Source organism: Vibrio sp. 10N.222.52.B12 (genome assembly GCF_002875385.1).
Classification (GTDB): domain Bacteria; phylum Pseudomonadota; class Gammaproteobacteria; order Enterobacterales; family Vibrionaceae; genus Vibrio; species Vibrio jasicida.
On record NZ_MDAW01000001.1, the window covers coordinates 1 to 57,671 of the forward strand.

Genomic DNA, 57,671 nt, shown 5'->3' on the forward strand with positions numbered 1-57,671 from the left:
TTGTGATCAAGAGACAGCCTTCCCTTGGGGGCTTTTTTATCTTAATTCTGTCCCGCATTCACAGCATGGAAGCCCATTAAAGAGAGCCGCTCGTGAGATTTCCGTTTACAACCTTTATCGTTTCTTTGCTACTTCTGCCATTTCAAACCAGCGCAAGTACAGAACCTGAGCATGTCCATACTAAACTCCAAGAACTAGAATCACCGGAAGAATCCCAACAAGATTGGGGAACCTTACTTGTCGAAACGTTCGATGTTTCAGTCAGTAAGAGTGATTTTCTTGGAGACTATTCGAACGACTATGTTTTCACCCTAAATGGTTCTTATAACTTGAACGATAAGTGGCGACTATTTGGTTCGATAGACAGCGACAAATTTGGTGACATTGGTCTTGGTTATTCTTTCCTACTCTTCGACCAAATTTACAATGAAGTAAGCGCTTCTGTAGGTGGAAACACAGATAAAACGGGCGTGTACACCACAGGGTTGTTTTCAGCCGCGCAATTGGGTGACGCGATTGTGTTCACCAATTTCGATGTTCAATACATCGATAGCCGATTTGAGGGAGAAGGTTGGGATATTCGGGATGAATCGTTCAATCTGAACAAGTTGGTTGGTGTGCTTTACCCTGTGAACAACGTGTTGGAGCTGTCTGCTTCGTACGGACACGACAGTAATCTTTACGGAAAAGCGCAGCTCAATCTTGATGAATTGCCATGCTCCAGACCGATTTGCACCAACAGAAATACAACCGATGCCGACAGCTATATTAATCTCGGCTTTACGTTGAATCTTTGGGGAATAAAACCGTATTTATCTCATCGATTTGACCTCAATGATTCAAACCGAAACTACTGGGATTTTAGTTTGTCATTTGATTACTAATTCAAATTAGCGGCAGAGCATCAAACGCAGTGAGTCTTAAAAAAGCCACCACGACAATTTTCATCATGGTGGCTTTTCGGGTTATTTCACGTGTTTAAAGTTTGGCAGAATCGTTTCTGGTTTCTGCTCAACAAACGCCTTGCTTGGTGAGTAAGCGCGGAAATACACAAACCAGTTTTCATCTGGTCGAGTTTGTACCCAGTTTACTTCATTCACACCTTTTGGCTTGGTTGGTGAAAAGTGGAACGTGTAGTTACCGTCTGCGTCTTTCACTGTGCCCGGAACGTTTGAGCCGACATCCGCACGTTGAATATCATTATCGATGATGGCGCGGTTTTCCACGTTGTACACCGTAATGGTCCAGAACAAATCGGCGTAGTTCACATCGCCATCTAATGTCAGCGTGTAGTGATTGCTACCATTTAGACCATAACCTTCGCCGTCACGATAGTTATCAAGGTATATCTGACCCCAGCCACCATTTTCAAAACCATGCATCGCAATGTCGTTCGTCACCGCTTCATAAAACCATGCCGCGCGACCATCGAGATCCATGCCATAAGCGCGATCTTGGTTTGGTGTTGATGCTGTTGCGACTTCCCAACGGTTCCCTTCAGGCCCATATTCCGATTGATGTAAACGACCCGTTTTGTTGAAGTCGATATTCTTAGTCATGGCCTCACCAAGCACTACCGCTTCTTTCATGATCTTCACTTGCTCGGCATTTGGCTCGAAAGGTTTACCCTTCTCAATACCCAATGGACGCAACATGTCATGCATCATGCGATCGCGTTCTGCGACAGGTTCTGTTTGAATGGCTTCGTTGAGCACTTGCCAAAACTCCATACCACGTGGGTGTTTCGCATCAAGACCTTTTTTCGGGAAGTTAACACCTCGATCGCTTAGGGGTTTGCCATCCAGATGCGTGATTGACATCGACTCCAAGTCCGTCATGCGCTGTTTCTCGGTTTTCGCCATTAAGCGCACACCAAAGAAGACATAGTTAGTATCCGATTCAAGTACCACCGCACCTTTTGGTAGGTTCTTTGGTGTTTCGCTGCCCTTGGCTTTTATTACGTATGTGCCTGGTTTAGTCATCTGTGCAATGCCAATCTGCCACATGGTATGCACCGCGCCACGCAGTTCATCGGTCGGGATGTTCACTACTACGGGCTCTTTCTCTACGTTAAACCATGTAATGGCGTAAGGCGTTGAGGTGTTGTAAGTTAAGCCGCCTAATTTAGACTGATGAGATGCCACATAAGTAATTTGGCCATCTTCTGAGCCCATTTTCTCATACGCCGCCTTCCACGCGTAGTTAGACGTCAGCGGAATAGACCAAATATAAGCTTGTGTCGCGCGCTGAAAATCCATCAGATTAAACAGTTTCTTTGAGCTTTCCTCTGTTGGAATGCCGTTGAGCACGCTGGTTTCAAAAGCAAAATCACCAGAGCGGGTGTGCATGTTCTCAATCTTGATGTTGTTGTCTGCGTATGCGCTACTGGTTAAAGCGGCAAATATCAAACCAGAGATAAGGGTTTTCGTTACTTTTTTCATGTCTATTCTCTACTCGTCGTTTCAGGCGGTATCGGGATGAAGTTGAAATCAGCCATTTCTTGACCAACTCAATGTGGCGCAGTATAAAAACAAGCCAAGACTGAAAATTGACATTTTGAGAATATTTGAGTGAAAAACGAATATCGATTGAGCGCGTTATACCTCTCTGCTTTCCCTAAATTGTGCAGACGATATGGTGTTGAGCCTCAAACCTTAACCTCAAAGCTCAATATTCAAATCTCAACCTTACACGATGAAAACCAAGAGCTTAGCCATCAGCAATTTGCAGAACTACTGAACTTGGCCGCCAAAGAGACCAAAGACCCGCTGTTCGCCCTAGAGCTCAGTACCTTGATTGACTACCAGTCTTTGGACATCGCTATGTTGCTGATTGCCAGTCAGGAATCTCTCGCAAACATCTATCCGGTTTTGTTTGGCCTATACAGCTATCAGCAACGTGCTTCTCGCCATCAACTTGATATTCGTGAAGACATCGCTCGCCACTTTACCCAGTTCTTATTCGAACCCAATGTCGATACAAGCCAACACGCTTTGCTTTCCATCGGAGGCATTATTACAACGTTCAAGATGGTATTGGGCGAACGGTTGAAGTTGCATCAAGTCCATTTTAAAGCGCGCTACCAAGGTGAATCAGGAGCACAGCAGCAAACACAGATAGAGCGTCTTGAACGTTTCTTTGGATGCAAAGTGATATTGGGTAGTCAGTTCGATGGTTTTGAGTTCCCCAAAGCCCTACTCGCAGAAAAGCCCGATTTGGAGATGATCATTACCAATCAAATGCGACGCAAAGTCTCTCACGGTCTTCAAAATCACAACACGCTATTGGAAATCACCACCAACTCGATTCTCTTATTACTTCCTCTCGGTGATATCAGCAAAACCTTGGTCAGCAAAATGCTCGGCATCCACCCGAGAACGTTGCAGAACTTGTTGAACAAAAATAACCTCACCTACCGAGATATCGTGAATTCAGTTCGCGACACCGAGAGTAAGAAGCTGCTCACCAAAAGCGAATATCCAATCCGCACCATTGCTGACATGCTTTGCTACGCTTCTGCCGACTCTTTTATCCGCCAGTTCAAACGCACCAATGGCATCACCCCTTTGCAATATCGAAAACAGCATTGCGTGTGACGGCTAGCAATCCAAGCTTGCAATTCGATTTGGTTATTATCTAAATTACATCAATTCATTTCTGTCATCACAATCATATCGATAAAGTGAGGTCATCTCTTAATGACGACCTCAAGGTAAGCGACATGAAAAAGACCATCTTAGCGACTCTTATTGCCATCACCTCTATGCAGACCATGGCAGCCGTTAAAGTGACCGACGAAAACTTCGCCCGCGCAGAAACTGATCTGTACTTCACTCAACAACTAGAGCGCCAACCAATCAATGTGTTTGACCACAACCGAGACAGCGTCACCGTTGATAATCAGATGATCATTCGCTCAAACACCGACTTGCTCTACTCGACAGCCGTGGTCGATGTGTCGAAAGGGGCCACTTTCCGTTTAGCGAAAGGTGATGCTTACCAAATCATGCATTTCTTCAACAACAATCACGACAACCATATGGCCATTTACGGTGGTGACGAGATCTACATTGATTCGAAAATTGCAGGCTCGGATTACATTTACATCCTAATGCGTACCGCTACGACAGCAGGCATGGAAGAGGCACATCGCTTACAAGATGCCGCCGTGATTGATGCAAAATCCGCAAAACCATTTAAGCCAGCGCAAGATTGGGACAGCGCCTCTCGCGACGCGGTGCGTGCTAAATGGGAGAAGCAAGTCAACACGATTAAGACAGAAGAAGCCTTCACTACTGGCATTACTGCAACGCCAGATAACAAGCAATTTATGATTGGTACCGCTGTGGGCTGGGCTGGCTTACCAGCAGAGTACGCGGTGTACTCTTCACGAGCTGGTACTGGCAAAGTTGAGTGTGCTGACATCACCTTCGACAAACCGTCACTAAGCTATGAAAAAGGCGGTTACTGGTCTATCACCGCATACTCAGGCAAAGGCTGGTTGATGACGGATAACAACAGCGCAGACTCAACCTCCGCTGTACCAAACAAAGATGGCTCTTACACCATTCACTTCGCACCGAAAGGCGAGACTTGTGGTGCCGCGAATAACGTGATTGAAGTGAACGATGCGGGCTGGAATTTCGCGCTGCGCGCTTATCGTCCAAGTCACAAAGCCAAAGCGATTGAGGAAATGCACAACTTCCCGAACGTGACGGCAAAATAACGCAGAACAGGCTTAATCTCTTCAGACCAACCTCTGAGAACACACCTCTAAGAACAAGCCTCTCGATGGAGAGGCTTATTGTTTTTCTTGGATGATAGCTTGGGAAGTAGTGATGATTTTTCGTTTGAGCCACTGATGCATCGGATGCATGCGCTTATTGTGTGATTCCACCAGCATAATATTTTTAAGCTCATCTGGGGTGTGATTCGGGAAAGAGACGTACTCAAACTCACCGCACAGATAATGAGCAAGCTGTCGAGAGCAAGGCAAGATGATCTCACTCTGCTTAACCACATCGAGCAAGGTATGCAAATAGGAGCTTCGCGCTTTTACTTTCAACACTTCACTTGAAAGGTGCTTAGCAATAAAGGGCTGAGTATCATTCCAACCCGGCACCACCAAACTGGCGTATTCTGCTTGATTGATTTCAGCTTGAGACAAGGTCTTTCCTGCCAACGGGTGGTTGATTTTCACTAACCCAACAAAATCATCTTCACCAATCACTTGGTGGGTAAATTGCTTATTGGTGTCGATTGGCGAGTAGTTGATGGCCGCTTGAATTTCACCATCGAGCAACTTTTTGAGTGTTTGAGAGCCCCAATTCACTATGTTTACTTGTGCGTTTGGTGCCTCTTCAATCACCGCGAGACACAAGCGTGCACCGAGCCAATTGGAGATAAAGCCATTAATGGCAATGGTAATGTTGCCTTGGTAGTCGGCAGGCTCAAACGTTGGCGAATCTAGAATCACCTCATCCAAACTCTCCATGATCATCGGTAGCTTGTCACCTAGCTCAAGTGCACGAGGCGTTGGTTTTAAGCCAGAGTGAACACGAGTAAACAACTCATCATCAAAGTAATCACGAAGCCTTCCCAACGCTTTGCTGACTGCGGGTTGGCTCAACGCTAATTGGTCACCTGCAATGCGCGTGTTCTTGGTTTCAAGTAACACCAGAAAGATCCGAAGTAAGTTGAGATCCAGTTGCTTCATCGTGATTCGTTCCCTAATACAATCCTGTTTAATATCGGCTATTCATTCCGAATCGGTGCGACATATCATCGTCCATACGACCGCCTTTCCAACCGCCCGAGCCAAGCAAATTCAGAACATCTTGTGCGGTGTAATCACCACCATCGAAAAAGTCATTCGAGACATCGGCACGCAAGGAACTAAGCTCAGCTCTAACTTCTGCACTTAGTTCTTGAGGATCGGCATACAGAGCCAAAGCGATCTGTTGTTGGCGCTTGCTCAACTCGCTTGTACTGTTTTGCACTTGTCCGATAGAGAAATACTCGCGACTTCCATAGCCCTTAATCAATCTGACAGAAAGCAACTTAATGACCTTCTTGATTCGACGACGTTGAATGACTCTCAGCACATTAATTCCCTATTTCTCTTTTCAAAAAAGTATCTGTTATCAAAAGTCACGTTATATTTTGTGCATAACGTTATGATGCTTTAGAGTGTCACGGTTTAGTACAGTGTTCAATAAGCATGGAGCGCCAGTGTGAAAATCGACGATCTTAAACTCTTCATTAAAGTGGTCGAGCTAGGAAGCTTTACCGCCGCAGCAAACGCATTGGATCTGCCGCGCGCGAATGTGAGTCGACGAATTGGCGAATTAGAGCAATCTTTAGGTGCTCAGTTATTCCATCGCACCACACGCAGTTTATCACTCACCAATAATGGCGAAGCCTACTACGAGAACCTGCAAAAAGCGCTGACGATGCTCGATTCGGCGAACGAACAAGTCAGCAATGACACCAATGACGTTCGCGGCCGCATCAAACTCGGGTTACTGCCAGAAACCGACGAACTGGTTCGCCCAATTCTGTTTAACTTCCACGATAAATACCCACACGTTGAGTTAGATATTCGCAACATCAACAATGGCTTTAGTGACATGTTCCAACAGGGCTTGGACATCGCTTTTCATGGTGGTGCTCTATTTGATTCCGACATCGTTGCCCGTAAGCTTTTGACACTCGACCGTTGTTTAGTCGCTTCTCCCAATTACCTTGAAACACACGGCATGCCAGAGAACTTAGAACAACTGAAGGAACACCAGTGTGTCTGTTTTCGTTGGCCAAATGGCGAGGTAGATAATGTATGGCACTTCCAAGAACAAAGTGTACAACTGCATCCGAAGCTCATTTCTAACAACATTGGCTTTATTAAGAACGCGACGATTTTAGATCGTGGAATCACCTTTATGCCCAAACTACTGGTGAAGCGTGAGTTGGAATCCGGCAGTTTGGTACAGCTATTGTCACAATATTCTGTTACTGAAGAATCGGGTTGGTTGCTTTACCCTCAGCCTAAGACATTGAGTCAGGCGAGCCGACTACTTATTGACCACCTCATTAAAGAAATTCCAAAACTCGTTTAGCTGAATACATTGTCTCGTTTTTTTGAGACAGTGAGTCTCATTGTTGAGTGATTATCTGAACACTGTACAATTGTATGATGGCACCAAAATTATGGAGCCATCATATGAATCGTCTATTCAAAACTACTGCATTAGGTGCCGCGACATTGGCACTGTTTGGCTGTAATCAAAGCCAAAACACGTTCACAGAACCAGAGTCCCCTCGCCCAATTCAAGTTGTTGAAGTCACGGGTGAAAACACGGCATTGAACAAATCGTTTAGTGGCATTGTTCAAGCAAAAGAGACCGCATCCCTTTCTTTTCGCGTTCCTGGCACGGTTGACCGCGTTTTGGTGAAGAAAGGCGATCATGTCGAGAAAGGACAGATCATTGCTACGCTTGATCCTCACGATTACCAAGTTTCTTTGGAAGAACTTCAAGCACGTATGCTGGAAGCGAAGTCTGCGCATAAACTGGCAAAGGCTGAGCTAAAACGCGTGAAACAAGCCACCGATGATGACGCGATTGCCAGTGTGAATTTGGATCGTGCTATCAGCGGTTATGAGCGTAGTTTGTCTGCCGTTAAAGTAGTAGAGAAGAATATCCAACGCGCGGAAGATGCCTTGGCTTACACCACACTGCGTGTACCATTTTCTGGCAGCATTGGCGAGGTACGAATCGACGCATTCGAGCAGACATTGCCGGGCGTTAGCGTCGCTACTCTTCAACAAGACGGTCAGTGGGAAGTGGATATCGATGTGCCTGAGAACATGATTCGTCAGTTTAATCTTGGGCAACCAGCGGCACTGTCGTGGTATGGTTCAGAGCAAGCATACCGTGCGAACGTCGTTGAAATCGCGCCTAAAAAGCATCTCATCAAACAAACTTACCCTGTCACTCTAGCTATCGATTCGATTTCTAGTGAGCTGTTCAATGGCAAAGCCGTTACGGTCACGACCTCATTTCAGCCAGATCAATCCAGCCATTGCTTCCCCTATTCTGCGATTTTAGGTGAAAAGAAATCGCTACACGTCAATGTCGTTCGTGACTCTATCGTGCATACAGAGCCAGTGAGTTTGCAGTCTATCGACTCTCACCAAGCCTGTGTCTCTGGTGCTTTCCACCAAGGCGACTATGTGGTCATCAGCGGCACTCATTATCTTCAAGCTGGCGACAACACGCCGAATTTAACCATCAAAACGCTATAGGCTCGAATCATGATCAATTTAGCTGAATTTGCGATAAGACAGCGCACTTTCGTGTTGTTCTTTATCGCCTTGAGTGTGGTGGCAGGGCTGTATTCTTACTTCGATTTAGGCAAGCTGGAAGACCCTAGCTTCACGGTTAAAACCGCCGTCGTTGTCACCTTGTATCCGGGCGCCTCGGCGGAAGAAGTAGAACAACAAGTCACCGATACCATTGAGACCAAGCTTCAAGAAATGGCCGAGTTGAATCGCCTGCGCTCATTGTCTCGTCCGGGGATGTCGATGGTATTTGTCGACTTGAAAGAGAGCCTCAATTCCAAAGCGCTCCCGCAACAATGGGATTTACTGCGCCGCAAAGTCGACGACGTAAAACTGCAACTGCCGTCTACAGCGCAAATCAGCATTGTTCAGGATGAGTTCTCTGAAGTGTATGGCATGCTTTTCTCTATCCATAGCCAAGACGCCGCACCAGAAGAGTTACGCCGCTATGCAGAAGAATTGCAACGCCAAATCAAAGCCGTAAAAGGCATCAAGAAGATTGAGCTACACGGCGTGCAACCACGAGTGGTTTACATTGATATGCCTGACGAACGTCTAGCCCAATATGGCTTGTCTGTCGCGCAGGTTTGGAACCAACTCAGCACACAGAACATGACCTTTGAAGCAGGCAAGTTCGATGCTGGCACCGAGCGCATTCGCATCACTCAAACCAGTGAATTTCAATCATTAGATGATATTCGCAATTTAGTCATCAAAGGTGGCGTGAGTGAGCTAGGTACAGGCTTGATTCGCTTAGGTGACATCGCCGATGTATCCATGGGCTACCAAACACCAGCGCTAACAGAAAATCGATTTAATGGTGAGCCTGCGGTGACGCTAGCGGTCAGCCCTGTTGAAGGCATTAATGTGGTCTCGCTCGGCGACACGATTCGCGACATCATCCAAAACTACCAACAAACCCTACCGCTTGGCGTTGATATTTCTACTGTGGCTTACCAACCTGAAGAAGTGCAAAAAGCGATTGATGACTTCGTCGGTAACCTGCTTGAAAGTGTCGGCATTGTGTTTGTGGTGCTATTGGTGTTCATGGGCTTTAAGAGCGCGACAATTGTGGGATCGAGCTTATTGCTGACTATCTTGCTCACGCTGGTCTACATGAATATCGCGGGCATTGATTTGCACCGAGTCTCGTTAGGTACCTTCATTCTTGCTTTAGGTATGTTGGTCGACAACGCCATCGTGATCACTGACATGATGATCGTAAAACTGGGCAAAGGCATCGAACGCACACGTGCTGCTATTGATTCGGTCAAGGAAACCGCAGTCCCTCTGCTTGGCGCGACCGTCATTGCCATCATGGGTGCAAGTCCAGTTCTGTTCTCCAAAACCGACTCAGCCGAGTTTGCGGGTTCAGTGTTCTACATCGTAGCATCTTCGCTTCTTTTGTCTTGGTTGGTCGCGATGACCTTCACCGTACTGATGTGTTGGATGTTCATCAAACCAACACCTATCGATGAAGACGCAAAGCCAAGCCGTTACAAGCAGTTGGTGTTTTGGACGGTTGATAACCCAATGAACGCGCTGACAGCATTGATTCCTCTGCTTTTGGTGACTGCTGTTGCTGTGCCTTACGTGGCGGTGAACTTTATCCCGCAATCGGATCGCCCTATCGTGTTCCTTGATTACTGGCTACCGAATGGCGCCAAGATCGAGCAAACCTCAGCAGACATGCGCAAAGTCGAACAATGGCTACTCAAGCAACCAGAAGTAGAAAGCATCTCTAGCTACATGGGCGCAAGTGCACCGCGCTTCTCGGTGACCGTAGAACCAGAGCCACTTGATCCTGCATACGGGCAGATATTGATTAACACCAAGGATTACGAAAGCATCAGCCAACTTGTTGAACGTGGTGACAAGTGGTTGCAAAACACTTTCCCAGACGCAGAACCTCGCTTTAGAGCGTTAAAACTGGCGACCTCAGACAAGTACGCAGTAGAAGCGCGCTTCTCTGGCCCTGATGAAGCGGTGTTACACCAACTGGCGAATCAAGCAAAAGCCATCTTTGCTACTCACCCGGATGCCAAATACGTTCGTGATGACTGGCGTCAAGAAAGCAAGGTGCTCAAACCCATCATCAATCAAGACAAGATGCGTCAAGCTGGCATTAACCGTGCGGACATCGCTTTTGCTCTGAAACGCGCTTCTGATGGCATGCCATTAGGTCAGATGAACCTTAATGACGAGTTGATTCCAATTCAGCTGCGTGGCACTTCGCAAAACATGGCGTCACTAGAAACATTGCCCGTGCGTTCGCTACTTGGCATGCACAGTGTGCCTCTCGGCCAAGTGGTTGATGGCTTTGAGCTAGTACCAGAAGAGAGCATGATCTGGCGCCGCAATCGCGTCAAAACCATCACAGCACAAGCAGGTGTTGAGCGTTCAACCACACCAGCAAGAGTACGCAACGCGGTGAAAGATCAAATCGAAGCGATTCCTCTGCCAGCCGGCTACAGCTTGGAATGGGGCGGCGAATACTACGATGAACACAAAGCGGTTACTGACATCTTTAAACAGCTACCAAAAGCCATGCTGATCATGGTGATCATTCTGGTCGCAATGTTTAACGGCTTTAAGCAACCGATCATCATTCTAGCCACACTGCCTTTGGCGGCTACCGGTGCCACCTTTGCTCTGCTTGGTTTTGACAAACCATTCGGCTTTATGGCGTTGATTGGTGCCATCACCCTGACGGGCATGATCATTAAAAACGGCATTGTGTTGATGGACCAAATTGAACTTGAACGTGCGAATGGCCGCCCATTATCGGATGCCATCAAAGAAGCCACCGTTAACCGCACCATGGCGATTTCGATGGGTGCACTGACAACCGCTCTCGGCATGATCCCGCTGCTATCGGATCTCTTGTTCGACCAAATGGCAGCCACCATCATCGGCGGTCTGGCAGCAGCGACCGTGTTGTCATTGTTCATCATGCCGGCACTGTATCGCTTGGCGTACAAAGAAAAATCACCAACAACGCAAACTGGCGCTGAATTGAAGGAGGCGTAATCATGAGAAAGTTCGTTATCGCGCCACTGGTGTTGGCAATGAGTTTATCCGGTTGCGCCGTTGGGCCAGACTATCAAACGCCAACCACCAGCATGGCAGAGACTTATTTGTATGCCGACCAAAATGGCGTCAGCCGCAATGCAGAGACAGAACCATTTTGGTGGACAGAGTTTAACGACCCAACGTTGAACGATTTGGTGCTTGATATGCAAAGCCAAAACATTCCGCTTAAGGTCGCGGCAGAGCGCATCAAAATGGCAGACAGCTATAAGACCGTTGTCGAGTCATTCAAGGTGCCAACCATCAATGTTGGTGCCGGATACGTCAATTATCAGCTGAGTAAGAACGACTCGCTGCTTGGCCCTGCGCTGAACCCGATTGGTGATTCCGCCGCTGGCCTGCCACCACAAATTGGCAATACAACCTTGTTGGACAACCAGCATGATGGTGTGTTTGCCGGCGCAAGTATCGCTTGGGAATTGGATTTGTTCGGTCGCATTGATCGTCAATCCAATGCGGCACAAATACGTGTTGAGCAAGCTGAGATTTATCAAAGCGGGCTGACGACTTTGCTTACTGCGGATTTGATTCATAACTACTTGCAGTATCAAGGTGCAAGCGAGCGTCTCGACTTAGCCAAATCAAACCTTGAAGACCAAAGAAAAACCATGGACTTGGTCGAGAAAGTGGTTCGCAGCGGTTATGGCTCGGATCTCGATTTAGCGCAAGCCAAAGCGACGCTTGCAGCGATGGAGTCAATCATTCCTCAGTTGGAAATCGCGCAGCAAGTACACAAACATCGTATCGCGGTACTACTTGGTGAGCCTTTATCAAAAGTCGAAGTGCGACTTGCAGAGACTCAAGGTGTACCTGCAATGCAAAATGTCGTGCCAATCGGATTACCTTCCGACTTACTGCAGCGACGCCCTGATATCCGCTTAGCGGAGCGAGAAATTGCAGCCATCAATGAAGAACTTGCGGCAAGTATCGCCAATCAATATCCGAAGTTCTTCTTAACCGGCGCTCCGGGCGTGTCTGCTTCTAGCTTTGATGATCTGTTTAGCAGTGATTCTTTCGGCTGGGTTGGCGCGGCAGGCATCAGTTGGAATGTCTTCGATGGTGGTCGTGGCGATGCTTTAGAGGACATCAACCAAGCTCGTTTTGACGCAGCAACACTGACTTACCAACACGCCGTAGATTCGGCTTTTGCTGAAGTGGACTCCACACTATTTGCTTATGGCAGAAGCCAAGAGAATCAGCGCCGCATTGATGATGCTCTAGTTGCGACATATAAAGCCGTGGGGAAAGCTAAATCTCTCTACCGTGCTGGGTTGATTGACCACTTGTCGGTGCTGGATGCTCAGCGCCAGCAACGCATGATGCAAGACCGACAAATCGCAGCCAAATTGCAAACGGCTCAGGTCACTGTCGCACTCTACAAATCACTGGGTGGCGACTGGGCATTAGAGCAATCTCCACAAAGTTAAACGGAATGAGTTAAGTAACGATTTTGGGGAGTGGGTTAGCTTCAACGGGGACCTCGAATCTAACCCCTCCTCTTTTTTATTGGGTATAAAGTCGCGCATTGGCTCGCGTTTCCTATAGTTAAAAGGATTGAAATCAGAGAGTAAGGAAGGAACTCCCTCATGATGACATTAATCTTTTTGCTGTTATTGATTGCGATGCTCAGTGCATTTTTAGGTAAGAAAGCGGTGGGCTATGCCTTCTTTACTTCCTCGGTGATCATTGGACTGTATTGGTTCAATCATCACGCCACCGACCCTCTTTCCATCTTGTTGTAAGGGGGATTGCACATGAATCGAAACTATCTGGCTTTACTTAATACCCTTGGTTTACTTGGCATGACAGCCGTTTTATTGATTGGCTTTGTTCTGCAATTTGTACTGAATGAGTTGCCTTGTCCTTTGTGTTTATTGCAGCGCATTGGCTTCATCATGATCATGTTCGGCTTCTTGTTGAACGTGGTGTATGGACCGCAGTCGCGACATTATGGTGTGGTCCTTATTGGCGCACTCTATGGCGTCGCTACGTCATTGAGACAAGTCTCTTTGCACGTGATTCCCGGTACGCCTGGATACGGTAGCCCTATCTTCGGGATGCACTATTACACTTGGGCGTTTGTGTTGTTTGTTGCCACCATTTTCGCGGTCGCCGTTATTCTGATGCTCACCAGTAAAGAGGAATCTCCAAAACCATACGAAATGAGCAACCTAGGTCGCATCACATGTTTGCTGGCGATTTCTGTTGTGGCACTCAATGTGATTGGGACTTTTGCCGAATGTGGTCCTTATCAATGTCCAGACAATCCAGAAAGCTACTGGCTATTTAACTAACGAACCCTTAATCGAAGCAAGAGGAGTCATGCATAGGTACATGTGACCTTGTTATTACTCCTCTTTTCTATCGGTTCCGAAAATACGATTCTCAGCACAATCCGACTTAGTTCAAATTCGTTGGTATGCAATTGGATGTCATACAAACATGTCAGTATGTTTAGAGATAAACGTACCGATTAATTTTCTCATCATGTTTTAAAAAAACAGGAGTGGTTATGAACTTTGTCGACGGTGTATTACAAGTCGAATCTTTTCTCGCGGTAACCCTCGGGATCATCGTGTTGTTTTTAGGCAGACGCCTAACCCAAGCCAGCAGCTTCTTAAAAGAGTTCAGTATTCCTGAACCCGTTTCCGGCGGCATCTTGGTATCGGTGTTGTTCGCCGTTATCCATTACGTCACTCAAATCGATGTCCAATTTGATCTTGCTACCCGAGACTTGTTGTTGGTGTATTTCTTTACCACTATCGGCATCAACGCCAGCCTTCAAGATCTGTTCAAAGGTGGTAAGCCATTATTGATCCTGCTTTCGGTTACCATCGGTTATATGTTGATTCAAAACCTAACGGGGATTGGAATTGCGACCATGTTAGATCAACCAGAAGCGGTTGGCTTGCTGAGCGGCACGGTGTCTCTGATTGGTGGACACGGCACTGCGATTGCGTGGTCACCTCGAATCGCTGAAATATTCGATCTTGATACCGCGATGGAAATCGGCATCGCGAGTGCAACGTTTGGCTTAATTTTAGCAAGCTTGATGGGCGGACCGATTGCAAAATACCTAATCAACAAACACAACCTAAAGCCTGCAAAAGTAGAAGAAATGGACGTGGGTACTGCGCAAGATGAACCGCAACCGTCCATCAATGCTTATGACTTCTTAGATGCGATGTTAGCGATTCATGTTTGTATCATCTTGGGTGCAATTTTGAACGAAGGCGTAAGCAGCTTAGGGCTTGAGTTACCGTTGTTCGTGACCTGTTTGTTCGCCGGTATCTTGATTTCTAACCTTATTCCCGCCTCTTACCCTCGCCTTACAGGTACTCGTTGGCCAGCAAGAAAACCAGCGGTTGCGTTGATTGCGGATATGGCGTTGGGCGCGTTCTTAGCCATGTCACTGATGAGCATGCAGCTATGGGCTTTGGTCGATTTAGCAGGACCTATTTTTATCATTCTTGGCGCGCAGTTCTTTGTGGCTATTTGCATCGCCATATTCGTCGTTTTTCCTCTAATGGGAAAGAACTACGACGCTGCGGTTGTTTGCTCTGGTTTTGGGGGGATTTCTTTGGGTTCTACCCCAACCGCAATGGCGAACATGTCGGCCGTTGCACAAAAATACGGTAACTCTCACCAAGCCTTTATTATTGTGCCTTTGGTGTGTGCTTTCTTTATCGATTTGGCGAACGCGCTGATCATCCCTTACTTCATCCGGTGGATTGGCTAATTAAGATGCTAACCGGTTAAAAAGGGGTCACTTCGGTGGCCTCTTGATTTAATCGTGCAAATATTGCTACCACCTTGCCCCTCACTCAGTTGTATAATGCTTGTCTTGTAATATTTTGTTACGAACGTCGTAACCCTTGAGAAGACGCATGAACAGCAGCAGATGGGTTGGCTTAACAGTCGGCACACTTTTTTTAATTGGTACATTAATTCTATTTGGATCAACTGTGCATTCCGCGTGGTACAAGATCCCAGTAGAAGCCGTAAATGGTATCGCATTCACTCTATCCTTCGGATTGGGGTTGAATCATCTTGTTGCTTATATATCCGCTTTTTTCACACTCGCTGCGCTATTTTATCTTGGTTACGCGATGGGTTACCGTATCCATCAAAAACTCAAGTAGACACCTCATACTTTAGACTGAATTTAAATTCACTAGTAGGATGTAAGTACTAGTTCTACCTCACTAAATTTGCCGTTTACCCACTTTTTATGCGGACATATTGAGATCGGGGCATTTTCCCGAAAACCGTATAGTTTTATGCAACCCTGCCTCATAGAATAGTTTATAAAAACGGCAGTAGGTATCGAGCAACTTTATGAAATGCAGTGTCGCTTGCAGACGAGAAAAACGCCCAAAAAAGCACATGCGCCTGGCATTTACAGACTCATGCGGGGTAAGTCGTTTCGTCTTTACAAGTCATCCATCCACACTCAATCCATACAGAATCCTCTCCTAGTCTGCCCATTATTTGCTGTTCCTTTGAGACATAACTATGGACAGAACACAGTTCACCAAAATTTTTACGCGCTATTACATGCGCTCTACGAGTTTGGGCATTCTGATTACCCTATTCGCTTGTGCAATTAGAGGGGTAGAATTTGTTGTATACCTTCCTTACCTGTTCGCCGCTGTCGCCTGCCTAACTTATCTTTGGGCTGGGCGCTTTTTCGTTCTTGAACAAAAAAACAAAGCGGTGGTTATTGCTCTTATCCTCGGCTTCACACTCACTTTTTACCTGTATTATTTTTTAGGCGGGCATTTTCTCTTTTCGTCGTTAGTGACGGTCAATCTCCTTTTAGCCTTAATTGAATTTGGCGTATTTTGGTCGCTAATTGCATACGCACTATCAATGGCTGCTTGCTTTAACATAGATTTGATAGTTGCAGGTAGTGACCCGTTTAAACTACAGGGTTTAAGTGAGTTCTCCATTCGGAGTACGTTTCTGTACCTGTTCAACCTTTTTATTTACAAAGGATTGCTTTCTATAGAGCGTTATTGGCAAAACGCTTGGCAAATGCAGTACGAACAGGTCGAAAAACTAGAAAGACTGCTCGAGATAGACGAGCTGACAGGGTGTTATTCCCGCTTTAAAGGCCATCAGTTAATTGAACATCAGATACAACGCGCTCAACCGTTTACTCTGTTGTACATCGACTTAGATAGCTTTAAAGCCGTGAATGATAAGTTCGGCCATGATGCCGGCGACAAGGTTTTGAAAGTCACCGCCCAACGGATCTTACAACTGCTGGGGAACGATCAATTTGCTACACGAATTGGTGGTGATGAATTCATCCTTTGTCTTCCCAACCTAGAAAGTACAAAGGATTTAGAACAATTTCAGTCTTTACTACAACACGCATGTAGTGCACCTATTTTCATCCATTTTCAAAACGTTCACATCGGTTTGAGTATCGGAATGGCGCGCTTCCCTCATGAAGGAAGTAACAGTGACGCGCTTATCCAGCATGCTGACCAAATGATGTACCTCACTAAAAAATCTAGAACATAGAAATTTGGCCCATCTCGGGCTGCTTCAAGCAATCAAAAAATATAATGAGTTCAGGACGTAGATATATGGTTAGCAAGTTAGAATTTTCGCATGCTGTTGCTGCAATTCGAAAGGAAAGGGGTTTGACTCAAGGCCAGTTAGCCGATGAGTTAGCAAGGAGTTACAGCGCTTTCGAAAGCTTAAATCAACCAACATTAAGCCAGTGGGAAAGCGGTAAAGTTACACCGAGTCTATTAAAGCGACTGGCCTTTTCACACTTCATCGGAGAACAATATCAATACACCTCCAGCGAGTATAAAAGAGTCAAAGCTTCTCAAAGTAAAAGTATTTATTTGAGCTTTAAAGACATTGTGTACGAATACCAAGTTACCGATGTAAAAAGTTACTCCCTCAACCAAATCAGTGTGTCTGAATTCGAGCAAATCAACGCCGTACATAAGCAACTGATAACGCCAGGAGGCGTGGAAGACACGCTTAACCAATTCGACCAATCCCCAAGTAAAGCTCGGCTTTATTACTGTAAAGGTATGTTAGTCGGACACATGATTTATCAGGAGCTGAGATCTGAATTCAGGATTCTTAGCCTATGGCATTTAGGCCGCTCAATTTTGAAGTTTTTGGTCTCTGACATTATTCAAGTAATGGGCAACGCGATCATCCACTTTCCTGTTCATGAGCCCGTGATTAAACAACTTTTGTTCGACATTTTTATACGGGATTTCTACCACCATCGGCGAGTCACCTTTTTTAAAGCGCCTGCTGCCAGGATATTTGAAAACCCCATGGTGAAACATTGCTTTGACGGATTACTCGATCTGGTGCTCTACCGCTTTCACCAAGTAGGAAATGAATTTATGCAGTCTCGACAGGAGGCAAACTAATGATGCACGACAATCCAACCAACAACACTATTTTATTGTTCACCTTCAACAATATTCAAGGCAGAGGATTACAAACCGCAATCGAGCAGCGCTTAGGGCAACCCGTTTTATTAGCCAAAGGGGCGGATGTGGAACTACCCGTTCACTATGACGAACACTATGTCGCGATCGTTGACAGCTCTCTACCCGACCTCTGTGATGTCAAAGTCACATTGAGTGAGCTTCACCACGTCGACGCTACGATATTAGTCAATGCCGAACCAAACTTAGGTGTGGAGAGTTTACTCAGCTGGTCTAACCTAAAAGGTTTATTTTATTTTGAAGACGATTTCGACAAAGTAATCAAAGGTCTTAAAGGAATCTTAAATGGGGAGAACTGGTTATCTCGAGATATTCTTAATCGATTGATTGGCTACTTGATGAACTTAAATCACACCGTTACTGAGTTAGACAGTAAGCTCGATATTGAGCTCACGCGGCGAGAAATGCAGGTATTGACCGCACTATGTCAAGGAGGCTCGAACCTGGATATCGCAGACTCTTTGTTTGTGAGCGAGCACACGGTGAAATCTCATCTATATAGCATTTTTCGAAAACTGGAAGTCAAAAATAGAATGCAGGCCATAACTTGGGCTAAGCGTCATTTGTTTTAGCGAACCCAAGAAACAATAAAGGGAGCCCGTAAGCTCCCTTTTGCTGAATGTATTGTGCTTCGACTCGCTTAAGCTTTCTTATTGCATTAAATGGTAAACACGAAGTGACTCTGCCATCGCCGCCACATCCTTACCAAAAAACGTCACGGTTACAGGTTGTTCAGCAAGTAACGTCAAACTGGATTCGGAGAATCGACCATCCGTGTCCGCTTCTAGATGCACAAAGAATGCTGGCTTATCTGCCACCAGCGTGATTTGGTTGGCTTCTATCGTCACTTTGATGTTCGCCTTCTGCATCGGCAGGGTTTTCAGTTCATGAGTGCTAAACCATGTGTTCGTGATTCGCTCTTCGCCTGCTTGTCCCTCTACGTAGAGGAAGCCTGACTTCAATTCAGACGAATCAAACTGCCCATCCAACTGCCAGACAACCATGTTGCTGTCACTGGAAACGGTGTGCTCTAGCGACCAAGTTTGCTTCACTTCACCTTGCCAGTTCACCCAATGTAATTGCGCACTCACATCAACGGGTTCTTTGGCATCGTTTAGCAAATGGAGGCTCAGCTTACCGGTGTGCTCTGAGAACACCAAATACTGGGGCGCAAAGAAGCGTTTCGCATGGTAATGCAATTGCTTCCAACGGCCACTGTACTCCAAACTAGACCAAGAACTCACTGGCCAGTTGTCATTAAGCTGCCAATACAACATGCCACGACATATTGGAGAGATGGCGCGCCAATGGTCACAAGCAGTTTTGATTGCCATCGCTTGCTGAACTTGGCTTAAGTACAACATCTCCTCGAAGCCTGATGGGAAGCGGAAGTAACGAGTAAACATCTCTGTGATGATACTGTTACCACGAGGGTTCTTTTGGTGCTGCTCAAACGTTGGTGAGGTGACGTTCCAGTCTTGCTCTGGCACAAACTTCTTTGCCTCTGCAAAAGACGGCCAAGATTGGAAGCCAAACTCGGAACAAAAACGCGGGTTAATGTTTAGATAAGCATTAAACGATTTGCCTGAGTGCCAAACGTCCCAGAAGTGCATATCACCTTTACTGTCATCATGCCACGCATCGCCAAAATCCAACTCGCCATTACAAGGTGAGCTCGGCCAAAAACGGCGAGAATCGTCTTGCTGACCAATGACTTGTTCGATCATTCGATTTAGACGATCGTAATTCACTGTGTATTTGACTTTGTTGTGCTTGGATTCATCATACCAGCCAATCGCACCAATCACTTCATTATCGCCACACCAAAGTGCAATCGAAGGGTGCTCTTTCAAACGTGGGATTTGGAATCGCAACTCTTGTTCCACATCTTTCAAGAAATCGTCATCGGATGGATACAGCGAGCAAGCGAACATCATGTCCTGCCAAACCAACAGGCCTAATTCATCACACAGGTTGTAGAAAGTTTCGCTCTCATATTGGCCTCCACCCCAGACACGAATCATGTTCATATTGGCGTCGACCGCGCTCTGCAGAAGTGCACGATAGCGGCTTTCACACTCTCGCCCCGGCATGGCGTCCACCGGAATCCAGTTTGCACCCTTAGCATTGATTGGTACACCGTTAACGACAAACTCCATCGCCGAGCCATGCTCATCCGTTTGATTGTTCAGCCTTAACTCTCGCAAACCAATCGTGCGTGACAGTGATTGCTCACCACAAGCGACCGTTATCAGATAAAGATGCGCTTCGCCATAACCCGCAGGCCACCAGCGTTTTGGCTTGGAAATATGGAACTGACAGTGATAGTGACCACTTCCTTCGGTTTGAATCGATTGGCGCTGACCATCAAATTCAACAACAATTTCATGATGTTGGGTATCCGCTTCAACTTCGACTAAGACATCGATCTGCACACTGCCGTCAGCTTTCCATTGTTGCTCTGTCGCGAATCCTTTTAGCCACACATCTTCAACGACATCAATTAGAATCGGGTCATAAATACCAGAGACCATCAAGCAAATGCCCCAGTCCCAACCTGAATGACATTGGGTTTTACGAATCAAGTTCATGTGCGGGATCTGGTTGTTCCCCATCGCCGAAGGAATAGGGAATGGCAGTTTCTTTGCTCGCTCTGCACCTTCTAAGTCAACTCGCGCAAACTCAACTCGAATCGTGTTAGTGCCTTGTTTTAAGTAAGGTTTGATATCAATACGTTGCTGGGCAAACATGTTGCTGCTAGTTAGTGCTTGCTCACCATTGATATAAAAGGTCGCTAAGGTGTCTACACGGGTTAGCGTCATCCACACTTGTTTGGCAGAGAGCACAGAACCATCGACAGCAAACTCGCGTTCAATATGCCAATCGCATTCCTCAATCCAACGAACCTTGGATTCATTATCTGCCACATATGGGTTAGGAATAAGCTCTGCTTGCAAAAGTGCAGAGACATTATCGCCAGGCAAAGTCATCGGAATATTGATGTCTGGACGCTGTGGCGAGGTAAGTTGCCACTGTCCATTGAGTTCAAAATGAGCCATAGGGTAAGACCTTTAATTTTTATTAGAACAGGTTCGCTCAATGTAATCCTGCGGTGTCCTTACAAGAATAAAGGAAATGTCATTTACATACGAAATGCGGCGCACTTCACGCAAAAAATCTCTACCTAGAAATCAGTAATTTGCCGCTTACGTAGACAATTATTCTGAATCTACGGTTATATTGAGGTGCTCAACGTGCTAGTATCAGCGGCTTTTTGATCATCCTCACACTTTTCGACCTATTTGTGTGAGGGAAATGCACGGCTTCCGAGCCCTAAAAAGCGAAGTAATTATGTCAAATATGACGAATGCCGCCTCTCATGCTCCTATTCAGGAGGCAGACTATTCTGCGATTCATCCTCCTTCCCTTATCAAGCGCCTTGAACTCACTAACCCTGTATTTTGGTTAAGTGGTAGCTTCCTTACTGTCTTTGTTCTGCTCGCTTTAACAAATACAGAATCTCTGACCGCGATGGTCAACGCAGGCTTTGGGTTTGCGACTCAATACTTCGGTGCCTTCTGGCAAGTATTACTCCTTCTGAATTTCCTTATTGGTTTGGCTATTGCACTAGGTCGTACGGGTTACGTACGTTTAGGCGGTTTAGCGAGACCTGATATCGACACCTTCAAGTGGCTGTCGATCGTACTTTGTACCCTACTCGCTGGTGGCGGTGTATTCTGGGCTGCTGCAGAGCCTATCGCCCACTTTGTTTCTGCTCCACCTCTGTATGGCGAAGCGTCGCCAAAAGCATCTGCAATCAATGCACTTTCTCAGTCTTTCATGCACTGGGGTTTCCTTGCTTGGGCTATCCTAGGTTGTCTTTCTTCAGTCGTTTTGATGCACCTTCACTACGATAAGGGCTTACCACTCAAACCTCGTACCCTGCTTTACCCAGTATTTGGTGACAAAGCGATCAACGGTTGGATTGGCGACGTCGCTGACGCATGCAGCATTATCGCTGTAGCCGCAGGCACTATTGGCCCAATTGGCTTCTTAGGTTTGCAGATCAGTTACGCCCTGAACTCGCTATTTGGCTTACCTGATACCTTTGTTACTCAAAGCTTAGTGATCGTCGCTGCGATTTTGATGTACACCTTGTCTGCCCTAAGCGGTGTAAGTAAAGGCATCCAGCTTGTGAGCCGTTACAACATCGTGTTGTCTGTGGCTCTAATTGGTTACATCCTGTTCTTCGGCCCAACCAGCTTTATTGTCGATGGTTACGTGCAAGGCATTGGCCGCATGGTAGATAACTTCTTCCCAATGGCACTTTACCGTGGTGACACCGAGTGGCTAAGTTGGTGGACAGTCTTCTTCTGGGGCTGGTTCATTGGTTACGGTCCGATGATGGCAATTTTCATCGCGCGAATCTCACGCGGCCGTACAATTCGCCAATTAATCCTTTCTATCAGCATTGCTGCACCATTGATCACGTGTTTCTGGTTCAGCATCGTTGGTGGCAGTGGCTTGGCGTTCGAGCTAGAAAACCCAGGTTTGATTTCATCGGCATTTGAGGGCTTTAACTTGCCTGCCGTTCTGCTTGCGATTACTTCTGAGCTACCATTCCCGATGGTGATTTCAGTATTGTTCTTGATCCTGACCACGACGTTCATCGTGACAACGGGTGACTCAATGACATACACCATCAGTGTGGTAATGACTGGCTCTACAGAACCAAACGCAGTGATCCGCTCGTTCTGGGGCTTAATGATGGGTGTGGTGGCGATCGCGCTTATCTCGATGGGCTCTGGCGGTATCTCGGCATTGCAGTCTTTCATCGTGATTACAGCTGTTCCTGTGTCTTTCATACTGCTTCCAAGCATCTGGAAAGCGCCGAGCATCGCTAACCACATGGCGAAAGAACAAGGTTTGATTTAATACACAACCAAGACTTTCGCGTCACTAAATAAAAATCGGCCCTGATACAAGCTATGTATCGGGGCCGAATATTATGGGTTGGATGCAAACAGCTTCACTACTTTACAGATGAAGTTTACGCAGCTCTTTCTTATCCACTTTACCGACGCTGGTTTTCGCAATATCGTCAACCATCTTCACTTTCAGTAGTAACGCTTCTCTGGCTAGAATGCCTTTGCTGATGAAGTCTTTGGCGAAACTTAACAACTCTTTCTCCGTTACTTCTGCATCATCTTTTAGCGTCACTAATGCCAACGGCACCTCGCCCCATTTGTTATGAGGCATGCCAATCACGGCGACTTCCGACACGGCCTGATGCTGGTGTAGAATGTCTTCCAGCTCCAAAGAACTGACCCACTCACCAGAAATCTTAATCATGTCTTTTACGCGGTCGGTAATCTTGATAAAGCCTTCATGATCGATATGCGCGACATCGCCAGTGTGTAGGTAACCACCACGCCACAAGGCTTTAGAGTTCTTGTTGTCTTTGTAATAGCTCGGAGTCAACCAAGGAGCGCGAACCACAATCTCACCCGCACTTTCGCCGTCGTGGGGGAGCTTGTTCATTTCATCATCAACAATGTAAGCGTCTACCAGCGCGACTTTCTTACCCGTTTTAGAGCGGTACTCCGCTTGCTGATCGAGGTCGAGTTCGAGTTGCTCAGGAGTCAGTTGAACAATAGACAGAATTGGTCCTGTTTCGCTCATGCCGTAACCCGCAAACACATCAATATCGCGCTCAAGGGCTGATTTACACAATGCTTTCGGTAGCGCGGCACCACCAATCACGACTTTCCAACCAGAGAAATCCATCGACTTGGATTTTGGTGAGCTCAACAACAGATGCAGGATGGTTGGCACACAGTGCGAGAACGTCACCTTCTCCTGTTCAATCAAGTTAAGCAGAACATCTGGTACATATTTGCCCGGGTAGACTTGTTTCACGCCAAGCATGGTCGCCATGTACGGAAGCCCCCATGCGTGGACGTGGAACATTGGCGTAATCGGCATGTAGATATCACCTTGATGCAGTCGACCTTGTGACGCATTGGTGCCGATGGTGCTCAATATACCCATAGTATGGAGAACCAGTTGGCGGTGAGTAAAGAACACGCCTTTAGGGAAACCCGTCGTACCTGTCGTGTAGAAAGTGGTCGCAACGGTATTCTCATCGAAATCAGGAAAGTTGTATTCCGTACTTTCTTGCTCCAGAAGGCGCTCGTATTCACATTCATCGTTATCGCGCAAAACCACGTAACGCGTAACAGTGTCAATACGACCTTTGATCTGATCCAGAATTGGCAGAAATTCTTCGTTGATCAAGATAATGTCATCTTCCGCATGGTCGATGGTGTAAAGGATCTGCTCTGGAGACAAGCGTACGTTGATCATGTGTAGCTTTGCACCAATCATCGGGATGGCAAAGTAGCATTCAAGATAACGGTGTGAGTCATAATCCATTACCGCTACCGTATCACCTTTCTTCACGCCCATTTTGGTTAGTGCGTTTGCAAACTGTCTCACACGGTCATGAAACGTTTTATAGCTGTGACGACGGTGGTTCGCGTAGACGATTTCTTGCTCGGGGTTGAAAGCAACTGGGGAAAACAGCAAGTTTTTAATTAACAACTGATAATTGGATGGATCATTTACATACTGGTTCATATCGGGGATTCTTTTTGTATTTTTCTTAACGTTCGCTTTGCGCGAGTGGCGCTATTATCACTCAAAGACAAGACTGTATTCAGTACACAATATTGAGATCAGGTTCGAAAGACGCCATATATCTAAAGTACGCGGTTTCTAAAGTACCTCTGTATTGTAGCCTTCTATCACCAAGTCAGAAATGCTTCATCCCACGACTTAGTCATTAAGTTTTGTCATGGTCAGAAAAAGTGCAACGAAACCGTCACAGTTTGTCGTTAGCATACGTCCCACACTCGTAAACCTCGCTCTATACTGACCGACACGTTACATCGACCTCAATCCAAACTGTGAGAAGCCAACTATGTCCAAGCCTTTGTATGTTTTTGATCTGGATGAAACCTTAATCAATGCTGACTGCGCAATGATTTGGAATGAATTTATGGTTGAGAAAGGCATCGCCACTGCGTCTAACTTTATTGAGGAAGATAAGCGTCTAATGGGCTTGTATGCAGAAGGCAAAATGGACATGGAAGATTACCTAACGTTCTCCCTCAAGCCGCTAGAAAACATGCCTATTCAACAGGTCAACGCCTTGGTGGAAGAATGCGTTGAAAACCATATTCTGGCTAAACAATTCCCTCAAGCCAAAACACTGATTGAACAACTGTCTCGTGATGAGATTGATATGGTCATCATCTCGGCCAGCGTCACTTTTTTGGTTGAAGCGGTTGGTCGACGTATCGGCATCCCTAACGCGCTCGGGATTGATTTAGTCGAGCAAGGCAACGGCTACACGTCTGAAATAGAAGGCATCCCAAGTTATCGCGAAGGCAAAGTTACACGCTTAAAACAGTGGCTAGAGGCAAAACCAGAAACCTATTCAGACATCCATTTCTATACGGATTCGATCAACGACTTACCACTGTGTGAATACGCAGATCACGCCTATCTGGTCAATCCATGCCCTCGCCTAAAAGAGCACGCCGCTCGGCCGAATTGGACGGCGTTGAGTTGGGGTTGAAACCAGCCTCTCAAGCCGGCATCTATTAGACAAACCCATTCTTATTTCAATAAAGGGCAGTTTCTCCTGCTCTTTTTATGATCTCCCTTCACAAATTAATCACTTGATTAAATACTGATTAATTTTTCGAATGTCGCATGAGAAATCATCGCCTTATAATTAATCAAATGTTTAATATCTTGAGAGACGATTGTGACGGAAGCTCATCGAAGGGCGGGAAGACCCACAGATAAAATCGACGCACGGGAGAAGCTGATTTTCCATGCGCGCGAACTCTTCACCATTATGGCTTACGACAAGGTGTCTACTCGCCTAGTCGCGCAGAAAGCAGGGGTGAATGTGGCGATGATTCGCTACTACTTTGGCAACAAAGAAGGGTTATTTGAGACCATGCTGCGTGAAACGCTGTCACCGATGCAAAAGCAAATGCAGGCCTTATTGTCTGACAGTAATGAAAAGAACTTCCTCGACTTAATGCGTACCTACTATCGTGAGATGATCAAAGTACCGCAATTCCCCCGCTTGATTGCTCAAGTCATGCATATGCCCCCCTCAGAGACTCAACGTAAGTTACTAGAAAAAGTCTTTGCTGACATCAGCAAGCCGATGCAAGGCATTATGTTCGATAAGCTCATCGACAGTGGCGTTCTGCGCAAAGACGCCGACCCACAACTGTGCCGCGTTTCTTATATTAGTCTCATGGTGTTCCCATTTATGGCACCACCGGCCTTACTTGCGATTCATGGCATTGAGCTTTCTGAAGCCTTCTTGAACCGATTATTCGAACACAACATACAACTGATGAAACATGGATTTCTAGACTCGGGCGACCAATATGAAAATCAATAAAAAGCTTCTGTTCTTTCCTGCTCTTGCTGTCGGCGTCATTATCCTCTTTCTTGCGATTAGCCTTAAACCAGACTTACCCGTTAAACCCGCAGGTGATAGAGCAAGGCTGGTCGAGACAATTCCACTAGAGCTTAAGGCGATAGCACCTGTCGCAATTGGCTTTGGTAAAATAGCTCCGAAAGTTGAATGGAAAGCGATAGCCGAAGTGACCGGTAAAGTTGTTTACCGTCATCCGCAACTGGAAAAAGGACAGGTGTTGCAAGCAGGAACGGAAATCTTGCGAATCGATCCCCTCGATTACGAATTGAAATTGGTTCAAGCTCAAGCCGACCTCAAATCTGCCGAAACCTCTTTGGCTAAGCTGACTCAAGAAGAAGCCAACCTCAAAAGTACACTCAAGATCGAAGCAAACCGTTTGGTTATCGCCAACAAAGAGTTAGACCGTAAACAAAACCTGCGTAAGAAAGGCTTAACGTCTCAATCGGATGTTGATCAACAAGAGCAAAGCGCACTCTCTCAACGCAAATTAGTTTTGGACATCGAAAACCAAATCGGATTAATGCCAGATGAAAAGCGGGTTGCGGAAGCGTTAGTCAAAGTCAATGCATCAAAAGTTGACGAGGCAAAGCGCTCTCTCGATAAAACCATCATTACTCTGCCTTACGATTTGCGCATCTCGGAAGTCGAGATAGAACAGAACCAAGTAGTGAACCTTCAACAAACCATGGTGACGGCGCATGGCATTGACGTGATGGAAGTTGAAGCGCAATTGTCCATTCATGACATGCAGACACTGACTTCCAGTATTGGGGAATTTGGCCGTGATGAATCGGGTATTCCGCGCCCAGACATGTCAGCCATTCATGCCACGATTGAGCTTAACAGCGGCAATTTATCCGCAACTTGGCCAGCTAAAGTTGCTCGAATCAGCGAAACGGTAGACCCAAGCCAAGCCACCGCTGGAGTGATTCTGGAAATCGAACAAGACTACCGCTCACTCAATCCGACTTCTGCGCCGCCACTGGTTAATGGCATGTTTGTACGCTCGCTTATTGAAGGGCAAGAGAATCCGAGCTGGGTTATTCCTGAACGAGCCTTACATGGCGACAAAATCTACTTGATGGGTGAAGACAATCGCTTAAATATTGTGGCTGTAGAAGTTCTCTATCGCCGTGATAATCACGTGGTGATCGACGGCGATCTTGAGCAAGGTCAAAAGCTTATCATCAACGACCTGCTGCCTGCGATTAACGGTATGTTGTTAAAAGAAGCCGCACCTGAGTCAGAACAGAAAGCCGAGGAGTCTGATTCATGATCCGATTCTTCGCCAAACACCCAACCGCAGCCAACTTGTTGATGCTGACGCTATTAATATTGGGGATATCTTCACTATCTACGATTAAACGTGAAACCTTTCCGGAGTTTGATCCGCCCTACATCATGGCTGGCGTAGTTTACCCCGGAGCATCTCCACAAGAAGTAGAAGAGAGCATCTGTGTACGCATGGAAGACGCCGTCGATGGACTCGCAAACATTGAAGAGACGCAATGTGAAGCGATAGAAGGCTCAGCAAGACTGATTTTAAAGCTGAATGAAGATGCTGATATTGGCCGCATGCTGGTCGATGTACAAACTCAAATCAACTCTATTAACGACTTCCCTCAAGAGATTGAATCTCCAATGGTGCAAGAGCTTGATTGGAATGAGCCCGTTGTCGACGTTGCCATTACCGCAGACACCACATGGCCAGAGTTAAAAGCTTACGCAGAACAACTTAAGCGCACATTAAAGCTCGATTACGATGTGTCTTTGGTTGAAGTTGCTGGCTTCTCTGACCACCAATACAGAGTAGAGTTAGACACTCAAGCGATTCGCCAACTTGGGTTGAGTGTGGGTGATATCGCAGACCAAATTGGTCGTCAAAACGTCAAGTTGCCAAGTGGTAATGTCGAAACGCCGGATAAGAACTTTCTGATCCGCTTCGACGAACGACGCGTGACGCCGGAAGAGCTCGAGACTATCGTCGTGGGCTCTGGTCCAAATGGATCAATCATCCGTCTAAGAGACATCGCAACGATTACCGACCGATTTGAATTGGACGAACAGAAAGTCCTCTTTGATGGTCACCCTTCTGCCCTACTAAAAGTCAGCAAAAACAAAGAAGATGATGCACTGCGTATCAAGGAACGAGTTGCTCAGTTTGTCGAAGAACAACAAGCCATCGCGCCAGACGGTGTGATGCTACAAATGACCAATGACCTTTCATCCGTGCTTTGGGATCGCCTAACCATGATGGTCAAAAACGGTTGGCAAGGTATCATTCTGGTTTTCGCCACCATGTGGTTGTTCTTTAGTTTTCGCTACTCTTTTTGGGTCGCAGCTGGTTTGCCCGTAGCCTTCTTAGGTGGGTTATTTTTGATGGCGCAACTTGGCCTGTCCATCAACATCATGTCTTTGGTTGGGTTACTCATGGCCATCGGTATCATGATGGATGATGCCATCGTTATTGCCGAATCGATCGCCGCTCACCTCGACCGAGGAGAAGAGATCGATGATGCCGTAATTAAAGGGGTGAAAAAGGTACTGCCGGGGGGTAATTTCTTCCTTTTTAACTACGGTGTGTATTTTCGGTAGCTTGTTATTCCTGCAAGGTGAAATGGGTGCGGTACTTAAAGCGGTTCCTCAAGTTCTGATCCTCGTTTTGAGTTTGAGTTTGGTGGAAGCCTTCTTGATCCTACCTAACCACCTTTCTCATTCACTGCATAAACAAAAGCAAGAGCGAAAGACACCGAAGTTCAAACAAAAGCTGCTCGCTTCTTTTGAAAACTTCCGCAACACCACCTTGGTCAACGCAGTGGATAAAGTGGTCGAGTATCGCTATGCCTTTATGGGTGGTGTGGTTGCCTTGCTTCTTATCTCCGCTGCCACGTTAGTAGGTGGTTTGCTCAAGTTCCAACACTTCCCTGAACTGGATGGCGATATTGCAGAAGCGCGCATTATTCTCCCTCCGGGTTCTTCTCTGTCTCAAACTGAAGCCGTCGTCGATAAGATCGTTGCCTCCGCTCAAAAGTTAGATAAAGAATGGACAGAGAAAGTGGAAGACGGCAATCCATTGGTTCTACACATCACCAGTCAGTTCAACGCTAACGCCGACGCGAATGAATCTGGCCCTCACATTGCCACGGTACGTCTGGATTTACTTGGTGCAGAGAGTCGTAACACACTCATCGATGAATTTATCGATGCATGGCGCGAAGACATTGGTGAACTTGCCGATCCTATCTCACTGGTATTTAAACAACCGACCATGGGGCCGGGTGGACGAGCGATTGAAATTCGAGCGAAGCATGATGATCTGGATGCGCTCAAAGCAGCCTCTATCGATATTCAGCAATACCTGAATGAGTTTGACGGTGTCCATGGCGTATTGGACGACATGCGTATGGGTAAAGAAGAAGTCTTGGTTAAACTCCGTCCGGGCGCAGAAGCTTACGGGATTAACGGCCAACTCATCGCCAATCAATTGCGTGCAGCATTCTTTGGCCAAACTGCAGACGAGATCCAAGTTGGAGTAGAAAACATTTCCATCGAAGTTCGCCTCGATAAAGCACAAGCTGGTGACTTACAGCAATTGGCAAACTTCCCAATTATCTTGTCCGATGGCAGTCAAATCCCACTCGCGACCATTGCGACTTTGGATTTCCAACGTAATTACGTAAGAATCCAGCGCATTGATGGCTTGCGCACAGTGAGCGTATTCGGCGATATCGACAATACGAAAGCCAACTCGACAGCTATCATTCGTCAGTTCCAACAGGATGAAGCGCCAAAGCTTATGCAAAAGTATCCTGGCCTTCGTTTCGATTTTGAAGGTGAAGCCAAAGATACCGCTGAAACTGGCGCATCAATGGGTAAAGGCTTCTTGCTTGGTTTGTTTGGCGTGTTTGCGATTTTGAGTTACCAGTTCCGCAGTTATTTGGAACCATTCGTGGTCATGCTTGCGATTCCACTCGCCTTTATTGGCGTGGTATGGGGACACATCCTACTCGGTCACTCATTAAGTATGCCGAGTATGATGGGCTTTGTCTCACTAGCGGGGATTGTGGTGAATGACTCGATTCTGTTAGTTCAGTACATACGCCATCATGTCGATGAAGGAGATAATGTGCACGACTCGGTAGTCAAAGCCAGTCGGGAACGCTTTAGAGCAGTATTCCTGACATCAATGACCACTGCAGCAGGTTTGCTTCCGTTACTGACTGAAACCAGCCTGCAAGCACAGGTTATCCAACCACTGGTTATCTCCATCGTGTTTGGTATTTTCGCATCCACTCTGCTGGTGTTATTTATGATCCCTGCCGCGTATGCCATTTTAGCTGACTTCGGCCTAGTCCATAAACACGAAGAGATCTAAAACGACTGATAAGTAAATTTATCAAAATGAACAAGAGCGGCTTAGGTCGCTCTTTTTGTTTTCAGTGAAAAGCGTTAAAAACAACACAAACACTTAACAAATACAGGGTTATTATGTGGCATTAAGTGCAAATATGAACAATTGAGAATGCGGTATGTCGAGTTTTATATAACCAACCCCAATGATCACTATAGGATTTATGATAAGTTTTATTATCAAAAACGACATTTAGCACAGTATAAATACACACAGACAACACATTCACAATTTGAACTAACGATAATGAAATCATTGATTGAAGAATTAACATTTTAACAATGATTACAACAATGTTAACTTTAGCCTCGTTGGTCGCACTGGTGGTAAGCCTCTCACCAAGCCTATTGTCAGTATGATATGGACGTTCGACCATCTCCAAAATGAATAGACACCCAATTTGGTGCCCTTTTTTCGCCCGTGAAGGTATTCTTCGCGGGCTTTTTTCTATCTGCCGTATTTCTCCTACTCAGTTCCCAGTTTTAGCGCCCCCTCCTCAATCAACAGGCATAAAAAAGCCAACCCATTAATAGGTTGGCAAATAGAGCAACAAGGTTGACGCTGACTGCTCACTAACGTCGTGCTTGTATCGGATGCACTCTGGTTAATCACTCGTCCTTGTGACTAACACGGAATCTTTGTCGTCAGAGGTTATGACTTGGTTGCCTCTGTCTTCTGGCATTTGATCTTTACCAGTTGAGCTTGTTGTTCTTTGATGTGTTTAACAATGCGTTCATCGCGTTCATCAATAACGTCCATGTTCATTTGTTGGATGTCCGCAACCGCCTCATGCTTCATTGTTGTAAATTCTTGACGTAAATCCGCACTCCACTCTTCTTTGTCTAGAGTGTTAGCAGCAGCGATTGGTGATGACATTACAGCAATAAGACCTAGAGTAGATAGAAATACGCTTTGCATAATAAGCTCCTTAGGGATTAGCAGTTCATTGGGTTGCACTCTATACATTGCACATAGGATGCCAACTTTTTAAACCTTTAATATCAACAACTTAAACAAAAGTTTATTTTTCCACCATCTGCTCAATGGCGAATTTCACACACACAGTGTTAAATTAACCAACGATATTTATGAATATTTAACCATTCACTCAACTTATAGTATAGATAGTCCATTTCAGTTCGCTTAAGGCACAAAAAAGCAGCCCGAAGGCTGCTTAGATTTCCGCTTTAGGTGAAACTAGCTTTGCGTGCTTTCGTTGCCGACAGTGTTTGATGACTGTGATTTGAACTTACCTATCAAGCGACCAAAGAATCGTTTAATAATGCGGAAGATGTTTTTAATATCCTCTAGCATCAGGTACAAACAAGGTACCAGAATCAAGGTAAGGACAGTTGCAAACAGAACGGCAAAACCAAGCGCGACCGCCATCGGAATAACAAAACGCGCCTGCAAACTGGTTTCAAACATGATAGGAAGTACACCAGCGAAGGTGGTAATTGACGTCAGCGTGATCGCTCGAAAACGTGCACAGCCAGCTTCAACAACCGCCTGCTTAATGCTCATGCCTTTTTCTCGCACTTGGTTAACGTAATCTGTCATCACCAAAGAATCGTTGATAACCACACCCGCTGCCGCGATTAAACCAAATGTCGACATCATGCTGATGTCCATATCCAGCCAGAAATGTCCCCAAATCGCGCCCGTTAAGCTAAACGGAATCACCGACATGACGATAAGCGGTTGGGTATAGCTCTTAAGCGGCACGGCCAGCAAGATGTATACGATGATCATGCCTGCAATGAAGAACATGATTTGCTCGTTACGCTGCGCAGCTTGCTCTTCGATGTCACCACCCAATTCCGTTTTCACGCTTGGGAAGGCTTGCTTCATGTCCGGTAAGATGTTGTCGTCGATAACTTTCACGACTTCTTGAGGTTCAACCAACTCTTCATCTATAGAGCCATAGACATAAACGGTTTGATAACCGCCTTCACGTCGAATGGTACTCACACCCGGTTGCTCGTTGATCTTCACCACATCACCAAGCATGACCTTTTTGCCTGCTGGTGTGGTAATCACAGCGTAACGCAGTGATGAGAAGGCTTCACGCGTCAGTTGCGGGTAACGCACCATAACCTTAATTTCTTCGCCATCACGAATAATGCGCTGCGCTTCACCACCGTAGAAACTGCCACCCACTTGCTCTGCGATCATCGTGAGATCCAAGCCCAAATCATAAGCAACAGGAGCTAGTGATAGCAGTACCTCTTTACTACCGGAATCGATAGACGAAGAAATATCGTACAGACCTTCTTCTTGCTGGAGGCGACCAATCAAGTATCGACCCGCTTCGTTTAGCTCGTTAATGTCCGAACCAAACAGCAAGTAGCCAAACTCGTCGCGGTCACCGCCACCTGCACTTTGCTCGCGGATCTTAAAGCTCTTCATGCCCGGAATAACTGGCATTGCCTCACGCCAGCGACGTGCAAGTTCAAAGGTATTGAATGGACGCAGTTCTTCATCCACAAGCGGTACAAGAATACGACCTTCAGTACGACTTCGGTTATAAGAAAGCACATCACGAATCATCCCCTGACCATGCTCATCAATGATCTGGTTTTCGATTTTCTGCATCACGCCTTCAATGGTTTTTAACGCATTGATGGTTTGCTCGCTCGATACCGTGTCATTCATCTCGATCGTAATCGCCGGATAATCCGTTGGTACTTTCGGGCTTGGAATCACACGCACGTAGTTCGAGCTAACTAAAGCAGCACTAATCAACAACAGACCACAGAAAAAGGCAAACACGGTCCAACGCCAATGAGTACAAACCTTAACGAAGCTTCGGTAAGGACCATTAACAAAGCCGAAGAAGCGCTTGTTGAAATTATCACGCCAACCACCAGGCTTAATCGGTTTGAAATTAGTATGCGCTAAGTGAGCGGGAAGAATCAGCTTCGATTCAATCAAACTAAAGATTAGACACAGGATCACCACACCCGCAATGCCGTAGAAGAAGGCACTATCAATCCCACTTGAGAGTAGGAATGGGGCAAACACCGCTATCGTGGTTAACACACCAAAGGTTGCCGGAGTCGCGACACGCTTAACACCCGTCACAACGTTCTCAACACCACCGCCCTTCTCTTCGATCTCACTGTAGGCACTTTCCCCGGTTACGATGGCGTCATCCACCACGATACCGAGCACCATGATAAAGGCAAACAAAGACACAATGTTCACGGTGATACCCAGCATTGGCATCATCATTACTGCGCCTAAAAAACACACTGGTAGCCCCAACATCACCCACATTGCTAAGCGGAAACGAAGGAATACCGAGAGCATGATGGCAACCAACGCGGCACCTTGAAGAAGGTTTTTCAGCATCATGTCGAGACGACCATTTAGGTAGTAGGTCATATCAACGAGAACTTTCAGTTGAATGTCATCAGGTAAGTTTTTGTTCTTTGCTTCGATGTAGTTACGAACGGATTCAGCAACTGGGATGATGTTTTGATCACGCGTGGCTTGAACCGCCATGTAGATCGCGTTTTGCCCCGAGTATTCGAAGTAACGGTCTTCTTCTGTGAAGCCGTCTTTAATCGTTGCGATGTCTTGTAGCAGAACTTTTGCACCGTTTGCGCCAAGCTTAACTGGAATATTGCGGAACTCATCACCACGGTAGTATTGGTTCTCAATACGTACTGCGATCATGCCTGCGTTGGTTTTTACTTCACCTGCAGAAAAGTTCGCTGAGTAACGACGAATCGCGTTGCTCACATCACTTAATGTTAAGTCATATTTACGAAGAATCAGCGGATCAACTTCGATAGCAATCTCTTCTTCTGGTGCATTGAGATCCACCAGCATGACATTTTTCAGTTGCAGTAATTCGTCTTCGACTTGTTTAGCGATAGGTTTGAGCTCTTCCAGTGGTCTATCGCCCACCAAGCCCATTTCTATCACCTCTTGTCGCCATTCCACCTGATAAACGTTGATGGGTTCCATGCCTGCAGGAAGGTTAGATAAGGTATCTACCCGTTGCTTTACATCGTCCAATACGCGTTTGATGTCAGCATTCACATCCACTTCTATCGATACATAAGCGCTGCCTCGAGAAGCTCGTGCCACGGTCTTTTTGATGCCAGTGACGTCTTTGATCGATTCTTCGACTTTAACCAAGATACTCTCTTCAATCTCTTGCGGAGAGGCACCAGGATAAGCCGCTCGAATGTTGATGTAGTTAACTTCAACGTTCGGGAACATTTGTCGTTGAATGAACATGAAGCTCACGATACCCATCACGATGATGAACACCATCATTAGGTTCGCGGCGACAGAGTTATTCGCAAAATAGGCAATGATGCCCTTTTGTTGATTCTCTTCCATGATTGACTCCTACTTACTGTACGACGGTTTCGGAGTCGTCATTCTTTTTTGCGACTTGGACAGCCATGCCTTTTTGCGGGTACTCAGGTAACGTCAGAACCAGCTTGTCTGATTGCTCAAGACCTTCCCCCACAAGTAGGAACTCACCTTCTGCACGAAGTACATTGACGGTTCTCGGTTGCAGTTCGTTTTCGCCATTCACGACCCAAACGGTGCGGTTCTTAACTAGCTCCTGAGGGAGACGATAAATGTGCTTGAGTTCTTTACCGGTAAAGCTCACTTCAACGTATGAACCAAACTTAATAGGTGGCTGATTGTTGTCTAGACCATACGGGTCACGAACTTGAATCACCATATTGATCATGCGCGTCGCGCTGTCGATCATGCCGAGATCACGAACCACTTTACCTTCACGCGTCGTCGATAGAATGCCTTGCTGGGTTACAGTCGCACGTAGCTCTTTCAAAGATTCAGGAAGGAATGCACTGTCAAAACCAGCGATAGGAACGTGGATCTCCGCCACTTCGATATTGTTCAAGGTTGCAACGCGAGAGCCGGAAGAGACAAACTGCCCCACACCGATATCACGCTCAACAACAAGTGCATCGTATGGCGCAATCACTTTACAGTTTTCTAGGTCACGGTTAGCTCGCTTCAACGCTGCTTGTGCAGACTTAACTTGCGCCTGAGCACTCAAGACATGGGGCTTGCGTAGGTAAAGGTCTGTGACTTGCTTGTCGCTTAACTTTTTCGCTTGGCGTTTTGCGACTTCCGCTTTGGCTTGTTCCTCGATCAACGCAGCACGTGCACTTGCCAAGCCCGCTTCTGCTTGTAGAACAGCTGCTTCATAGTTATCACTTTCAATCGTGAATAACACTTCACCACGCTTTACGATTCCACCCGTCACAAAATTTGGGTGCCAACTGATCACTTCGCCGCTAACTTGCGCTGCTAAGTGCGTTTTTTCGAATGGACGCATTTCACCGTGACTGGTGATAACAACTTTATGATCGGTAGGAAAAAGTGAAGAGGTTTGTACTGTGGGTTCAGTAATGGTGTCTTTGATTGACTCTTTTTCGGGCGCAGTAGCGGCAATCGCGGCATAACCCGCATAAGAACCACCAACTACGACGAAGGGTAAAAGCCAACGTAATACTGGTTTTGCTAACATCAAAAATCCTTTTTTATTTTTGTATTCTCCTGTTCATCCCCGTCAGGCCTTCGCCTTAGAGCTGAATTAACAAACGGAACGTTCGATAACCCAAACTCCTACTCCCCGCGGACAAACAGTGAGTGTTTGCATCTGAAATAGACAACTTTATAAGAGCGCCGTGCTTCCGCTGTGTTTCGCGATTATCAATCACAAAAGAACTATCCATGGCAAGTTAATAAAATTAACAAAAACTTAACCATCTCCGCAAGTTACGACCTCTCACGCTCACTGTTTATACGCAATCGTCATGCCAAACGTTTACCCTTTAAATATCAATAAGTTAAGCTGAAACGGTAATTTTTCTCAGTGCAGTGTTGGTAATTACCACCAGATATTAGTGATATTGACCATTTCCGAGCAAAACATAAGTAAAAAACATGATATTGTCCGCCCGAATAATATGCTTTCCAAAAACCATATCGAGTCATTCCGATTCGGTTGCTTTATTAAGAAATCTGCGACTTGGCTACAATCACTCGCGTTACCCAGATTTAAAGCTTGATATATAATCAAAGAGTTACGTTGTGTCTTAACAAGGAAGTGTGCATTGCTACGTTCTCTCTCTAAAGCCTTACTCGGTTCAATGCTTGTACTTGTCTCGGCTTGCTCCTCAATTCAGCCAAGAGATCCAAGTGAGAAATCCACCAGTTTTCAGTTCGGGTATCAAAGCGACTCATCTTTGGCAGAATTTTTTGAAAGCTACGACAAAGACCCGAACTCAGACACTGGCTTTTACCCTCTTAATCAGGGAAACGATGCGCTATTAGCTCGAATCGCACTGATTGAATCTGCCGAAAAAAGCCTAGATTTGCAGTACTACATCTACCGCAGTGATGAAACCAGTCAGCTAATGACGTGGCGTTTGTATGAAGCAGCAAAACGTGGTGTACGCGTTCGCCTGCTTCTAGATGACATGCAAAAGCGAAACGATGCAGGAATGGCAGAGCTGAACGCTCACCCAAACATCGAAATCCGACTGTTTAACCCACACCAATATCGAGATGCGCGTGTATTTGCACTGGCAAGTGACTTTGACCGCCTTAATCGTCGCATGCACAACAAGGCTCTGATTTCCGATAGTGTGTCTGCCATTGTCGGCGGCAGAAACATTGGTAATGAATACTTCTCTTTCGAGTCCAATGTCGAGTTTGGTGATTTCGATTTGATGCTTTATGGCGAGGCTGTGACGCAAACGGCGGACCAATTCGATTTGTATTGGAATAGTCTCTATGCCATCCCAATGGAATGGATTGTGCCTGAGTCTGAAAAAGTGGCAGACGATACGATTCAAGCGCAAGTAAAAAAACTCAAATTGGAAGAGAAGTTTTCTACCGGTCCCTATAACTTCAAAGAGTTAGACCTGTACGAGGAGCTCCAACAAGGCAAACTGAAACTGTATTGGGGACAAGGCCAAGTATGGTTCGATTTACCCGATAAGATTGCCACTCAAGAAAGCCAACTGGTCGCAAACTTAGGTGAACTCCTTGAGAACGTTGAAGATTCTTTTGTTCTAATTTCCCCTTACTTTGTGCCGACAGAATCCGGAACAAAAGCTCTGACTGATGCGGCAAAACGCGGGATAGATATCACCATCGTGACGAATAGCTTGGCATCAAACGATGTATTTGCTGTGCACGGTTGGTACGCCAAGTACCGAGAAGATTTGGTCAAAGCGGGCATTAAACTTTGGGAAGTAAAAGCCAGTGCGAAAATTAAAAGTAAATGGAGCTTAACCGGTAGCAGCCGAGCGAGTCTGCACGCCAAAGCCATGATGATCGATGGGAAAACCTTGTTTGTAGGTTCGATGAACTGGGATCCGCGTTCGGCTGAGCTCAATACAGAGATGGGCGTAGTTATAGAGCAACCAGAGTACGTGCAAAAACAACAAACCGTTTTGCCAGAGCAGTTGAAAGAAAATGCCTATCAACTCATCATCAAAGATGGTGATATCGCATGGATTGATCAAGCTACAGGCGAAGAATTTGATTCAGAGCCAGAAGCCAGTGTGTGGAGAAAAATGGGCGCTTGGTTCTCGGGCATCCTGCCAATCGAGGATCAGCTTTAGCTTCCCAGCGAAAGATGAAGTCAACTAGTCTAAATCAAAACGCTATTCAACACTGAGTAGCGTTTTTTACGCATAAGAAAGGAATCTCAATGTCAGTAACATGGAACGAATACTATCAAAAGGTTGCGAGCCAACCTCACCGACCAAACGTAGAACGTGCCGCCAATCTGCTTACGCTCGACAACAAAATCGCCATTGATGCAGGATGCGGTACCGGTCGAGATTCCAACTACCTCCTCAATCAAGGCTTTACCGTTTACGCGTTTGACACTCATCAAGATGCGGTGGAAACTTGCTTGACGCGTTTCGAAGGCAATCCTAACTTTTCCATATCGCAGTCTTGCTTTAGTGACTTTGATTACCCGCAATGCAGCTTGTTCATTGCCAGTGCGAGTTTGTTCTTTTGCCCTAGTGAGCACTTTGAAAGCGTGTGGCGAAGAATCGACTCAGCCTTAGTCTCCGGCGGTGTTTTTTGTGGGGATTTACTGGGCGTGAAAGACTCTTGGGTCAAAGCCAAAACGCATCCAGACATCAGTGCGTTCACCAGAGAGCAAGTCGAAGCATTGTTTGAAGGATATGACATTCTCCACTTCCATGAGCGGGATGAAGATGGCAGCACTGCTCTCGGCAATGCAAAACATTGGCACATGTTCAGCGTCACTGCGGTCAAACGTTAATTCGTTACTCTTATTCGTATTAAAAGGAGTGTTATGTACCATTTCCAAGGCGTCACATTAAGACGAGCCGTTCCGGAAGAAGCCAAAGCGCTCTATAAGCTCATCACTGAGGATGAACGCTGGGCGCAATTCAACGGTCCTTACTTCCCTTATCAAACACCGACATTAGAAGGCTTTCGTAACCACACCTTTCAACGCCTACTGAAAGGTGAAGACATGTTATTGATTGAGTTCGAAGGTAAGCCCGTTGGTTCAGTGAGTTGGTATTGGGAATGTGAGAGCACTCGCTGGCTTGAAGCTGGCATCGTCATTTACGATTCAAACTCTTGGGACAAAGGGTTGGGGTTTTGTGCGCTAGTACCTTGGATTAGCCATATATTCGAAACCCAAGACATAGCACGAGTTGGTTTAACAACGTGGTCTGGTAACCCAAGAATGATGCGTTGCGCAGAAAAGCTTGGCATGCAACAGGAAGCCCGGATTCGTAAAGTACGTTACTACCAAGGCGAGTACTACGACTCCATCAAATACGGCGTATTAAGAGAAGAATGGCAAGCGCTGCTCCAACAACTCTATAGCCAAGAACAATTGGCGTAAATCATCGTATTTAATGAAAAAGCTTGGCAACGCGCCAAACCTTTGTAGTTGGGTTACTTGGATATAGGGTAAACCGCTCTAAAACGCTCAAGCACCAATAAACGTTGATCGTGCCACTCGATGCCAAGCTCCTCACATTCCGCTTTAAAGAATTTAGTGTGCGCTTCTCGCCACCAAGCTATCGAGCGGTCGCCCTCCCCTTCAGCTTGGGCAAATTCTTCACTCACGTCCGAATATCGGCAGGTACTGACGTCTGTAATTTGAATAATACAAACAGGTTCGCCGCCCCAATTGGTCACCACTTGTAAGTGCCCGACTTGAGGCATCACCTCTCCGTGTTCGCTGTACCAGAGCTCCATACTACAAGAGGCCGTTTTCTGGCCAATTCTAACCAGCTCAGCACAAGTATTGGCGTTGTACTCGTCAGCACAATAATAATCAGCGCTTACTGAGGGAATCGCTGCTTGCGCTTGTTCAGAGAGCGTCTCCATATAATGGGTAAGATAAGCTTGTGCTTTGGCGTCCATACTTCTGTTCCTTGGCTCTGCTTTTCCATCGCTTTACTAACCGGAAAGAGTATCCATTCATGATCAAAAGAACAAGATATGAGCCCATCAGAACACTTTATAAAACAAGCATTTTTCATCTGATTTTTGCTAAACCTAGTCTGTATTTGCTATGGTTTCAGAGATCCATCCATTCTCGACGCAAAAGGACGTTCTATGCGCTTATTCATCGGCATCTTCTTCGCTGCTCTGCTCTCCTTTCCAACTCTTGCATCAGAAGAAAAATACTCAGAGTCCGAGATGCTAGACAGACCATTGATGGAACGCTACATCCTCGATGAACTGAAATCACTGCGTCAGGAACAACAAGATCTGGAGCGACGAATGATCGTCGAAATCACCGATCGTGAACTGACTGTCGCGGACAAATCGTTGAACTACGCCAACGTAACGGTCACTTACTTCTTCTACATCATTGCTGGTGTCGCTTCTTTGATCGCCTTTGTTGGTTGGCAATCTCTTCGCGAATTTAAGAACAACACCACAGAAATGGCGGACAAACGCCTCGAAAAAATTGCTCAAGAATATGAGAAAAAATTCCTAGAATTAGAACGCGATTTAAAACGCAAAACGCGTATCATCAGTGAGAACAACAAAGAGATTGAGAAAATCAACGAAATCCACAACTTATGGTTGCGTGCACAAAGCTCACAAACACCTGAGCAGCGTATCGATATTTACGATGAGATCTTACTAGTTCGACCTGGAGATTTAGAAGCACTTACATACAAAGCAGACGCAGCAATGGAAATCAAAGAGTACCACTGGGCATTGAGCTTATGTAACAGAGTTCTGGAAGTGGACGATACGAACGGCCCAGCCCTTTACCAACGCGCTTGTGCCTACTCTCGTTTAGGGATTGAAGAGCAAGCGATTGAAGACTTAGAGCGTGCGATTGATACCAGCCCTTCCATTCGCGATCTGTTAGCGGAAGAACAAGATCTCGAGCTGCTTCACGGCAATGAGCGCTTTGATCAGCTCTTAGCAAGCAGCACGCCTGAGTCTCAAGCATGAGCAGCCACTTTAACCTCGAAGATGCCAGCCAAGTTTTAGTTGGCGCTTTTGCTCTCGCCGTCCCAATTTCTTTCTCGGAAGAAGCGTGGCGCTTGGGTGAAAGCTTGCCGATGTTGAATTTGCTGATGCTATTCAGCTTGTCGGTACTCTTCTTAGGTTTTTTCGCTTATCAAAGCGTATTTCAAAGCAACATAAAAACGCGCGTTGCCGTTTTCATCTTTCGTGTGGTAATTGCCTACTTCATCGCCGCTGTGGTGGTGGCTTTAGTGCTATTCTGCATCAACAAACTTCCTTTATTCACCGACCCACTTATCGCCCTCAAACGGGTGATTGTGATTACTATGCCTGCTTCAATGGGCGCGATTGTGGTGGATAGTTTCGATAAGGAATAACCAGCTCAGCCGTTGTTATGACTCTTGTTCGTCGAGGGTCAGGTTCGAGCCAGCATGATCTTTACCGAGCACATCTTCTGGGTTTCTTAATGCACAAGTTTCTAGTGAGAGACACCCGCAACCAATACAACCTCCCAAATCGTTTTGTAGCGCTTTGAGCTTTTGAATCTTTTGTTCTAACTGCTCATGCCAATGACTGGCCATGGTTTCCCATTGCTGCTTGTTTGGTGCTTGATGCTTGGGCAGCTCTTCTAATGCCACTTTGATCTCTTCTAACGACAATCCAACTTGCTGCGCTGCTTTGATCACAGCCACACGACGAAGTACGCTGCGATGGTAGCGACGTTGATTACCTTGATTTCTCCAGCTTGAAATCAATCCCTTCTGCTCATAAAAGTGCAGCGCTGATACCTTCACTCCAGAGCGCTTTGCCACCTCGCCTACGCTGATTTCCATTTCTTCATCCTTTTTCTAAAAGTGCTTTACCTCAAGTATGCTTGAGGTTCAAAGTTACACCACGTTAACATATTCAAGCAGACAAAAACGAAGAAATTACAATCATTTCAACGATGCTTGGTGCGATATGATTTCCTCTCACAAACCAGAACCGCACATCCATATAGAGATGCAATCCTTAATGAAGTAAATTAGAGATTCTCATCTTGCTCAATAAACGCAAAGGAAAGCGCAGTGAACTTAAGACAACTGGAAGTCTTCTATGCCATCATGCAAACCGGAACAGTCTCTGGCGCTGCACGTTTGTTACATGTCTCTCAACCAAACGTCACTCGGGTGCTTGCGCATACGGAACAACAACTTAGCTTTACTTTATTCGAACGCGTCAAAGGTCGCTTGGTGCCAACGCAAGAAGCCAAAGCACTGTTACCAGAAGCAGAGAAGGTCTATCAGCAACTCGGCCAATTTCGCTCGCTCACCAATAAGGTGAAACAAGGCACTCAACACTTGAGAGTTGGAGCTCCCCCCGTATTGGCTTCCCAATTGCTTGCTCCAACCGTTGCCACTCTTTCCAAGCAACAAGGTATCTCGTTTGAACTACTAACGGCAAACCGTGATGAGCTATGTTCAGGCTTGCTTAAGCACGAATTGGATGTGGCGATTGCCTTTGGTGAAGAAGCCCCTCCCGCGATTTTGAGTGAGGTTTTACTTAAGCAACAACTTGTTCTAATTGCGCCAAAAGAAGCGCTCAATTCGGACGACGAGACCATTTCGTTTGATGATTTGATTCAGCACGACTTGCCAATCATCGGCTTGGACAGTCGTGACCCGCTTGGTTTATTGCTGCACCAAACCTTAACCGCTCGCGACGAACACTACCAACATCCAATTACGGTGCGCAGTTACGCGGCTGCGGCAGAGTTAGTCAAACACCACGCGGTTTTCGCCATTGTTGATCCTTGGACCGCAAAACAATATCAGCATGATGAAGCAGTCAGCGTGCGCTCACTCTCTCCTACATTGTCGTTTTCAGTGTCAATCTTATTTGCCGAGCACACCCCACAGTCCATTTCTACCAAGCTATTTATTGATTCCGTAAAGCATAAGGTGAATCAGTAAGTTAGTGCTTACCTTTGTCCATAACTTCAAGTTATAGGTGCGCAACAAATAGGCATTCGGCTTCCCTCTTCAAACTGGCTACATTGTTTGAAAACGCCATTACTTGAAAACGTATTGTTTGAAAACATATTGAATGACAGAGGGAACCATCATGCAAATCGCTCAACCTTACTTACTATTTCTCGGCGACGTCACCGACCCACTCGCCGCAAAAACCGCGCGAGGCATTCATCAATGGCGTCCTGAAATTTGCTTAGGGCAACTTCGCCTTACGTCAGAAACCGTCTCCCTAGGTTTAACAGATATGACGCTGCATCAAGCTCAGCAGCAAGGTGCAAAAACCTTGGTGATTGGCACAGCAAATCCTGGTGGTGTTATTCCTGAATCATGGCAGGCGACATTACTAGAGGCAGCGGAAATGGGGTTTGAAATTGCATCAGGTATGCACCAACGTCTTTCTGAATTTGCGCCTTTGAATGACTTACAGCAACGTGACTTAACCAAGTTGCACGATGTACGCCATTACGATGAACCGTTGAAAGTGGGCAATGGTAAGACGCGCTCAGGTAAACGCTTACTAACGGTTGGCACCGATTGCTCGGTTGGCAAAATGTTCTCAGCCCTCGCTATTGAGAAAGCCTTACAGCAATCTGGTTGTAAAGCTGAGTTCAAGGCCACAGGTCAAACAGGCATCTTAATCGCGGGCAGTGGTATTTCGATTGATGCGGTTGTCGCGGACTTTATCTCTGGTGCGGTGGAAGCCATTAGCCCTGAGTTTACAGACCATAAATGGGACATCATTGAAGGGCAAGGTTCACTATTCAATCCGTCTTTTGCTGGCGTGAGTTTAGGCTTGCTTCACGGCGCACAAGCAGACGCTTTGGTATTGTGTCACGAGATCGGTCGCCCGCACATTCGCAACCTTCCTCATGCTAAGTTGCCAACGATTGAACAAACCATCGAAGCGAATTTACAAGCTGCACGTTTAACAAACTCTGACACACGTCTTGTCGGAATCTGCTTGAATACTTCTGCAATCAGTGAAGATGATGCCGCACAGCTTTGCCAAGACTGGACTGAGAAATACCAAGTACCAGTGACCGATCCTGTGCGTTTTGGCGTAGAGCAAATTGCTCAACACATTATTGCGATTTAAGTTGCGATTTAAGGATTGTAGACGCGATGAAAATTCATGTAGAGCCCGTCACCATTGCGATGGCGACGCCTTTCCGTATCTCCCGTGGCAGTCGAACCGAATGTCACGTGGTGCGAGTAACCATAGAGCAGAACGGCATCAGCGCCCAAGGTGAATGTACGCCTTATCCCCGTTACGGCGAGTCGGTGGAATCGGTGATCAAAGCCATTTTTCAAGCCGCCCATGAATTGCAAGGTTTGTTTGCCGGAGGTGATGCGAATATTGTCTCCCTCAGAGAAAAGCTCCAAACCCTTCTCCCTGGTGGTGCGGCACGTAATGCACTCGACTGTGCGATGTGGAACTTACAAGCTAAGCTAGCGGGCAAGCAACACACTCAAGATTTATTTGAACTGCCAGCATCGATTGTCACTGCGATGACTGTGTCGATTAACACGCCAGAGGCAATGGCAAACCAGGCCCGTAGTTATATCGAACAAGGCGCAAAACTACTTAAAGTGAAGCTCGATGGCGAACAAGTGATTGAGCGTGTTCGCGCAGTTCGTGAAGCGGCAGGCGATGCGATGATCGTGCTGGATGCGAACGAAGCATGGCAAGAACTGGATTTAGACGCCACCTTTGCCGCGCTAGCGCCATTGAATATCGCAATGATTGAGCAACCTTTGCCATCGAATGACGATGACAAGCTAAAAGACATTTCGCACCCTATTCCACTTTGTGCCGATGAAAGTTGCCATACGCGCCAACAATTGCATGAATTGGTAGGCAAATACGAGATGGTCAACATCAAGCTCGACAAGACGGGTGGTCTAACCGAAGCCCTACTGCTTGCAGAAGAAGCGAAACGCCTTGGCTTTACCTTGATGTCTGGTTGCATGCTAGGCACTTCATTGGCGATGCGAGCAGCACTACCTATCGCTGTTCAATCGAAAGTGGTCGACTTAGATGGTCCGGTTTTACTGGGTCAAGATGTTGAGCCTGCTTTGGTATATCGAGAAGGTGAAATCGTCCTGTAAAGGATCAGTGATCACCCCATCACCCATTTCATGACCTAGATTAAAAAACAATCACCGTCAGCATGAAATAAGTCACATAAATTACGGGGTTATTACGGCATGCTAATACCGTAGTAACCTCTAATGCGCTTTTTCAGCAAGGTGGTGGTTGTATGTATAGAGTCATCCGAAAAATGACATGGAAGACGAAAAGGCGGTAAACCCGCCCTACTCCAATGCAGTTCGTGCCTGATATCAGGTTTGCTTTGGAACCGTTGATTGGCCGCTAAAGGCTCACTCGGTTTCGCACGTCATTTGCAAGGAGGCTCTATGCCTATCAATAAGATCCGCAACGTCGCCTTTGTCGGTCAAACGGGTACCGGCAAAACCACACTGATAGAAAAACTGCTCTACACCTGCCAAGCTACCAACCATTTAGGTTGTGTGGAAAAAGGCGATACGGTGACCGATTTCGACCAACAATCCATCCAATATCAACACAGTATCGAAGCCACCCCAGTCGCCCTAAGTTGGAATAAACATCGCCTTAATCTCATCGACACTCCGGGACAGAACGAATTACTCGGACGCACGCTCAGCGTATTCCCTGCCGTGGAAACTTCAGCGTTGATCATCGACCCTCAAATGCCCATCAACCAAACAGCTGATCGCTTATTTACCTTCGCGAAACAGCAACAAAAATGCCAGATGATCATCATCAACAAGCTAGACAATCACGGTAATAAGCTTGAAGCCGTGATGGAAAACATCATTGAGCATTTTGGCGATAACTGTTTACCAATCAACTTACCTTCAGCCGATGCCAAATCCGTGGTCGACTGTTATTTTGAGCCAGAATTAGAACGTGACACTTTGCTTTCACGAGTTGAAGATGCTCACGAAACTCTGATTGATCAGGTTATTGAGGTCGATGAAGCCTTAATGGAACTCTATCTCGAACAAGGCTCAGAACTGACAGCAGAACAACTGCACGACCCATTTGAGGAAGCGTTAAGAACCGGACACGTGATCCCAATTTGTTTTGTTTCTTCTGAAACGGGCGCAGGCGTCGAACTGCTCTTAAGAACGTTGGCAGAAATCATGCCGATGCCAAATGAAGGTAACCCACCACTGCTTGAAAAAAATGGCAAAAAGGTCAAAGTAAATTGTGAAGCACTCGAACGCAGCGTCGCGCATGTATACAAAATCAGCGTCGATCCTTACATGGGTAAGTTAGCCTATTTGCGCGTCTATCAAGGCGAAATAAATGCCGGTTCTCAACTCTACATAGGCGAAAACAACAAAGCATTTAAAGTCGGACACCTATACCAATTGCAAGGCAAAGACCGTAGTGAAATCCCTAAAGCGCTGGCGGGTGATTTCTGTGTGTTAGCCAAAGTGGATGAGCTCGAGTTTGATGCCATTGTGCATGACTCCCATGAAGAAGATGGCGTTCAACTTAAAACACTTAACTTCCCAGATTCCATGTACTCACTGTGTCTCAAACCGATCAAACGAGGCGATGAGCAAAAGCTCAGCGATGTGCTTAACAAAATCGCCAGTGAAGACCCATCGCTTAGAATTGAACATCGCGCACGCACCAACGAGACCATCATTAGTGGACAGGGTGAATTCCACCTCAAAGTGGCATTAGAGAAAATGTTCAATGTTTACAAGCTGGAGGTTGAAACCAGCCAACCAAGTGTCGAGTATTTTGAAACCATTACTAAGCCTGCTGAAGGGCATTACCGCCATAAGAAACAAAGTGGCGGAGCTGGTCAGTTTGGTGAAGTGCAGTTAAAAGTGCGCCCCCTAGAACGGGGAACTGGCTTTAAGTTTGTGAATAAAGTGGTCGGCGGAGCGATTCCAACCTCACTTATCCCTGCAGTAGAAAAAGGCATTGTACAAGCTCTTGAAGAAGGAGCTATTTCTGGTAATCCAATCAAAGATGTCGAGGTAACGGTTTACGATGGTAAATACCACTCGGTTGATTCAAAAGAGATCGCCTTTGTGATCGCCGGTAAAAAAGCCTTTTTAGACGCCATCAATAATGCCGGACCAATTGTATTGGAACCGATTGTTCAAATGGAACTGCATATTCCAACATCGAATGTCGGTGATGTGTCTGGCGATCTTTCAGGGAACCGAGGCTTGATTGAGGGTACTGAGCCTATCGATGCGAACTTCACCATGTTAAGAGCAAAATCTCCAGTTAACGAACTGCAAGATTATGCCCGACGATTGCGCTCAATAACGGGGGGTGAAGGCAGTTTCAATATGACGTTAAGCCATTACGAACCAGCGCCACCAGCCATACAAAAACAAGTGTGCGACGAAGCAACGCAGTAAAGTTAAGTTAGCACTGGTTTCAACAAAAACGCCCTCAATCTAGAGGGCGTTCTCATTACTAATCAAATTACTTATCAAGTGACAAACCTATCTGGCTGAGCTTGCTTTCGAACGCTTCCACACTTTCGGCCTGATAAGTTGGAGAACCGTTAAAGTAGCGAGGTTTCTCTGGCAACATCGCGTTTTTCAACTCTTTTTCCTGATCGACATTGTCATGGTAAACCGTCACGCGATTTGGAATATCCTGTTTCATTACAGCCATTTTGGTTCTCCTTTATTAAGACGAACTTAAAGCGTAGATGCGAACAAAAAATGCGCAAAAATAGACCAGCGAAAATTTGATCTTCTAGACAATATTAATTTCATTTCCATAATTCGCTCAATACTGGTTTGCACGGACAACACACAAGCTAGCAAATACATTGAATGGATTAGACGCTCATAACTAAAATGACGTGAAGCCGTCGAACTTTGAGCCAAGCGCTAGCGTTTCGAGCGTGGTTCTTGGATCTGATATAAACGGCGTTCGCTCTCAGCACATGTAATTTCGCAGTTACAGACCTTATCCACACCCACGTTATTCAGGCCACCGCAACTGCCTTGAATACGTTTGTTGTGAAATATCACGCCCAGTGACATCAACAAAATGATGGTTAGGAAACCTAAAAAAGTGAATAGCCAAACCATTACTTCACCTCTTTCACGTAAGAAGAAACCAATGCTTTAAGCTTAGCCGGACGAAGCGCCATGAGTGCTTTTTTTGATTGAGGTTTGGGATTGAGTAATAACGAAGGCACTTCTTTGCTTTTACTGCTACAACCTCTACAACTGTCTTTTTTGGCGTGATTGGTTGAAGGTCGACCCTGCGTGGCAACCGTGAGAGGTGAACGTGGTACTCCTAAAACATCATCAAGTGAACTGCGAGTAGACAACTTAAACACTTGCTTACCACTACTTAGTAACTTGCCTAAAGCGCGTTCACCAATATTGCGAACCAAGACCGCATCGACTTTGTACTCATGCAAGGATTGAATAAGCTGAGACTTCGCTTTGCAGCCAGCTTGAGGCATAGAAGCGATGTTTGCTAAGTTCTTTAGTAAACCGTCGGAATCTGAGTAAATCGCAATATACGGTGCTTTGACAAAATGGTTGGCGACGCGTTCGCCGTCGTTTGGAATGGCATAAATCATGAGTTTGACTCCTGGTCAGGAAAAACTAATGCATGACCCTCAACTAGGCTTTTCGCAACTTTAAAACGTGCGCTTTTCACCGTATTTCCGAAGGTTTGGCGAGAGACGCCCATTTGCTCGGCCGCTTGCTGTTGGCTTAACCCTTCAAAATCAGACAAACGCAACGCTTCCAATTCTTCTGGCAAAATATCGACTTTTTCGAGTTCATAAAATGGAACTCCATTGGGTTTAAAACAATGGTGTGCAGCACGTCCACATATGCGTCTTTCTATTTTTGGTCTCGCCATGACAACCTCTCTACATAACGCCTTCACATTACACCTGTTTATGGCATATGCCAATTACAGTTTTTAGCATATGCCAATATCTTAGTTTGCAAAAATCGACGCTTAAGCGAAATATTCTTTAGACATCTAACAAATTAGCGCTCAGCATTACAAACCACCATACGATTCATCGCACTTCACATCAGAAAAACCTTTAATTTATGTGGCTATTTTCATCTAATTCTCACGAACACATTCACACCAATTAACAATTGAAACTATAATTCATCTAATACATTAGTTTGAACACTAATGATTAATTAGTTACCCTAAGTAGGCTATTTAGAGAAAGGAAACTCAATATGACGTACAAAACTCCCTTACTACTAGCGATTGGTGCGCTAGCAGCGACCAACGCAAACGCAAGTGAGTGTGGAACGGTTACCATTGCAGACATGAACTGGAACTCTGCGACACTGATTGCTAACGTGGACCGTTTTATTCTTGAGCACGGCTACGGCTGTGATGCCGAACTCATCCCTGGCGACACCATGCCAACCGGCACCTCAATGATCGAAAAAGGCCAACCAGACGTTGCTCCTGAGCTTTGGAGTAACAGTCTCAAAGATGCGTTAGATAAAGGTGTGGAAGAAAAGCGCCTTCGTTATGCCGGCAAAGCTCTAGTTGATGGCGGTGAAGAAGGATTCTGGATTCCTGCTTATCTGGTTAAACAATACCCTGAAATGAAAACCATCGAAGGTGTGAAGAAGCACGCTAAGCTGTTCTCTCACCCAGAAGATAAAAGTAAGTCTGCTTTCTACAGTTGTCCTGCGGGCTGGAACTGCCAAATCAGTGCGGGTAACTTATACAGAGCGATGGATCTTGCAAGTGCCGGTTTTGACATTATCGACCCAGGTTCAAGCGCTGGCCTATCCGGTTCTATCGCAAAAGCTTACGAACGTGAACAAGCGTGGTTTGGCTACTACTGGGCGCCGACGGCTGTGTTAGGGAAATACGACATGGTGAAAGTCGATTTCGGTAGCGGCGTCGATTTAGAAGAGTTTGTGAACTGTACAACTCAACCTGAATGTGATGCACCAAAACCAACCATGTACCCACCTTCACCTGTTCATACCATTACTACAGAAGAGTTCGCTTCACGTTCTCCTGAGGCTTATAACTACTTCTCTAAGCGTGGCTTTACGAATGCGGACATGAACCAGCTATTGGCTTGGATGGAAGACAATCAAGCTGACGGTGAAGAAACTATGTTCCATTTCCTAGAAAACTACCCACAAATTTGGACCGCATGGGTTCCTCAAGACGTAGCTAAAAAAGTGCAAGGCGCACTGTAAGACTTAGACGTTTCGTAAACGGTATAGGAATACCGCATTTGTTGTATGCCGAGGCTCAATAGAGCCTCGGTAAGAAAAGGAAGTAAACATGTCTGACTCGAACTGGCTGAGCGAATTTCCAGAGATGGATCGCTCCGATCTTAGAGCCATCCGTAAAACGCTCGATGGTGCCTACCGTGATTTTTCTCGTGAATATGGCGACCTTATTGAATCCTTCTTCGACCCATTACTCTCATTCCTCGTTTGGTTCGAAAAACTGCTAATCTCTACCCCTTGGGTGATCATTCTCGCCGTCTGCACTGCATTAGTTTATGCAGCAAGTCGATCTTGGAAACTTGGTGTCGCGTGCTTTGGCTCTCTCTTGCTCATTGGCTATTTCGGCATGTGGGAAGACACCATGCGAACACTCAGCATCATTACTGTGTGTACTATGCTCGCCATTGCCCTTGGCATCCCCATTGGTATTGCGATGGCCCGCTCTAACCGAGTGCAATCCGTCGTAACACCACTGCTGGACGTAATGCAAACCATGCCAGCCTTTGTCTATCTGATTCCAGTCGTTATGCTGCTTGGTATCGGTAAAATTCCGGGATTGATTGCGGTGGTCATCTATGCGATACCGCCTGTCATTCGCCTTACCAACCTTGGTATCCAGCTTGTAGACAAAGAAGTGCTTGAAGCCGCCACCGCTTTTGGCGCGAGCAAGAAACAACGCTTGGTTGGAGTTCAACTCCCACTGGCAATGCCAACCATCATGGCGGGCATTAACCAAACTATTATGATGGCGCTTTCTATGGTCGTTATCGCTTCGATGATTGGCGTAAAAGGCTTAGGTCAGCCTGTATTGAAGTCGATTACCAACCAATATTTTACACTTGGTTTGTTAAACGGCTTGGCCATTGTGGCATTGGCAATTTTATTCGACCGTGCATCACAAGCCTACGCGAAACGCACTCAAGCGCATTTAGGAGATCTGAAACATGACTAAGCCTCTTATCGAAATCAGCGGCCTGTATAAGATCTTCGGCCCGAAACCGCAAACCGTCATTGATCGTGTGAAACAGGGACAAAGCAAAGACCAAATACTTGCTGATACGGGTCATACGGTCGGATTGAAAGACATCAATCTACAAATCAATAAAGGCGAAATTTTTGTCATCATGGGTCTATCTGGCTCTGGTAAATCGACAATGATTCGCCACTTCAACCGCTTGATTGACCCAACGATGGGGCAGATTTTGGTTGAAGGTGTCGATGTGATGAAACTTTCACCAAAAGAGTTGGAAGAATTTCGTCGTCACAAGATGTCGATGGTATTTCAACGCTTTGGGCTGCTCCCTCACCGCACTGTCGTAGACAACGTTGCTTACGGCCTTGAAATTCAAGGCTTCAAGAAAGATGAGCGCCTTGCAAAAGCGAACGAGTGGTTAGAAACCGTTGGTTTAAAAGGCTACGAGAACCAATATCCAGCCCAGCTTTCTGGTGGTCAGCAACAACGTGTGGGGCTAGCGCGCGCATTAGCAACCGATGCAGAGATCCTATTGATGGACGAAGCTTTCTCCGCTCTCGATCCTTTGATCCGAAGTGAAATGCAAGATCAGCTTATCGAACTGCAAGAAAAGCTGCACAAAACCATCATCTTCATTACTCATGATTTGGACGAAGCACTTCGTTTAGGCGATCGCATTGCGATCTTGAAGGACGGCGAGTTAGTACAGCAAGGTTCTCCAGACGAAATTCTGCTTCATCCTGCTGATGAGTATGTAGAGGCGTTTGTTAAAGACGTGAACCGTGCCCGCGCGCTCACAGTTGAAACCGTAATGCAGCCACCAGCGTACCGCATTGCAGCAACAACTATCGAGGAAGCCCTCATCGAAATGAAGCGTGTGAAGCAAGATTATGCCTACCACGTGACCGACGAAGGCTATCAAGGTGTTGTCACCAAAGAAAGCTTATTGGACGCAGCGAAGACTGACGGTGCGCAAGAGTTGGATGACGAGATTTACGAGGAAGTACCTGTTGTCTCTCCAGACACGGTTATTGAACAAGTTCTGCCTGATACCATGTCATGCGATTACTCACTCCCAGTTGTTGATGACGAAGGTAACCTGCAAGGTGAGCTAGAACGCAGCGCCGTAGCAGAGATCTTCATTGATGCTTCAGAAGAGGAAGCACCATCAAAGGAGGTCAAAACCCCTCCGCCAATGGATAAGGCGTCCTAATAGGTTAAAGGCTCATCATCTGATGAGCCTTTTCTATTTTTCTAGCTATCTCTGTCTTGTTACCTACTGGCTCTAATTAAGAGTGCAACTATATAAGTAAGGCAAAAACCAACAGACACAACACAATACCAAACAGAAGAACTCGCCCTTTCATCTCTGATGATACTGGTCGATGAGGCCGTTTACCTAGCGTCAGAATATACAATCCCGCATACCCAATACGATAAACAACGCTATTTAAAATGAGTTCAAACATGAGCCAACGAATAAGCGAACCCAATACTCGGGCAGTTCCTATAAGTAATTCTTCCATTTTTACTTCCCTGTCTTTCTATTTGCAAATCACTGACGTTAAAGAGTTTTTCTAACAAAGGCAGATCAATGGTTTGCTTTCTTCTGACGCAGGTGTAGGAAACGAGTCTATTATTAAGGCCATATACCCAAGTGACCTTAGCATACATGCTTCGAGATCATTTCGGTATATCAACTTGTTGATTAAAAGAGGAATAAAATGAAAAAGACACTATTAGCACTCACCAGTGCCGTATTTATTTTAGCCGGCTGTCAGGACGAGAAACCAGCAGAGACAACCACAGTTGACGTTCCTCAGGCGACAGAAGTTGAAAGTACGGTTGATGCAACTCCTATTGAAGAAGAGCAAGTGATCACGACTGATACGTTTGTCGATTCTGGCCACAATGCGCAAAATGCACTGGATTGGAACGGCATATACAAAGGCAAGCTTCCATGTGCAGATTGTGCAGGAATCGACACAACGCTAACACTGAATGAAGACGGCACTTACTCATTGGTAGAGCTGTATGAGGGTAAAGAAGGTGAACCAATCAAATCTGAAGGTAAGTTCACTTGGAACGAGTCTGGCAATACCATTACTTTGGTCGACGAGTCAGGTCCAAACCAGTATTTCGTTGGTGAAAACATGCTAATGAAACTGGATATGAATGGCGAAAAAGCAACAGGCGAGCTAGCGTCATTCTACAACCTAAGCAAAATGCCTTAGCGCTAATTCATCATTCAATTTAGTCCTGATAGAACATAAATCCGAGCTTCCCCCGCTCGGATTTTTTATTTCTCGTTATTTAGAATGAAAATCAAAAAAAGTCATCCATTAAGAAAATTAACAAATTCATCAATTGACGCAAACGTTTGCTATTGATAGATTGCGCCATCTTTTCCTTTTGTAAGTATGTCGTATGCAAATTCTTAAACGTTTCGCCGCACTGGTTCCTGCCGTGCTTTCATTCTCTGTTTTCGCTCAAACTCAACCAATCCTAGTTCAAGGTGCAATGGATATTGAAACCAGCACGCTTGTAGAAGCCCTAGATGACGCAAAAGAAACCACCGTTGGTTCTTGGACTTTCTGGCAAGGTGAAATCGACGGCTACCCAGTCGTGGTATCTCGTACCGAAGTTGGCTTAGCGAACGCAGCCGCTTCTACCACGATTGCGATTGAACACTTCAATCCTAAATACATCATCAACCAAGGCACATCTGGCGGTCATGACCCTAAGCTTTACCGTGGTGATATTGTTGTCGGTGAAGCAAGCTTCAACATGGGTTCATACAAGTCTGAATTTACTGAAAAAGGCAAAGGCATCGACCCAACGAAGTGGCAGAACTTCGACGTAACCATGCGTTTACGTGAAGACGGTGAGTTTGTTGAACATAAACAGTTCAAAGCGGATCCGGCATTGGTTGAAACTGCTCTTTCTTTGTCTGAAGAATACAAAAAAGGCAAAGTTGTAAAAGGCTTGATTGGTTCAGCGGACGAGTGGAACCGCGAAGTAGACCGCATCAACTGGTTCCATGAAACGTACGGTACATCTGTTGAAGAGATGGAAACCTCATCAGCGGCTTTGGTTGCTCAAGCTTACCAAGTGCCATTTGTTGGGATTCGCATCTTGTCGAATACTGACCAGCACAAACAAGACTTTGACCCGCAAACCGCTGTCGATTGTCAGCTATACACGATTGATGTGATTAAAGCGCTGATCAAAAAGCAATAGTCGCTTTTTGAGTCGCAAAGGGAGGCACAACGCCTCCCTTTCCTATTTATAGGCACTGCTGCTTGAGCCAGTTTGTCAGTTTTATAATTTCGGTCTGACGGGCTCGGCTCTTTTTGTGCACAAAGTAAAAGCTATCTCCCGTCTCCAAACCGTGCGAAGGGATATAAACCAAATCTTGAGCCTTATCCCGTTCATTCAACATGAAGTCATTGGCAAACGTAATGCCCTGATCGTAACGAGCGGCTTCGATGGCCAGCAACATGTGGCTGAAGTGCTGCATGTCGATGTTCTTTGGAAGCTCATAACCACCCACGCTGCACCATTCTGCCCAATCTTTACCACGCTCACGATAGATGGAGTCAGTAGAAAGAATCGGATAGTTCCAAAGCGCATCCGGCAACGGCTGGTCTTGAATCTCCTTCCAAAGATTCAAACTACAAACTGGGTACAAAGTCTCATCATACAAACGTACCGCCATGTAATTACGCTTCGGTTTTTGAACCGTAATGAAACAGTCTCCGACACTGTCCGTTTGTTCAGGATCACCCGCAACCATATTCAAGGTAAGGTCGATATCGGGGTGTAACCGCTTAAAATCCGCCAGACGTGGTATCAACCATTTCACCGCTAGCGAACTGTATATCGCCAACCTTAAACTGCCCTTATCGCCCTCTCTCACTTTCTGACTAGCCATTGCGATCGAACTGATGGCGGGGCTGATGTCTTCAAGATAACGAGCTCCCGTTTCCGAGAGTGACAGTTTGCGTCCTTGACGAATAAACAAAGCTTCACCGAGATAATCTTCGAGTAAACGTATTTGATGGCTTACCGCACTTTGAGTCACGTTAAGCTCCTCTGCAGCGAGTGAAAAGCTTAGATTGCGCGCGACCGATTCAAAACAGTGCACCGCTCTTAAAGGTGGCAGTTTCATTATCTAAAAATCTCATACTTAAACTAATAAATATCATTTCACTTCATCCTATGACATCCCCTACTCTTTGGCAAAGAAACAGGAGAGGAATAACGTGAAAGTCACATCTGTCGGTGCAGCCATGCTGCTATTAATTGTTGGTAACCTAATTGCGGTGCTCTCAGACGCTTTGATCAAAAGCGTCGGTAACGAGGTGCCGGTTTTTCAGTTCGTATTTTACCGACAATTGTCCGCTGTGATGATGTTATTGCCCGTGTATTTATTCACTAAACAAACCCCTCTAATGGAAGGCTTTAAATGGCATGCTGTGCGTGCTCACGTGTGGTTGACGGGGGCTATTTTTATGGTTTTTGCGATCTCTTCAATGCCGCTCGCAACCGCCAATGCGATCTTCTATGCAGCTCCACTTATCATGTTGCCACTTGCCGCGTTCTTTTTTGCTGAGAAGCTCTCTGCTCAGTCTATCGCCGCTGCCGTCATGGGCTTTGCTGGCGTGCTTGTAATTATTCGTCCTGACCAAATTGATTGGGCGGCATTATCAGCATTAGCGGTCGCGATAACTCTAGCCATCAACAACTTATTGATCCGTAAGCTGCCAAAGAATCAATCCGTCGTCCACACGCTATTGATGACTAACCTCGCGGGTATTCCAGTATCTCTGCTGCTTGTGTTTATCGAAGGGGAAGCATGGGATTGGAGTTCATTCCCAGTCGCGACAGGATCTAGCTTATTCATTATGATTTATGCGGCAACTTGTGTACTGGCTTACCGCTCTATTGATAGCAACAAAATTGCCAGTGCCGAATACAGTGGTTTAATTGGCGCTGTCTTCGTTGGTTTAATCTGGTTTGGTGAAGTACCGGATATCTTTATGGCGATTGGCACAGTGATGATTGTCGTTCCTTTGATTTGGCTATCCAAACGCGAGCGTAGAAAACAAAAACAAGCGCAAGCCGAAAAACAATTGGAAGAACAAAATCACCATCAAGCACCTGCGGCGTAAATGGACTAAAAAGCCGAGCATTCATCGCTCGGCTTTTTTACTTTAGGACGAGACAGACAAATCTTGCCTCTCGCTAGTTATCAACTTACTGGTTTTTGATGGCGTTAATGGTTAACGCTTTTTGCTCTAACGCTTTAAAGTCAGCGCTCTGCTTAATTTGGTTCAATGTGTCAGTAATATCGAACGTTCCAACCGCCTGCTTTGCGGCCTCAAAGGGTGTCACTCCTTTTTCCAATTGAAGGATGTCATAGCCTGCCGCCTTCAACGCATAAATTGCGGCTGCACCACTTGGATAGAAGTACCCCCAACCAAACTGAGACTCCACACTTTCACGGTTTTGATACTGAGTCGTAAACGCGTAACTATCAACAAACTTGAGCTCGGAGAAATTCGGTAGCGCATTTCTCAATGCCATCACTTCAACATACCAAGCACTGCCTTCAAACAGCTCTTGGCCAAGTCCCATATTCTTCGCATAACGCTTACTGCTGGTATCAATATTGATTTGCTCCTGAGTCAAAGCGATGTATTGCTTGAGCATGGTTTTCGCTTCGTCTTGGGTCATTGTTTTAGGCAAAGATTTAAACAGGTCCAGTACCGCTAGCTTGTAAGTAATCTGCTCTACATTCACAGGGTAACCGTTGAGCTCGTTGAAGTAATTGGCAGGGTCGCTAAAGTGCTCCAGTTGATAATCATGAAACATCTCATGCACAGCTAATGCAATGGTGTTGCGTTGATGCTCACCTTTTACGAAGGTCTCTGAGGGCTTATACACTTGGAGATAGTACTTCGCTCCGTTAAACGTATATTGCCTTTCATACACCCTATTACCTTTGTTTATTACGTCATGAAAGACGTGCAT

50 protein-coding genes and 1 pseudogene (1 of these 51 running past the window's edge) are annotated in these 57,671 nt (G+C 46.0%); 34 read left to right on the forward strand and 17 right to left on the reverse strand.

Annotation, left to right across the window (positions count from 1 at the left end; genetic code table 11):
* Nucleotides 1–92: 92 nt before the first annotated feature.
* A complete protein-coding gene (locus tag BCT11_RS00005) occupies nucleotides 93–884 on the forward strand; it encodes a hypothetical protein (protein WP_102386798.1) in 792 nt (263 codons plus the stop codon).
* Nucleotides 885–965: 81 nt separating this feature from the next.
* On the opposite strand, the gene BCT11_RS00010 is transcribed toward BCT11_RS00005, so the two are convergent.
* Nucleotides 966–2,441 (reverse strand): DUF1214 domain-containing protein, encoded by a 1,476-nt coding sequence (locus tag BCT11_RS00010; protein WP_102386799.1) that lies wholly within the window; start codon nucleotides 2,439–2,441, stop codon nucleotides 966–968.
* A 129-nt stretch (nucleotides 2,442–2,570) separates the two neighbouring features.
* Between BCT11_RS00010 and BCT11_RS00015 the strand changes: the two genes are divergently transcribed.
* Complete coding sequence (locus tag BCT11_RS00015) at nucleotides 2,571–3,596, forward strand: AraC family transcriptional regulator (RefSeq protein ID WP_102386800.1); 1,026 nt, start codon at nucleotides 2,571–2,573, stop codon at nucleotides 3,594–3,596.
* 125 nt (nucleotides 3,597–3,721) lie between these two features.
* A complete protein-coding gene (locus BCT11_RS00020; RefSeq protein ID WP_102386801.1) occupies nucleotides 3,722–4,726 on the forward strand; it encodes a DUF1214 domain-containing protein in 1,005 nt (334 codons plus the stop codon).
* 75 nt (nucleotides 4,727–4,801) lie between these two features.
* On the opposite strand, the gene BCT11_RS00025 is transcribed toward BCT11_RS00020, so the two are convergent.
* Both BCT11_RS00025 and BCT11_RS00030 read right to left on the reverse strand, forming a co-directional pair.
* Complete coding sequence (locus BCT11_RS00025; protein WP_102386802.1) at nucleotides 4,802–5,716, reverse strand: LysR family transcriptional regulator; 915 nt, start codon at nucleotides 5,714–5,716, stop codon at nucleotides 4,802–4,804.
* A gap of 28 nt (nucleotides 5,717–5,744) precedes the next feature.
* Nucleotides 5,745–6,104, reverse strand: coding sequence for a DUF6559 family protein (locus tag BCT11_RS00030; protein ID WP_102386803.1), 360 nt, complete (start codon nucleotides 6,102–6,104; stop codon nucleotides 5,745–5,747).
* A 129-nt stretch (nucleotides 6,105–6,233) separates the two neighbouring features.
* Here BCT11_RS00030 and BCT11_RS00035 point away from each other — a divergent pair, with 129 nt between their 5' ends.
* The 11 genes from BCT11_RS00035 (at nucleotide 6,234) to BCT11_RS00080 (ending at nucleotide 18,494) form a co-directional block, all read left to right on the forward strand.
* The gene (locus tag BCT11_RS00035; protein ID WP_039975520.1) at nucleotides 6,234–7,115 is read left to right on the forward strand and encodes a LysR family transcriptional regulator; all 882 of its coding nucleotides are present in this window, start codon (nucleotides 6,234–6,236) and stop codon (nucleotides 7,113–7,115) included.
* A 104-nt stretch (nucleotides 7,116–7,219) separates the two neighbouring features.
* Complete coding sequence (locus BCT11_RS00040) at nucleotides 7,220–8,302, forward strand: efflux RND transporter periplasmic adaptor subunit (protein WP_102386804.1); 1,083 nt, start codon at nucleotides 7,220–7,222, stop codon at nucleotides 8,300–8,302.
* Nucleotides 8,303–8,311: 9 nt separating this feature from the next.
* Nucleotides 8,312–11,368 (forward strand): efflux RND transporter permease subunit, encoded by a 3,057-nt coding sequence (locus tag BCT11_RS00045; RefSeq protein WP_102386805.1) that lies wholly within the window; start codon nucleotides 8,312–8,314, stop codon nucleotides 11,366–11,368.
* A 2-nt stretch (nucleotides 11,369–11,370) separates the two neighbouring features.
* The gene (locus tag BCT11_RS00050; RefSeq protein ID WP_102386806.1) at nucleotides 11,371–12,855 is read left to right on the forward strand and encodes an efflux transporter outer membrane subunit; all 1,485 of its coding nucleotides are present in this window, start codon (nucleotides 11,371–11,373) and stop codon (nucleotides 12,853–12,855) included.
* A gap of 159 nt (nucleotides 12,856–13,014) precedes the next feature.
* Nucleotides 13,015–13,170 (forward strand): DUF5993 family protein, encoded by a 156-nt coding sequence (locus tag BCT11_RS28075; RefSeq protein ID WP_198593887.1) that lies wholly within the window; start codon nucleotides 13,015–13,017, stop codon nucleotides 13,168–13,170.
* 12 nt (nucleotides 13,171–13,182) lie between these two features.
* The gene (locus BCT11_RS00055) at nucleotides 13,183–13,722 is read left to right on the forward strand and encodes a disulfide bond formation protein B (RefSeq protein WP_102386807.1); all 540 of its coding nucleotides are present in this window, start codon (nucleotides 13,183–13,185) and stop codon (nucleotides 13,720–13,722) included.
* 218 nt (nucleotides 13,723–13,940) lie between these two features.
* On the forward strand, nucleotides 13,941–15,167 hold the full coding sequence (gene gltS, locus BCT11_RS00060; protein WP_038876636.1) for a sodium/glutamate symporter: 1,227 nt from the start codon (nucleotides 13,941–13,943) through the stop codon (nucleotides 15,165–15,167).
* 148 nt (nucleotides 15,168–15,315) lie between these two features.
* Complete coding sequence (locus BCT11_RS00065) at nucleotides 15,316–15,570, forward strand: hypothetical protein (RefSeq protein WP_038865015.1); 255 nt, start codon at nucleotides 15,316–15,318, stop codon at nucleotides 15,568–15,570.
* 373 nt (nucleotides 15,571–15,943) lie between these two features.
* The gene (locus BCT11_RS00070; protein ID WP_038865014.1) at nucleotides 15,944–16,960 is read left to right on the forward strand and encodes a GGDEF domain-containing protein; all 1,017 of its coding nucleotides are present in this window, start codon (nucleotides 15,944–15,946) and stop codon (nucleotides 16,958–16,960) included.
* A 65-nt stretch (nucleotides 16,961–17,025) separates the two neighbouring features.
* A complete protein-coding gene (locus tag BCT11_RS00075; protein WP_102386808.1) occupies nucleotides 17,026–17,841 on the forward strand; it encodes a helix-turn-helix transcriptional regulator in 816 nt (271 codons plus the stop codon).
* Complete coding sequence (locus tag BCT11_RS00080; RefSeq protein WP_102386809.1) at nucleotides 17,841–18,494, forward strand: LuxR C-terminal-related transcriptional regulator; 654 nt, start codon at nucleotides 17,841–17,843, stop codon at nucleotides 18,492–18,494. The genes BCT11_RS00075 and BCT11_RS00080 overlap by 1 nt, the downstream gene beginning before the upstream one ends.
* Before the next feature lie 78 nt (nucleotides 18,495–18,572).
* Here BCT11_RS00080 and BCT11_RS00085 read toward each other — a convergent pair whose 3' ends face one another.
* On the reverse strand, nucleotides 18,573–20,981 hold the full coding sequence (locus BCT11_RS00085; protein WP_102386810.1) for a glycoside hydrolase family 2 protein: 2,409 nt from the start codon (nucleotides 20,979–20,981) through the stop codon (nucleotides 18,573–18,575).
* A gap of 292 nt (nucleotides 20,982–21,273) precedes the next feature.
* Here BCT11_RS00085 and BCT11_RS00090 point away from each other — a divergent pair, with 292 nt between their 5' ends.
* Entirely contained in the window at nucleotides 21,274–22,857 is a 1,584-nt protein-coding gene (locus BCT11_RS00090) for a BCCT family transporter (protein WP_038865353.1), read from the forward strand.
* A 102-nt stretch (nucleotides 22,858–22,959) separates the two neighbouring features.
* Here the strand turns inward: BCT11_RS00090 and BCT11_RS00095 are convergent, their stop codons facing one another.
* Nucleotides 22,960–24,561: a long-chain fatty acid--CoA ligase gene (locus tag BCT11_RS00095; protein WP_061035390.1), complete on the reverse strand. Its 1,602-nt coding sequence runs from the start codon at nucleotides 24,559–24,561 to the stop codon at nucleotides 22,960–22,962.
* Between the two features lie 343 nt (nucleotides 24,562–24,904).
* Here BCT11_RS00095 and BCT11_RS00100 point away from each other — a divergent pair, with 343 nt between their 5' ends.
* From BCT11_RS00100 to BCT11_RS00115, 4 genes and pseudogenes are all read left to right on the forward strand, one after another.
* The gene (locus tag BCT11_RS00100; RefSeq protein ID WP_102386811.1) at nucleotides 24,905–25,564 is read left to right on the forward strand and encodes an HAD family hydrolase; all 660 of its coding nucleotides are present in this window, start codon (nucleotides 24,905–24,907) and stop codon (nucleotides 25,562–25,564) included.
* 192 nt (nucleotides 25,565–25,756) lie between these two features.
* Nucleotides 25,757–26,413, forward strand: a complete 657-nt coding sequence (locus BCT11_RS00105; protein WP_039975531.1) for a TetR/AcrR family transcriptional regulator — start codon at nucleotides 25,757–25,759, stop codon at nucleotides 26,411–26,413.
* On the forward strand, nucleotides 26,400–27,728 hold the full coding sequence (locus BCT11_RS00110; RefSeq protein WP_039975532.1) for an acriflavin resistance protein: 1,329 nt from the start codon (nucleotides 26,400–26,402) through the stop codon (nucleotides 27,726–27,728). The genes BCT11_RS00105 and BCT11_RS00110 overlap by 14 nt, the downstream gene beginning before the upstream one ends.
* Nucleotides 27,725–30,827 (forward strand): annotated as a pseudogene (locus BCT11_RS00115) (efflux RND transporter permease subunit). Before BCT11_RS00110 ends, BCT11_RS00115 begins: the two are co-directional and overlap by 4 nt.
* Before the next feature lie 687 nt (nucleotides 30,828–31,514).
* Here the strand turns inward: BCT11_RS00115 and BCT11_RS00120 are convergent.
* From BCT11_RS00120 to BCT11_RS00130, 3 genes are all read right to left on the reverse strand, one after another.
* Nucleotides 31,515–31,781 (reverse strand): hypothetical protein, encoded by a 267-nt coding sequence (locus BCT11_RS00120; protein WP_102386812.1) that lies wholly within the window; start codon nucleotides 31,779–31,781, stop codon nucleotides 31,515–31,517.
* A gap of 279 nt (nucleotides 31,782–32,060) precedes the next feature.
* Nucleotides 32,061–35,219, reverse strand: a complete 3,159-nt coding sequence (locus BCT11_RS00125) for an efflux RND transporter permease subunit (protein ID WP_102386813.1) — start codon at nucleotides 35,217–35,219, stop codon at nucleotides 32,061–32,063.
* 13 nt (nucleotides 35,220–35,232) lie between these two features.
* Nucleotides 35,233–36,390 carry an efflux RND transporter periplasmic adaptor subunit gene (locus BCT11_RS00130; RefSeq protein WP_009706355.1) on the reverse strand — a complete coding sequence of 386 codons (1,158 nt, stop codon included), beginning with the start codon at nucleotides 36,388–36,390 and terminating at the stop codon, nucleotides 35,233–35,235.
* Nucleotides 36,391–36,979: 589 nt separating this feature from the next.
* On the opposite strand from BCT11_RS00130, the gene BCT11_RS00135 reads away from it, so the two are divergent.
* From BCT11_RS00135 to BCT11_RS00145, 3 genes are all read left to right on the forward strand, one after another.
* The gene (locus BCT11_RS00135) at nucleotides 36,980–38,497 is read left to right on the forward strand and encodes a phospholipase D family protein (RefSeq protein ID WP_102386814.1); all 1,518 of its coding nucleotides are present in this window, start codon (nucleotides 36,980–36,982) and stop codon (nucleotides 38,495–38,497) included.
* An 89-nt stretch (nucleotides 38,498–38,586) separates the two neighbouring features.
* The gene (locus tag BCT11_RS00140) at nucleotides 38,587–39,174 is read left to right on the forward strand and encodes a class I SAM-dependent methyltransferase (protein ID WP_054755512.1); all 588 of its coding nucleotides are present in this window, start codon (nucleotides 38,587–38,589) and stop codon (nucleotides 39,172–39,174) included.
* Between the two features lie 33 nt (nucleotides 39,175–39,207).
* Nucleotides 39,208–39,771: a GNAT family protein gene (locus BCT11_RS00145; RefSeq protein WP_038876617.1), complete on the forward strand. Its 564-nt coding sequence runs from the start codon at nucleotides 39,208–39,210 to the stop codon at nucleotides 39,769–39,771.
* A 53-nt stretch (nucleotides 39,772–39,824) separates the two neighbouring features.
* Here the strand turns inward: BCT11_RS00145 and BCT11_RS00150 are convergent, their stop codons facing one another.
* Nucleotides 39,825–40,298 carry an ASCH domain-containing protein gene (locus tag BCT11_RS00150; RefSeq protein ID WP_102386815.1) on the reverse strand — a complete coding sequence of 158 codons (474 nt, stop codon included), beginning with the start codon at nucleotides 40,296–40,298 and terminating at the stop codon, nucleotides 39,825–39,827.
* A 195-nt stretch (nucleotides 40,299–40,493) separates the two neighbouring features.
* Here BCT11_RS00150 and BCT11_RS00155 point away from each other — a divergent pair, with 195 nt between their 5' ends.
* Nucleotides 40,494–41,351, forward strand: coding sequence for a hypothetical protein (locus BCT11_RS00155; RefSeq protein ID WP_102386816.1), 858 nt, complete (start codon nucleotides 40,494–40,496; stop codon nucleotides 41,349–41,351).
* Complete coding sequence (locus BCT11_RS00160) at nucleotides 41,348–41,743, forward strand: DUF2391 family protein (RefSeq protein ID WP_005441475.1); 396 nt, start codon at nucleotides 41,348–41,350, stop codon at nucleotides 41,741–41,743. The genes BCT11_RS00155 and BCT11_RS00160 overlap by 4 nt, the downstream gene beginning before the upstream one ends.
* Nucleotides 41,744–41,758: 15 nt before the next feature.
* Here the strand turns inward: BCT11_RS00160 and soxR are convergent, their stop codons facing one another.
* Nucleotides 41,759–42,199 carry a redox-sensitive transcriptional activator SoxR gene (gene soxR, locus BCT11_RS00165; RefSeq protein ID WP_005441477.1) on the reverse strand — a complete coding sequence of 147 codons (441 nt, stop codon included), beginning with the start codon at nucleotides 42,197–42,199 and terminating at the stop codon, nucleotides 41,759–41,761.
* Between the two features lie 234 nt (nucleotides 42,200–42,433).
* Between soxR and BCT11_RS00170 the strand changes: the two genes are divergently transcribed.
* The 4 genes from BCT11_RS00170 (at nucleotide 42,434) to fusA (ending at nucleotide 47,815) form a co-directional block, all read left to right on the forward strand.
* Entirely contained in the window at nucleotides 42,434–43,318 is an 885-nt protein-coding gene (locus tag BCT11_RS00170) for a LysR family transcriptional regulator (protein ID WP_102386817.1), read from the forward strand.
* 151 nt (nucleotides 43,319–43,469) lie between these two features.
* Nucleotides 43,470–44,474, forward strand: a complete 1,005-nt coding sequence (gene dgcN, locus BCT11_RS00175) for an N-acetyltransferase DgcN (protein WP_102386818.1) — start codon at nucleotides 43,470–43,472, stop codon at nucleotides 44,472–44,474.
* A 26-nt stretch (nucleotides 44,475–44,500) separates the two neighbouring features.
* Nucleotides 44,501–45,487, forward strand: coding sequence for an N-acetyl-D-Glu racemase DgcA (gene dgcA, locus BCT11_RS00180; protein WP_102386819.1), 987 nt, complete (start codon nucleotides 44,501–44,503; stop codon nucleotides 45,485–45,487).
* 309 nt (nucleotides 45,488–45,796) lie between these two features.
* Nucleotides 45,797–47,815 (forward strand): elongation factor G, encoded by a 2,019-nt coding sequence (gene fusA, locus BCT11_RS00190; protein ID WP_102386830.1) that lies wholly within the window; start codon nucleotides 45,797–45,799, stop codon nucleotides 47,813–47,815.
* 67 nt (nucleotides 47,816–47,882) lie between these two features.
* Here fusA and BCT11_RS00195 read toward each other — a convergent pair whose 3' ends face one another.
* The 4 genes from BCT11_RS00195 to BCT11_RS00210 form a co-directional block, all read right to left on the reverse strand.
* On the reverse strand, nucleotides 47,883–48,077 hold the full coding sequence (locus BCT11_RS00195; protein WP_038876598.1) for a hypothetical protein: 195 nt from the start codon (nucleotides 48,075–48,077) through the stop codon (nucleotides 47,883–47,885).
* A 221-nt stretch (nucleotides 48,078–48,298) separates the two neighbouring features.
* Nucleotides 48,299–48,502: a (Na+)-NQR maturation NqrM gene (nqrM, locus tag BCT11_RS00200; protein WP_038876596.1), complete on the reverse strand. Its 204-nt coding sequence runs from the start codon at nucleotides 48,500–48,502 to the stop codon at nucleotides 48,299–48,301.
* Complete coding sequence (locus BCT11_RS00205) at nucleotides 48,502–49,005, reverse strand: NifB/NifX family molybdenum-iron cluster-binding protein (RefSeq protein WP_042602078.1); 504 nt, start codon at nucleotides 49,003–49,005, stop codon at nucleotides 48,502–48,504. Before BCT11_RS00205 ends, nqrM begins: the two co-directional genes overlap by 1 nt.
* Complete coding sequence (locus tag BCT11_RS00210) at nucleotides 49,002–49,292, reverse strand: DUF134 domain-containing protein (protein ID WP_038876592.1); 291 nt, start codon at nucleotides 49,290–49,292, stop codon at nucleotides 49,002–49,004. Before BCT11_RS00210 ends, BCT11_RS00205 begins: the two co-directional genes overlap by 4 nt.
* A 341-nt stretch (nucleotides 49,293–49,633) precedes the next feature.
* On the opposite strand from BCT11_RS00210, the gene BCT11_RS00215 reads away from it, so the two are divergent.
* The 3 genes from BCT11_RS00215 to BCT11_RS00225 all read left to right on the forward strand — a co-directional run bounded on the left by BCT11_RS00215 (nucleotide 49,634) and on the right by BCT11_RS00225 (nucleotide 52,848).
* On the forward strand, nucleotides 49,634–50,626 hold the full coding sequence (locus tag BCT11_RS00215) for an ABC transporter substrate-binding protein (RefSeq protein WP_038864971.1): 993 nt from the start codon (nucleotides 49,634–49,636) through the stop codon (nucleotides 50,624–50,626).
* Nucleotides 50,627–50,714: 88 nt separating this feature from the next.
* A complete protein-coding gene (locus BCT11_RS00220) occupies nucleotides 50,715–51,614 on the forward strand; it encodes a proline/glycine betaine ABC transporter permease (RefSeq protein WP_102386820.1) in 900 nt (299 codons plus the stop codon).
* The gene (locus BCT11_RS00225) at nucleotides 51,607–52,848 is read left to right on the forward strand and encodes a glycine betaine/L-proline ABC transporter ATP-binding protein (protein WP_102386821.1); all 1,242 of its coding nucleotides are present in this window, start codon (nucleotides 51,607–51,609) and stop codon (nucleotides 52,846–52,848) included. Before BCT11_RS00220 ends, BCT11_RS00225 begins: the two co-directional genes overlap by 8 nt.
* Nucleotides 52,849–52,936: 88 nt before the next feature.
* On the opposite strand, the gene BCT11_RS00230 is transcribed toward BCT11_RS00225, so the two are convergent.
* Nucleotides 52,937–53,161, reverse strand: a complete 225-nt coding sequence (locus BCT11_RS00230; protein ID WP_102386822.1) for a hypothetical protein — start codon at nucleotides 53,159–53,161, stop codon at nucleotides 52,937–52,939.
* A gap of 198 nt (nucleotides 53,162–53,359) precedes the next feature.
* Between BCT11_RS00230 and BCT11_RS00235 the strand changes: the two genes are divergently transcribed.
* Together BCT11_RS00235 and BCT11_RS00240 are read left to right on the forward strand one after the other, a co-directional pair.
* The gene (locus BCT11_RS00235) at nucleotides 53,360–53,869 is read left to right on the forward strand and encodes a copper resistance protein NlpE N-terminal domain-containing protein (protein ID WP_042604679.1); all 510 of its coding nucleotides are present in this window, start codon (nucleotides 53,360–53,362) and stop codon (nucleotides 53,867–53,869) included.
* A gap of 193 nt (nucleotides 53,870–54,062) precedes the next feature.
* The gene (locus BCT11_RS00240; protein ID WP_039975559.1) at nucleotides 54,063–54,875 is read left to right on the forward strand and encodes a 5'-methylthioadenosine/S-adenosylhomocysteine nucleosidase; all 813 of its coding nucleotides are present in this window, start codon (nucleotides 54,063–54,065) and stop codon (nucleotides 54,873–54,875) included.
* Between the two features lie 46 nt (nucleotides 54,876–54,921).
* On the opposite strand, the gene BCT11_RS00245 is transcribed toward BCT11_RS00240, so the two are convergent.
* The gene (locus tag BCT11_RS00245) at nucleotides 54,922–55,806 is read right to left on the reverse strand and encodes a LysR family transcriptional regulator (RefSeq protein WP_038864959.1); all 885 of its coding nucleotides are present in this window, start codon (nucleotides 55,804–55,806) and stop codon (nucleotides 54,922–54,924) included.
* Between the two features lie 94 nt (nucleotides 55,807–55,900).
* Here BCT11_RS00245 and BCT11_RS00250 point away from each other — a divergent pair, with 94 nt between their 5' ends.
* On the forward strand, nucleotides 55,901–56,809 hold the full coding sequence (locus BCT11_RS00250; RefSeq protein ID WP_039975560.1) for a DMT family transporter: 909 nt from the start codon (nucleotides 55,901–55,903) through the stop codon (nucleotides 56,807–56,809).
* 85 nt (nucleotides 56,810–56,894) lie between these two features.
* On the opposite strand, the gene BCT11_RS00255 is transcribed toward BCT11_RS00250, so the two are convergent.
* Nucleotides 56,895–57,671 carry the final stretch of a hypothetical protein gene (locus tag BCT11_RS00255; RefSeq protein WP_102386823.1) on the reverse strand. It continues 906 nt past the right edge of the window, so 777 of the gene's 1,683 nt are visible here — the last part of the coding sequence; the start codon falls outside the window, past its right edge; the stop codon is at nucleotides 56,895–56,897.

What these genes read in the sequence shown, in the direction of transcription:
- BCT11_RS00155 (WP_102386816.1), top strand. Translation starts at nt 40,494, where the DNA reads ATGCGCTTATTCATCGGCATCTTCTTCGCTGCTCTGCTCTCCTTTCCA.
- BCT11_RS00130 (WP_009706355.1), bottom strand. Translation starts at nt 36,390, where the DNA reads ATGTTAGCAAAACCAGTATTACGTTGGCTTTTACCCTTCGTCGTAGTT.
- gltS (WP_038876636.1), top strand. Translation starts at nt 13,941, where the DNA reads ATGAACTTTGTCGACGGTGTATTACAAGTCGAATCTTTTCTCGCGGTA.
- BCT11_RS00150 (WP_102386815.1), bottom strand. Translation starts at nt 40,298, where the DNA reads ATGGACGCCAAAGCACAAGCTTATCTTACCCATTATATGGAGACGCTC.
- BCT11_RS00055 (WP_102386807.1), top strand. Translation starts at nt 13,183, where the DNA reads ATGAATCGAAACTATCTGGCTTTACTTAATACCCTTGGTTTACTTGGC.
- BCT11_RS00230 (WP_102386822.1), bottom strand. Translation starts at nt 53,161, where the DNA reads ATGGAAGAATTACTTATAGGAACTGCCCGAGTATTGGGTTCGCTTATT.
- BCT11_RS00160 (WP_005441475.1), top strand. Translation starts at nt 41,348, where the DNA reads ATGAGCAGCCACTTTAACCTCGAAGATGCCAGCCAAGTTTTAGTTGGC.
- nqrM (WP_038876596.1), bottom strand. Translation starts at nt 48,502, where the DNA reads ATGGTTTGGCTATTCACTTTTTTAGGTTTCCTAACCATCATTTTGTTG.
- BCT11_RS00070 (WP_038865014.1), top strand. Translation starts at nt 15,944, where the DNA reads ATGGACAGAACACAGTTCACCAAAATTTTTACGCGCTATTACATGCGC.
- BCT11_RS00125 (WP_102386813.1), bottom strand. Translation starts at nt 35,219, where the DNA reads ATGGAAGAGAATCAACAAAAGGGCATCATTGCCTATTTTGCGAATAAC.
- BCT11_RS00240 (WP_039975559.1), top strand. Translation starts at nt 54,063, where the DNA reads ATGCAAATTCTTAAACGTTTCGCCGCACTGGTTCCTGCCGTGCTTTCA.
- dgcN (WP_102386818.1), top strand. Translation starts at nt 43,470, where the DNA reads ATGCAAATCGCTCAACCTTACTTACTATTTCTCGGCGACGTCACCGAC.
- BCT11_RS00065 (WP_038865015.1), top strand. Translation starts at nt 15,316, where the DNA reads ATGAACAGCAGCAGATGGGTTGGCTTAACAGTCGGCACACTTTTTTTA.
- BCT11_RS00120 (WP_102386812.1), bottom strand. Translation starts at nt 31,781, where the DNA reads ATGCAAAGCGTATTTCTATCTACTCTAGGTCTTATTGCTGTAATGTCA.
- BCT11_RS00140 (WP_054755512.1), top strand. Translation starts at nt 38,587, where the DNA reads ATGTCAGTAACATGGAACGAATACTATCAAAAGGTTGCGAGCCAACCT.
- BCT11_RS28075 (WP_198593887.1), top strand. Translation starts at nt 13,015, where the DNA reads ATGATGACATTAATCTTTTTGCTGTTATTGATTGCGATGCTCAGTGCA.
- BCT11_RS00145 (WP_038876617.1), top strand. Translation starts at nt 39,208, where the DNA reads ATGTACCATTTCCAAGGCGTCACATTAAGACGAGCCGTTCCGGAAGAA.
- BCT11_RS00195 (WP_038876598.1), bottom strand. Translation starts at nt 48,077, where the DNA reads ATGGCTGTAATGAAACAGGATATTCCAAATCGCGTGACGGTTTACCAT.
- soxR (WP_005441477.1), bottom strand. Translation starts at nt 42,199, where the DNA reads ATGGAAATCAGCGTAGGCGAGGTGGCAAAGCGCTCTGGAGTGAAGGTA.
- BCT11_RS00010 (WP_102386799.1), bottom strand. Translation starts at nt 2,441, where the DNA reads ATGAAAAAAGTAACGAAAACCCTTATCTCTGGTTTGATATTTGCCGCT.
- BCT11_RS00040 (WP_102386804.1), top strand. Translation starts at nt 7,220, where the DNA reads ATGAATCGTCTATTCAAAACTACTGCATTAGGTGCCGCGACATTGGCA.
- BCT11_RS00100 (WP_102386811.1), top strand. Translation starts at nt 24,905, where the DNA reads ATGTCCAAGCCTTTGTATGTTTTTGATCTGGATGAAACCTTAATCAAT.
- BCT11_RS00220 (WP_102386820.1), top strand. Translation starts at nt 50,715, where the DNA reads ATGTCTGACTCGAACTGGCTGAGCGAATTTCCAGAGATGGATCGCTCC.
- BCT11_RS00025 (WP_102386802.1), bottom strand. Translation starts at nt 5,716, where the DNA reads ATGAAGCAACTGGATCTCAACTTACTTCGGATCTTTCTGGTGTTACTT.
- fusA (WP_102386830.1), top strand. Translation starts at nt 45,797, where the DNA reads ATGCCTATCAATAAGATCCGCAACGTCGCCTTTGTCGGTCAAACGGGT.
- BCT11_RS00045 (WP_102386805.1), top strand. Translation starts at nt 8,312, where the DNA reads ATGATCAATTTAGCTGAATTTGCGATAAGACAGCGCACTTTCGTGTTG.
- BCT11_RS00080 (WP_102386809.1), top strand. Translation starts at nt 17,841, where the DNA reads ATGATGCACGACAATCCAACCAACAACACTATTTTATTGTTCACCTTC.
- BCT11_RS00235 (WP_042604679.1), top strand. Translation starts at nt 53,360, where the DNA reads ATGAAAAAGACACTATTAGCACTCACCAGTGCCGTATTTATTTTAGCC.
- BCT11_RS00020 (WP_102386801.1), top strand. Translation starts at nt 3,722, where the DNA reads ATGAAAAAGACCATCTTAGCGACTCTTATTGCCATCACCTCTATGCAG.
- BCT11_RS00225 (WP_102386821.1), top strand. Translation starts at nt 51,607, where the DNA reads ATGACTAAGCCTCTTATCGAAATCAGCGGCCTGTATAAGATCTTCGGC.
- BCT11_RS00215 (WP_038864971.1), top strand. Translation starts at nt 49,634, where the DNA reads ATGACGTACAAAACTCCCTTACTACTAGCGATTGGTGCGCTAGCAGCG.
- BCT11_RS00245 (WP_038864959.1), bottom strand. Translation starts at nt 55,806, where the DNA reads ATGAAACTGCCACCTTTAAGAGCGGTGCACTGTTTTGAATCGGTCGCG.
- BCT11_RS00110 (WP_039975532.1), top strand. Translation starts at nt 26,400, where the DNA reads ATGAAAATCAATAAAAAGCTTCTGTTCTTTCCTGCTCTTGCTGTCGGC.
- BCT11_RS00205 (WP_042602078.1), bottom strand. Translation starts at nt 49,005, where the DNA reads ATGATTTATGCCATTCCAAACGACGGCGAACGCGTCGCCAACCATTTT.
- BCT11_RS00090 (WP_038865353.1), top strand. Translation starts at nt 21,274, where the DNA reads ATGTCAAATATGACGAATGCCGCCTCTCATGCTCCTATTCAGGAGGCA.
- BCT11_RS00085 (WP_102386810.1), bottom strand. Translation starts at nt 20,981, where the DNA reads ATGGCTCATTTTGAACTCAATGGACAGTGGCAACTTACCTCGCCACAG.
- BCT11_RS00075 (WP_102386808.1), top strand. Translation starts at nt 17,026, where the DNA reads ATGGTTAGCAAGTTAGAATTTTCGCATGCTGTTGCTGCAATTCGAAAG.
- BCT11_RS00050 (WP_102386806.1), top strand. Translation starts at nt 11,371, where the DNA reads ATGAGAAAGTTCGTTATCGCGCCACTGGTGTTGGCAATGAGTTTATCC.
- dgcA (WP_102386819.1), top strand. Translation starts at nt 44,501, where the DNA reads ATGAAAATTCATGTAGAGCCCGTCACCATTGCGATGGCGACGCCTTTC.
- BCT11_RS00095 (WP_061035390.1), bottom strand. Translation starts at nt 24,561, where the DNA reads ATGAACCAGTATGTAAATGATCCATCCAATTATCAGTTGTTAATTAAA.
- BCT11_RS00210 (WP_038876592.1), bottom strand. Translation starts at nt 49,292, where the DNA reads ATGGCGAGACCAAAAATAGAAAGACGCATATGTGGACGTGCTGCACAC.